The following is a 44,846-nucleotide window of genomic DNA, read 5'->3' on the forward strand; positions in this document are numbered from 1 at the left end:
GTTATCCCAGTCCTGAGGGCAGGTTGCCTACGTGTTACTCACCCGTCCGCCGCTAACTCTCAGGAGAGCAAGCTCTCCATCAAGTCCGCTCGACTTGCATGTATTAGGCACGCCGCCAGCGTTCGTCCTGAGCCAGGATCAAACTCTCCAATAAAGTTATTGAAAAGAGCGATAGCTCATTTTGAATCTGACGAGATTTAATATCTCATTGTTTTGCTCCAGTTTTCATACAGTCAAAGACATGTACCAAAAACCTTCGCGTTGGATTTTGCTTCACAAAATCCGCTCACTCGTTGTTCAGTTTTCAAAGATCAACTTTGTTTTCTTTACCGAGTAACTCTCGCTCAGCAACTTTTATATCTTATCATATCCTCACCAAGTTTGCAAGCATTATTTTAGTTTGATTTAAATGTCTTCATTCGAACTAAATTCCACTTTACCGCCCTGATTTCTCAGTGCTTTCTTGGCCGGAAATAGAATATACCATGTCCATCAGTATAGTGCAACCTTTTTTTAAAATACATTTTTTTAACAACAACAATAAATCAAGAAATGCATAAAGCCCCCACCATAGCAGCGGTCTTTATAATCGCTTTCCCCCAGTTCTTTAGATTACTTTATAATATAAAAGAAACCTGTAATATTCTATATTCGCTAGTAGGCTTTCTTACAGAAGGTGTGGAAGCACTACTTCCTTTGACCAGTCCCGCACTCTCCGTTTATGTGCTTATCGACTGTGACAAATTTAGAGCTACTACGCAGCATCTATAGCAGGTAGTAGCTCTTAAGGTAGCACTGCAGGTAAGCGGTACCCCTAATAGGAAATCATCCACACCTCCTATTAGAGCATCTTCAAAGTTCCTTTCAACCATAGATCCTCTCAAGCTTGATAAGCCATTACCCCATTCACAATCGTCATCTGCACTCGCGCCTTCAATAGCTCGTCTGGAGTCTCATGCAGGAGTTCCCTGTCAAGCACTGTAAAGTCCGCCCGATAGCCTTGCTGGATGATCCCTCGCTCTTCTGCCTCTCCAGCAGCTACTGCCCCTCCCTTGCTGAACAGTAATAGCGCCTCTGATAGAGATAGCTTTTCTTCAGTGATGTAGCCCTCGTGTGACTCTTCAGGCTTACGCCGAGTGACTGCAGCATGTAATCCAAGCAAGGGATCCAAGGGCTCTATAGGTGCATCACTGCCACCTGCACAAGGAATCCCGGCCTGCATGAGCTTCCGCCAAGCGTACAAGAATTCCGTTCTGTGTGGCCCCACTCGCTCCAGCACCCACGGGAAATCACTAACGACAAAACGCGGCTGTATATCCGCAATAAGATGCAACTCCGACATCCTCTCCACCAGCCCGCTATCGAGCACCTGTGCATGAATAAATCGATCAGGCAGCATCGAAGTTGCTGGTAGGCGGTGCTTCTCCAGAGCCGTAAGCAGCAGATCTGCCGCACCGTCGCCGATCGCATGCGCTGCAATCGGGAAGCCCGCCTGCCTTGCTGCAGCCACAAGCTGCTCCAAACCATCCGCCGAATGAATTGCCATTCCCACCGTCTGGGTAGCATCATGATAAGGCTCACGCAACAAAGCCGTTCTGCCTCCGATGGCACCATCCACGAAGAGCTTCACACTGCCCATCTTCAGCCATTCATCCCCTGAACCCCCATGCAACCCCAATCCAACAGCCTCTTCAAGGAATGGATGGTACAGCAAATGATGAGTACGAAGGGCAATCCCCTCCTCAAGCAGCTCTCTATGGATGCGCAGCATCGTTTCTACACTGCCATGCAGCCGCAAATCCTCTGTATGTACACCTGTTAGTCCCAATCTCAGCGCATCCTGGGACGCTTGACGTATCATCTGCTTTTTACTCTCATAATCGGGCTCTGGCTGGACTTTCTGGAATAGAAAGCTCGCTTCCTCATACACCCAGCCATTCAGTTCTCCGTACTCATCTCTGCCAAATGAACCCGATGCAGGATCAGGAGTATCCTTGTGAACCCCCGCACGACGAAATGCCTCCGTATTTGCGAGAAAAGCATGAAAGCAGGTTCTAGTCAAAAAGACCGGATGTGTGCTAGTAATCTCGTCCAACTCTGAGATATGTGGGGCCATACGATCCGGGAAGGCATTCTCATTCCAGTTCAGGCCCAGAATCCATTCTCCAGAACTCGTCGTCTCCGCCTTACGGCGCAGCATGTAGAGCATCTCCTGTCTGGAGGATGCGGCGCTGAAATCGAGCATGGACAGCTTCATCCCGTGCATGGACAAGTGCATATGCGAATCAACAAGTCCTGGGAGCACATGCCCTCCCTGCCAATCAACGATCTCATAGTGTTGGCCACTAAGCTGAAGCTTCAGCTCCTTTTGCCCACCAATGGCCTCAATTTTCCCGTCCTGTACAACTATGGCCTCCAACTCATCTGTAGCACGTCCATACAAGTGACCATTTATATAGAGAGTTTTTGTCATCATATCATCCTTCTACCTTTTGAATTGCTTACTCCTATTGCAGTTGAATCTCCTCTACTGTCACAATAACCAGCTTGTCCGGGAATCCAGGGTGTAGCGCACTTGCTGCTAGCTTATAGCCTGCGTCAAGCTCATACTGCTTGAAATGCTGATATCTTGTGGACCAGTCCTTTGTACGTAGAGCAATGCCTTGTATACCGATGTTGAAATCGAAGCTAATTGAATCCAGAGGAATGCTTAAGCCCTTCCCCTCCGCCTTGACGAGACTCTCCTTCAACGTCCATATATCATAGAAATAGTCTAGCTGAGGCTTTCCTTCGAGCTCACTCCATCGCATGTACTCGTCATCTGACATAATCATGCGCGCTACTCCATCCTCCACTGGTTTTACAGCCTCCACATCAATACCGATCTCCGCAAAATCCACAGCGCATACCACCCAACGCCCTGCATGGGACACATTGTAGTACAGCCCTTCGTGACTCGATAGACTCGGTTTACCGTATGCGTTGGCACCAAATTGCAAGCGATGATTAGGCACACCCAAATGGCGGCAGAGCACCCAACGTGCCAACACATCTCCCCCTAGGCTCCGCAAGGCATCTGCCCGGCGATAATATCGTGCGAGTCTGTCCCTTTTGTCCCCCGACACCCACGAAGTCAGCTCATCATAACGCTGCTCCATAGCTTCATCTGTAATATCTAACGCATAGATTTCCATGAAGAGACCTCCTGCAGACTACCTAATTCCTTCGACTCCTACTATCTTCTTGTATATGAACACTACTACTGCAAATTAAACACCAGTTCAACTATTTCTTTTGCAGCAGATTCCAACACGTACATCAGTCGAATCGGGCTCGTTATACCGAATTCGCTAGCTTATTAGCTAGCGAATCAGTTAGACATTGAATCAAATCTTTATAAAAACAATTAGCCGAATTAGTTAGCGGATAAATCTACCAAATATAGTATTCACAAGTATAACAGATGGGGCACATTTCCCGCCATCTTCGGCATCCTGGATTTACTCCTACTGCGATTCTTCCTCTTCCTGCTGCATGTCAGCAGCTGTAGATGACTTGTGACGGAATACATTCGTCTTGTCTGCTTGTCTATTCGTCTGCGGCCAGACTGCCCGTTCTCAAAATATAGCCACTAATTATTCTAAGGAGCCATCACATATCGCACTGCCGTCTGAATATACATAAGAACCAAGCATTACAATAGCATGAAGGAACGAAGTCGCTGACTTAACCCAAGCATACTACAAGGAGGTGCCTATCGTGTCGGAATCACATATGCCGTATTCATTTGTTGTATCCCGTGAAGACTGGTCACTGCATCGCAAAGGGTATCAGGATCAACAGCGTCATCAGGAGAAGGTAAAAGATATCATCAAGCAGAATCTGCCAGACTTGATCACGGAAGAGAACATTATTATGTCCGACGGCAAGCAGATCATCAAAATCCCCGTACGCAGCCTTGATGAGTATCGCTTCGTCTATAATTTCAACAAACAAAAGCATGTAGGTCAGGGAGACGGAAAGAGTAAGGTCGGTGATACGATCGGCCGTGATCAGGCACCGAGCAAGCAGCCAGGCAAAGGAGAAAAAGCAGGGGATCAGCCAGGCCACGACATTATTGAAGCCGAGGTAAGTCTTGAGGATCTGGAGGATATGCTGTTCGATGAGATGGAGCTGCCGAATCTTCAGCAGAAGGACAAAGAACAGATCGAGGTACATTCCATAGTCTTCAATGATATACGCAAAAAAGGAATGCAGTCCAACATTGACAAAAAACGAACGATTATGGAGAACCTACGCCGCAACGCAAGACAAGGGCAGCCAGGAATTCATCATATCAGTCCGGATGATCTGCGTTACAAGACCTGGGAGGACAAATACATCCCGCAATCCAATGCTGTGATCATTGCCATGATGGATACGTCCGGCTCCATGGGCTCCTTCGAAAAATATTGTGCAAGAAGCTTCTTCTTCTGGATGACCCGCTTCCTTCGTAGGCAATATGAGAAGGTTGAGATCGTCTTCCTCGCGCACCATACCGAGGCCAAGGAGGTCACCGAGGAAGAATTCTTCACACGCGGAGAGAGTGGTGGAACCATCTGCTCCTCTGCCTACATCAAGGCTCTTGAAATCATCGACAAGCGTTATCCCCCTGCCAGCTATAACATCTATCCCTTTCACTTCTCGGATGGAGATAATCTGACCTCTGACAACGAACGCTGCGTGAAGCTGATCGGTGAGCTCATGCAACGCAGCAACATGTTCGGCTATGGAGAGGTGAACCAATACAACCGCAGCAGTACGTTGATGTCCGCCTATCGGCACATCAAGGGAGAGCAATTCATGTACTATGTGATTAAGGAGAAGGGCGAGGTCTATCAGGCCCTGAAGTCCTTTTTCCGCCGACCGACATAAACGGATTGTCCGCACATACTCATAAAATATGAAGCAGAATATAGACCTGCGGAGGGATGGTTATGACGCAAGCGGAAATGAAGCAGCTGGAACGATCCATTGCAGAGATTACGGAGATCGCGTCTAGCTTTGGCCTTGATTTTTACCCGATGCGCTACGAAATTTGCCCTGCAGATATCATCTATACCTTTGGCGCCTACGGTATGCCTACAAGATTTAACCACTGGAGCTTCGGCAAAACAAAATACAAATCAAATGAAAACAAAGAACCCGCTGAAATAAAGGGTTCTTTGTTTTTTTGGTCTATTTTTTCTTGTTGTAGTAACTAAATAGAGCGACGAATGTATGCGCTGGGACCTTGCCGCAATCCTCTTCATATTTTTTCAATGTGCTTGGGGATATTCCTACAACGCTTGAAGCTTCGTGCATTGTACACCCATTTTTTAGGCGAGCTTCCCTCAATTTCGATTTGTTAGTTTTTGTGTCTGACATCAGCAAGCACCTCAAATCATAATAGGATAAATGTTTGTTTACTATTCATTTCTCTTCTTGTATACTCATTGAGAATCATTTTCTATGAGGTGGAACATGGCACCCCGTCCAGGGAGGAGCCGTTTGCCTTATCTGCTTGACCAAAAGCGGATAAAGCGTGTAGACCTCGCAATCCATTTAGGCGTTACTCCTGCGTTTATCACTATGATAATTAAAGGAGAACGCTATTTTTCTTATCCTCTAGCTGCAAAAGCAGCTCATTACTTCAACTGCAGTATGGAGGAGTTACACGAATGGATTGATGATTAGCTTGGCAAACGGTGTTGGCTTCGGCCCTCCCGTGAGCTGATATTAACTTTTAGTTAACTCACTCCTGTCCCTCGAAAATTAAATCCGCTTACATAATCATATACCAAACACATGTTCTTGTCTCTATGTACAGAGTCGATAAAAAGACTAATTTTTTCGACCCTCCGACACCCCTCCAATCTTTGTAATCTCTGGTGCTATGTACTCATGGTACAATATAAAAATCGACATTCACAGAAATATATGTCGACAAAACTGCCCGAAAAAGACACCCTAATGTCGAAACCTTAAAATATATGGATATAATGTGCGAAGTGTGGATATAACAAACTCAAAAAGAGGTTGTTATATGACAGATGAAATTCGACGCGAAATCGAGAAATTTCAAAAGAAAATGTACGATTTGGTGAACGAGAAAGGTTTAGGCCATCCGGACGTGATAGAAGCCAGCCAGATGATCGACAAGCTGCTCAATAGGCTGCAGGAGAGGCAGCGGGAAATAGCGTCTACCAAGCGTATAAGCGTGGATTATGAAGGTGGTCAATTTGTCGTGTCATTGCGGCAGGCTAACGAACGGTATGTCATCAGCGGGTATGATGCGTTGGATCAAGCTCTTGAGTGGGCACATAAGATATCTGAGCAATCAGAGTTACCTGTGTATTACCGTAACAAGTTGATTAAAAAGAAAGAGCAGTAAGGTTATCCCTGCTGCTCCTTTGTTTTTACTTAGTGGTCAATGTTGCCGTCTTGGTCTGGTTGTCCCATTTCACATCAGCTCCAAGCGCATTACCGACAGATCGTAGCGGCACATACACTTGGTTATTGATTAGTACGCCATCGTCAATTTTTTTGTCGTTAACGACTGTGTTTGTTTTGTCCAAATCCCCTCCCCCTTCCAGCAGCGCAGTCACCCGGATTTTAAACTGCTCCCATCCTGTCCACTTACCGCTGTCATACATCAACCGTGGGCATATCTTGCCCGACCAATCATAGTGCCTACGAAGTCGATCCACTCCCCAACCTCGTTCCTTGAGCATGCTGGCCACCAATTGCACTGCGTTGTCCAGCGTTTTAGCATAGTTGCCGCTCTCGCAGATCTCAATTCCGATACTGGTACGATTGCCACTACCAGACTTGCTGCCGTCTCCAGCGTGCCAAGCATTTTCGTTCAAAGGTATGCACTCAATAGCCTCTTTTTCGTCAATGGCGATATGGTAGCTGGCTGTCCTGGTATTGGACTTGTTTGTAAGCCAACTACGCTCGTTTGCCGCGCTGCTGGATGCGTTTCCCGTGTTGTGTATGGTAATTGTCGTCGGGGTCATTGCAAGGCCTGGACGGCGGTTGTTGGCCGTCTCCTTGGGTATATGATCCTTACGGTATGGTATACTCATGCGACTTTGTCATCTCCTTTATCAATACCGCTTTTACCTTTCAGGATCGCAACGGCTTGTTTGATCTGCTCAGGGACTGGCAGACCAATCTTTCCTGCATTTTCAATCCAACTCAGCAACTCGTTAGCCATGTAAAAATAAATGATGGCGTCCCGGAACATGTGGCCATCACCAAGCACCCCATCAACCAAATGACCAACAGCTACCATTGCAAAAATAAACACTTTTCTAGCGATACCGTATAAACCCTTACGACTCTGCAATTCCCCAGTTACTCCAGCAGCAACAAGCCCCGATACATAATCCAACACGACAAATGCCAACAAGACGCCAAGAATACCTGACCAACCCCCAAAAAAATAAGCTGCAGCCCAGCTGCACCCCATCAAGATATATTTACCTACTGTTTCCATAGTTCTTCCCCCATTAACTTTTTTGTGATTTACTTTTTCACTCCACGCATTACAGTTGAAGCAATTTTATTGCGTTCGGCAAGTAACGGCTCAATTTGCTCACGCTTTTGCTTACCATTCATTGTTTTGTCGGCTTCGATCCTTCTGATTTCTTTGTTGATATCGCTCAAATTACTTGCAGCTTGATTAAGCATCTTGAGATCCTCTTCTCGATTGAATGTCTTATCGTTGAGTTTAGCTGATGCCTTTTCACTAGAGAGTTTGGTGCGCAGGTCATAGAGCTGCTCAATTGACTTCGTGCTTTGAAGGGGGTCGACCAAGAATGCCTTGAAGAACGGCATTTGTTCAATTCTCTTATCTGGTGAATCAGGCCTGTCCGTTGCACCTATCCCCTTCAATATCGAGTCAACCGCGCTAGTAGCATAAGAACCTAGGCCAGCCGTCAGACCCTGAATGGTGTTGTCCATGATCCGTGGAGATGAGAAGTTTTTGAACATCCCCTTCTCGTTGGTGACGTTGCTCATTAGTCCAGCTAATAGCTTTGCCGCTTCTGTAGTTCGCACCGGATCGTACTGATCCTTGTACTCCCATCCCTGTTCACGTTGTGGGATGATAGGACCTTCGCGGAAGAATGAGTAGTTTGCCATCCCCTCAATGAATGGCCACAGGCCTGTAATCTGCGCTGGCAATGCCGCATCACTCAGGCTTCGGCTCATCCAACCGTCGAACGCCTCTGGATCTCTAGTATCAACGAATTGCAACGCTCTTTCTGGTAGATTCGCGAAGAGTGGTGCGATATCAAACGGCTTCGGGATACGAGCGACAGTATTTGTATTAGGTATAGCTACCAACCAAAACGTATCTTTCATCCAGTCAGGCGATTCATTGATAGTCTGTTTCTGCTCTTGGTTGGCGAATTGTTTATTCAGGAAGTAAAAACCTATCGTTGGTGCTGTTACTGAAGTAAACATTCGTGTTGTTGTCCCGAATGGATTTTCCTTGATGGCTCGAATGAGTTTCGACTTACCCTGAATATTGGCGTTCAGGAATGCTACGATTCTATTCGCTTGCCTGATACCAGATCCAGCACGAGCAAAGTCCATGATATCCCGTGAACGGTAAGCGGCTTCCTGTGGAGTAACACCTCTTCTCAATGCAGCGCGATACTCCCCGACCTTTGTAGCCGACTCTGTTGTGTCTGTGATTGCTCGCAATACATTTATCAACGCTTTGCCGTTGATAACATTCACAAATTTCTTACTCGGCTTTTCTTTCAGTACACTTTCCAAAGCTTTTCTGTGCACGTTTCTATCCATCGACAGCACGTTTCCGTATGCGCCGAGATTGTTAATCCATTCCTGGTACAACGGGCCTTTCTTAATGCTTTGGATCAAGCCTACAGTAAAGTCTGTTATCGGATTAAAGCCGCTGTTACTAACCACATAAGCCTGTACAATGTCCCGCATCGGGTTACGCAATGAGAATTCAGGCGTCAATGTAGCGCCAGCACGCAGGAGGGAAGCAGGCTTCGACAGGATATTCATCAGCATGTTACCGGATTCCTGATCCAAGTTCATCAAGGCCCGGTATACCTCTGGCTCTACCTCATACTTCACACTCTCGCCATTTTCTTTAACGGTGACTACATTTTTACGTCCGACCTGTTCATCTGGGCTGAGTTTGCGAATAAAGTTTTCTTCGACGTCAATTTTGGCTAGTTTGGTGATTTCGCTAGCTACCTTGTTTCGCTCAGCAGCATTCACCGTCTGGAAGATGTTGCGGACCATGTTTTCAAGCGGGTCTACTACCTTTTTCTCCGAACCCTGCAGTGCTTTGACTGGACTCGCTACATTAGCAAGCGACTTTGATAGACCACCAGCGAATGCTTCTGGTGTATCGTCGAATGAGCGAAATAGTGGGATGTAGTTCTTCCAACGATTGTCTAACACATCTGCAAGCTCCTTGCTGATAACGCCGCTATCAACCAATTCACGCAGCATATCCTTGCCCACTTGTACAAGCTCTTTTCGCGCTTTCTCCATTTCAGGAGTACCATACTTTTCAATTACAGCTTCAATTTCTTTGTTAGTGAAACCAGACTTATAGCCAGCGGCGTTAACGTCTTTCGCGTGTACAGCAAGCGCATATTTGCCGATGTCGTCAGCGGAATACCCTGCCTTCTCTGCCGCTTCGACAACTGGTGTGAGACGTTGCACAACGATCTGGTTTGCCTTCTCAGGTGCACCCTTAAATAGTCTAGCCTTCTTGTAAAGACTGTCCTCAGCACTCGCTACGCGGCCTGTGACACGCTTCTCCAGTCCAGCTAACGCCTGAACATCATTCTCAAATTGAGAACGCACTTTTTCTACCGCTTGCGCGAAGGAACCACGTTTCTTCTTGACGTCTCTGCTGATTTTCGCGCTGAACGAATCGGCGTCCCCGATGTCCTGGGCATTAAACTTCATTGCAGCATCGCCTTCTTTAGTGGCTAAGCGCTCTTGTTTACGCAACTCTTCCTTGGATGCGTTGTAGACACGTTGTGCGTTCGGACGGAAGCTTTCTCCCAGGTCCTTAACCATCTCTTCCGTCCAGTCCGCGAATTTGATAGTCCCCTTACCCATCTTCGCAGCGCCGATAATGGCATAGTCAGCCCATTCATCCACTGGAGTAGATGAGAGCCGGTTCTTTCTGTTGGCAATACGCTGTCTGGCATTCTGTTCTGCTTCATCCAGATAGTTGTACACCCGATCACGGATGCGCGGATTTTGCACAGATTGAACAATCTCTTCCACTTCATCTGTTATATCAATCCGTTTTGGCGGCTGAACATCTGGGGTTACTTGATTAAGTCTAGTGTTTCGAGCGTTCAAGAAGTCGGAATATTGGGAACCTTCTGGCGCGTTAGGTCTGATCGGTTCAAACTCTGGAGAACGACCGATACGTTCTATAGGTGTTGCTGCTCTTGATAACGGACCTTGTGGACTGGTGGATGCTTCTGGAAGTCCAATTGGACGAACATCCGCATCCGCAATAACATCCGCCGTCTGCGCTCGGTTTACACGACTATTCCTTAGCATCGAACCCACACCGCTTATGATTCCGTCCGCAGCGCCGCCCACACCAGCACCTAATGCGGCATTGCGTAGGATATCACCATTGCTATTCTGATCTTGTATCAAACCTGCTGCAGTGTTGCCTACCGCTCCTGTAGCAGCTCCGCGAAGCACTGACCCCGCTACTCGGTTAGCTGTACCAGCACTCACATTAGGCGCCACTCGTTGAATGCCTCCAGCAAGTGTGTTGGTAACCGCCACGCCTCCACGGGTTGCTAGAACACCATCAGCCGCTTGTAGAGGTCCAGTAAGCAGACTTTGACCGCGAACACCTGGAGCAGCAGGGTTAAAGGCCATACCCGCAACACCGCCAATTGTACCCAATACGTCCGCTGTCTTATCTGCTGCAGCATTTCCTGTGCTAGCCTGTGATACTGGTGGTCCACCAACTACCATACTGCCACCTGTGCCCACTGCACGCGTCGTAAATTGCCCAACAGGGTTACCGTATGCCAGCCAGTTCATGCCCTTCGCAAATTGAGCAAGTGGATGATTCGGCCCAAGCGGACCTGCGTTCACCTGTGCGTTACGTCTGTCCAACTCTGTCGGAGCTGGAGGACCTTGCATCTGCGTCAGATCCACGCCTGTTGATTGTTTTACCGTGTTTATAGCGTTTTTGTTTCCGCGGCTAGCCTGGGCCAATGTGCTGTTTGTAAAAAAGTCAGGTCCGGTTATTCGTAGTGCATCTGGCAATGGATTGTTCGGCGCCCCCGGATTAGTTGTCGGTCCTTTACCAGCTGCTAAATTAGCCTTGAAAGCATCTGACCTGCTTGTTAATGACTTCTGTTGTTGTGCCGAAGGAGTCAAGGTGCCGTCCAGCGCTTGTGATCGGATTTCATCGGCACGTTTGCGCTGATTCTGTACAAATTGTTCATATCGGCTTGCCATGTACTCACCTCAATACCATTTATTTTTATCCCAGAACTGCAGCGCCTTTTCTGGTGTTCCGTAACGATCTTTAATGTACTTCAAGCCTGCGATGGACTGTTGGTATGGATCGGACCAATCTACGCTCTTGCCACCGTAGTTTTTGCGCGTTCCATCAAGGAATTGAAATAACCCCGCTGCGGAAGATTTAGGGTTCTTCGCAGCGGGGTTAAAGGATGATTCTCGGGCAACCAATTCCAATGTCGGCTGCAGCCAACTTTGATCATAACCGCCCGCTGCTAAAGCGCGTGAAATAGCGCTACTAGCTACAGCATAATTACGCGGATTGGCTTTTGCATCCCTTTCCGCTTTGTAATAGTTGCTGTATGAGCCAGTAGCGCCACTCAGTTTCCCGATGATACATTGTTCTTCTTATCCAGATCCCGAATCTCTTTTTCTGACAATCCCAACATGCCCATCACTTGAGTGTCTTGACCGTCAGGTAATCCCATAGACATTACGCGCTCATAAATCTGTGTCTTTGTTCCTGAATCAGACGGGATTTTCTTCGTATCAGGATCAATGAACTGTTGTCTAATTGCATCATACACTTGGTTCGCTGTAGCTCCGCTGTACCGCTGCGTATTAGCTCCATTAAGTTCATTTTCATACGACAGCCACGCTCTAGCATTCTCGTCCTGTGACATAGCCATTTGAACTTGTCTGAAAGCCTGTTGATTCCGTTCTTGCAGCATATTCAAGCCGTAATTCAAACCGAACTGTTGTACGTCGCGGTCAAACATCGCTTTCCATTGTTGATCGGTTATGGCATCACGCGCTGTCTGGTAAGCGAAGTTTTGGTCATACTGCCTAATGCCTTCATTGAAATTAGCTGACTGAAGTTGTTGGTTGAACGCTTGTTGCTGTGCTGCCAGGTCCTGCTGTTGGCCCGCAAGTGTACGGACGCCAGGATTCGCAGCGGCTGATGCAGCATTAACGTTAGCTCCATATGCTGCAGGATCAACGCCCAAGGACAGCAATTGCGCACGGTAGGCATCAGCCTGTGCACTGAGTTGGGCACGCTGCTGAGCCGTCACACCCTGAGCTTCCGCTTGCTGTTTCAGCGACACTATGTTGTCTACGATCCCTTGCGCGCCTTCTGGCATCCAGTTACCAGTTAAGCCAGCTTCAGTCACGCGGTTGCCGAATCCCCTTTGGTCCTCGCCTTGGTACATCTGAGCCAGCATAGCAATGTTAGCCATCTGTTGTTGCTGCTGAGCTTGTTCACCCTGATACCTTTGATATGCTTGGTTAACCAGTGCAGGGACTACCTCGGTCTCTACCCTGCCCATTTCATTAGCCGCAATCTCTCCAGATCGATCAGATGTGATTGTGCTATTCAGGATGCCGCGACGGTTCATCTCTGCCATCGTCGCATTCTGGCCTTCCTGGATATTGGACTGAGCACGTTTTAACGCTGCCTGATATTCTGGATCGCTATTGACGTCATAGCTAAAAGGTTGTGATTGCCGGGTAGCCATCTGCCTCATAAGGCTCATTAACTCCGACCCCTGCTGTGTGTTCTCACTTGTACGGTTGATTGGCTGGACTGATGCTGTGGGCCTCGGGGTCTGTGCCGCTTGTGCAGGTGCTGTATACCCAAGGTTTTTTGTCAGATACTTTTCCTGGGCAGATGTATCCAGCCCTGCTGCTTGACGCTGCTGGATGACCTGTAGCGCCCGTTGTGTCTCGCTTTGTCGGTACCCACTATTGTTCGTTTCATTCACACGGTTCTGCACAAGCTGCTTCTTCATGTCAGACGCTGCTGTACCGTAGTCTGCGCCGCCTTTGCCTATACTTGCGCTATTTGTAGTCCGGGCCGTTGAAGCCACAAGCGGTAGTTTCTTCGTATTTGTCGCCATCGTTTCACCCCTTTGAGGCAAAATAAAAGACCTATCCGACGATAGGCCTAATTTACATATATCCAAAATAATACTTTTCTACTAAAATAATTTATAGAAAGGAGGTGTAACTATGGAAATTTATGTTGTTACTTACGACTTGCATGGTAATGGCAAAGACTATTCTGGTTTGATTAAGGAATTGGAATCGTTCAGAGTCTATCTTCACGTGCTAGAATCGTCTTGGCTGGTACAGGCCGTTTCAGCGCAGTCCATATTTGACGCTATAAGACCTCACCTAGATTCAAACGCCGAAGTCCTCATAATTAAAACTGACAAAGACTACTTAGCCTACTTAGATGAAGAGTCGTTAAAATGGTTAAGAGGGGTAATAGGTTAGCTTTCCATCGACACTCCCCATGCAACCACGAGTCGCTGTTTCTGTAGCAGCGACTCCTTCCATAATAGCTACTACTGCTGGCCCTTCGATCTCGTACCCGATTTTATCGGTACTGACCTTGCAAGTTTCGCCTTCTGGCACATTAATAGTCAACGTCTTCATACATTATCCCTCCTAAAATAAAAGACCCTCTTATGAGGGCCTATTGTTGTAACTGTTCTTCAATTCGTTTTATTGACTCTTCATTTTCTTTAATCATTTTCGTTCCACGATTAAGCGCATCTTCAAGCATTTCCAGTTCGTCACCAGAATACCTACCACTGTTTATGTTGTCTTGTATCTGTTTAATGCTTTCGGTGTATGTTTCATTTTCTTTCTTCATGCTATCTATAAGACGCTGTTTTTCTTCAATGTTCACTTGTATTTTTGAAGTGTTTGAATTTATAATCGGTTTCTCCTGGGTCGATTCAACTTCAATAACAGGTTCCTTGTTTGTACTCAATGCTATACCAGCACCTCCGTAACCCACAGCAAGGCCACTTGCTTCCGCAATTGATCTAACCGGAGCGTAACTTTTGCCGTCTACTATTATTGCCGATCCAATTGACGTTCCATCTACTGTGACGGCGGTCTCGCCTTCAATTTTCTTTCCTACTAGCGTTTGTATGTCATCCGCAAATGTTGTGGCGCCAATCATAAACAGCGCTCCAGCAAGAAAACCAACTACCATCTTTTTCATTGTCAACACTCCCGCGTACCATTTTTCACCAATATACCACAGCATGGCGAGTTTTGGGAGTATTATTTCCAGCTAATTGTAGACAAAATTCTCTAATGCCTCTATTCTGTCGGCTAATTCAGCCAATTGATCATATAATGTGTTGTCCATTGAGTTGTCTTTAATTTTTCTCATGCTCGAAAATGAAACATAGGTGTCTGGATTCATTGATATGCCACCGGAACTAGTCGAAAGGCTCATCCCTTCTTTCGACCACATTTCAAAACCTAATAGATTATTGAAACGTTGTTTGGCCTCGCCATTAACATAAAAAACAAGTGACGGAGGCCCTCCGAAATCGGGTGTTACAGCAATGTAATTATTTTCATCTTTATAACCAGCGAACAAATTACCTGCAGCACTCATCTCACTACGCGGGAATGTGTCCTTTTGAGTCGCAATATAAGAACCGTATATCTCAATTGACTGAATCAATCCAGCAGTGATGATACCAAGATTGGCTGAGATAGCAGACAGCTCACCTACATCAATCTTATCAGCCACAACCGAACCTGCTGCAAGTTTATCTGTCTGGATTGATTCAGCTACCAGCTTTTCAGCGTTCAGCTCAGACACGTTCCGTGTATCTAGGTTGTTCAGCAGGAATGTCAATTCCTCGTTAAGCATGATATATGCATTAAGGAGTTGCTTGACTTGTGCTTTCAGATCCGTTTCGCCCACATTTACATTAGGCAACTGCACGTTAGCCATTTCGCTTCGACACCTCCCGTATAATCCGATGTATTTTAACCTTACCCGTACCCCATAGTCTTAGTCGGTACCATGTTTCGGGCGTGCGTACAATGAGTGGTATCTTCATACTTTGGATTCGCCCCGTACCATTCTCATTTCCGTACACCTTGATCCACTCGCCACCTTCCGTGCCAACTGCATAAGACACGTTGAGGCTAGATCCTGGCTCTATGTCTGCTACGACCCATAAGCGATTCATCGTTTTCCGGATCGTCTCGTCACCCTCACTAAAAGGCTTGAGATTAATAGACCAGTTGATAGGCGTACCGTTATAGGTATCGCCGCCTGACTGCATGATACGACCGTCTGACGTTGCAAAGTAAAGTGTCTTGCCCTCCATAAAGAAGGCGCTAATCACATAGCTCAGTTTCCACCAACGACCTCCTTGCAGATCGTATGCAAACGTGATGTTTGGCAAGATGGATTCGGACGAACCTATCACCAGAGACAGATATACAAAACGACCGTCTGTACCCGCACAGCAGTGTTGGGCATTGGTCATGTTGATTTGGTCGATGTAATCCTTGATAGGATCGCTTATCTTTGTCGGGGCAGCGCCGCCCATGTAGTCATAGAACCCGTCAGGTCCAAGCCAATACAATGAGTCTCTAGTAGGTACGATGCTACGATGAGAGATACACCCTACGCCATAAGGCTGAGTCATGTTAAAATTCGTGGAATCCTCTCCAAAAAGTTTGTGCATGGTGTACCTTTTGAACAGGATTACATGATTCCCGAAGGTGGTTAGTCCTGTTGGCTTCTCGCCGTCGGGTGTTTCCACAGTGATCTTTCCAGTTCCTACGTACTTATCGGTAGATGACCAATCTTCCGCATCCCTCAAGCCTGAAAACGACAATAGGTTATCGGTTTTATTAGCCAAGTAAAAGCGGTTAGCGTGCGTAGTCATGAACGCACTGCCTGCCGGAGCGTCAGAAAGTGATGACAGCACAGATCCGTCATACTGCTGCAGTGGCAATACGCCATCAATGTAATAAAGCTTGCTGCCATCAAAGAACATAGCCGAATCCCATAGGCGGTCATTCGCTATCCCATCATACTCATACACAGCGATCCATGAGTTTCCTAAGAGCTTGTACACCCCTCTGTTGCCCATGGCATACAATACCCCTTTGAACTTAAATAGGCGCGTTACATAGTTCCCAAGGAGGCTTATTTGTGTATGTCCTTCGTGCGTCTGCAATGTAGGGTAAAGCAAAGAGTCTACATTGACAGCATCGGTGCATTCACCGTCTGCGATCTCTATAGACTCTACTGATTGGTTAATCCCGTCAGCCAAGGTAACAACCGCTGACTTAACTTTGTCTGGAGAGGACACCCACGGTTGCATAATCCACCTCCTATATGCCTAGCAAGAAGCTTTCAATTTTGTGTGATATCAGGATTTGTCCAGGCTCATTAGGGTGTAGCCCATCTGGAATCACTGCTGCTTTGCCGGCAGGGAAGTCAGGAGCTAATCCGCTGCCTGTGTAAAGGTCCAGTGTAGGGATACTATAACGGTCACACATCTCTTTGATGACATTTACATAGTTTTTCAGGCTGGAGTCTGGCGCTGTTTGTCCCTCCCTTGGAGTTGGTAGGATAAATCCGATCCGCTTCCCTGGGTACTTGGTTAGCAAGCCCTCAATCAAGATTTTCATTGCGCCATACAAAGTTAACCCTGTAGTGTCGCCAAGCGCTCCAATTGTTGCTCCATTCCCAAAATCGTTGGTACCGCCGAATACGGTGATTATATCCGCATCGTCATCCATGTTCACATACCGCTCTGCCATACCTTGGTTACTGAATGCTGTGGTAATATGGGTTCCAGATATACCATAGTTCCGTACGATTACCCCAGTACGCTGTGCTATTTGGTAGTGGTATGCGTTAGCTGGCTCGGTGATGCTGTCCCCCATAGCATTCCACTTCAGGTTGTAAAGGCCGCTGTTCTGATTGATAGCCTTACGGAATTTTTCGGTCAATCCAATGTCGTAATCGTCATATGGTACATACGAGCTTGGTAAGGATGGACCTTTGACGTACATAGCAATGTTGTATTGCAAGGCAGCGTCAAATCCAATACGGACAAAAGCAATTCCTGCGTCCAACGGCACAACCATGTTCTCGCCGCGAAACGGTACTTCCGTAACATAGCTTTTGCTGGCGTCGTAGTATCCGCCAGTCCATGTGCCATTGGTGGAATAGGCTGCACCAGGAGTTACCGGGATAAAATCGCTTGTAAAAGCGCCGGCATGGTAGATGATAGATCCATTGGACGTATCAACATACCCTTGGGCCATCGCATCTTTATTCACATAATTAATCCGCTCAGGGATTAAGAAAGATGTTTTGTCCGGCGTGACACTTCCCTCCGCTAAACCCGAGGATTGATACAACCCTCCTGCAGTCCATGCAGAGCCATTCCAGTAGTACCAATTACTGTCCGCGTTAACGATATAGGTATTGGTGTTACCCATCGGAAAAGCGGCTTGTAGAGCGGCCAACGTCGCGTATACGCCCTTTGGGGACCCGCTGGCGACACTGGACACTAAGTTATCTACATACCCCTTATCTGCTTTGAGGCGTATAGTTTCCTCGACTTGATTAATGTTCGTCACATGGACTGGACTCATTAATCCACCCATGGATGTTGTTGCGTACGGTATCGGATCAGTACCCGTTTGCAAGTGCTTGGATGAGTGATTGCCTGGCGAGTTAGCGCCAAGCACATTCGGGATCACGCCACCATCTATATATTGTTGAGCGATATTGACTGAACTTTTGCTCATAGTAGACCTCCAAAAGCATCCTCGATCACCATGTAATCAGGAGTTTCGTCATTGGCCTTGTGAAACTCTTCGAGGATACCGTTATATTTTGCTGTGTAGTTATTGACCATAGCCACATCATTAAACGCCTCGCAGATCTGCACCAGGGCTCCGTACACCAGCAACATGTGAAAGTCTGCATCAAGTTCAGGGGTCGCGGAAAGGTCTGCAGTAGATAATTGCGTTGGTGTGATGTAGTAAAACATGGATATTCCATTCTCTATATCCTCTGTTGGCGTGGGATATATGCCCAATCCGTCCGTGCCGATGAAATAATAAAACGGGATGTTGGACTTGTGTTTGCTATCCTGGTACATGTACTCCATACCGTTTATAACCACGCTCAATAATGAGGTCTGTGGGAATGGTAACTTATAGGCAAATACATTGGTCTGCAGGTTGAATATCGCCATGCTGCGGATGCGCCATGTTGTTCGAAATAACTCATTCTGAACTTGATTAATCTTGCGGATCACACTATCGTTTGATAGCCCATGCGGGTACTTCTCGGATATCTCTTCCAGTATTTCATGCAACTGCATTCCGTCTCACCCCCAAACAAAAAAGGCCCGTTGTGGGCCGTTCTACATGATCTTAACTTCTTTGTTGACACTATCCTCAATACGTTGGTTGGCTGCGCGTGTGCGGTTGTATGAGTCGCGCCACACCTCAGCCACCGCTTCTGGTACTTCTGTTGGTATGCCACGCGGTACGGTGTAAATGACGCCATTAACACTGATAGGCACCACTTTGTCACCCGGGTTCTGTGTGTCGTCAGGGATGGTGATTTCTACTTTTTTCATTGCTCTCAGCTTTTGAAGCATCGTTTTTTCGGCTGCTTTAGCTCTTTTTTCTAGTTTCTTTTCTCCAACTTCTTGCTTTTCTACGATTTCTTCGGACATTTATATCCCTCCAAGTTAAAAGGAGCCCGAAGGCTCCAAAGATTAGGTTGTTGCACCGGATTCGTAACGCAGGATTGCTAGTTCTTGCAGCCGTACAACTGTGAATGCGCACTTCCATGCGACTGTGTTAAATTGGTTCAATGGATCAGACACGCCACCAGATCCTGCTGGATGCACGATGATGTCTGGTTTCGAGCTGCCCTCCACATCTGGAATACCATAACCTCCACGCCCTAAGTAGATCGTGCCGTAAACATCCGCACTCGACGCACCAGCTGCGTCAAACACAACACCATTATCCACTTCGATGAACCAGATACCGTACAACTTTCCGATTACACCATCCATGAAATGCTTGGTGTTGTTCTCTACGTTCGCTTTCTTCCATTCGTCGGTCTGCATAAGGTCCGTAGCGACATCAACAGGGATCAATGCCACGTAACCAGTGCCACCGCCATTCGGAAGGCGTAGAGGCTTAACCTTGGCGTTACGCAGCGTTCTACGGGCCTTGAGGATGTCCAAAGCCGTGATCTTGTCAGCAGCTGCAACAGTAGCGCGAGACGTCTTGCTGTTGGCGTACAGCACGTTTGTACCAGCAGACAGGATATCACGTGTGATGATATCGATAGACTCACCAGCGTTTTCACCCATGAGCTCAGACACTTCGGTCATGAGTGGGTCGAAGCCCGTCATGTTAATGAACTCAGAAATTTTTGTCCAGTTGCCATACTCTTTCACTGTAGCATTGATAGGCGTGATATCCAGATCCACGCCATCAGGTGTAACACCCTCGGTCAAAGCCGTTGTAGACACCGCCAGCGAATTCAGGCGACGGAAGTTTGTTGTAGCACCTTTGCGTTTCGGGATGTTCTTCTTCTCCCCGAATTGTGTCCATACCAGTTCAGGCGTAAGGCGCTCAAGCATCGCATCTTGATAGTAAGTGTGTTGTTCTGCTGTTAGGGCATTTACGCCCGATGTTGCGTTATAACCTTGTACATTTGTTGCCATTAGTAATCATCTCCTCAAGTTTGCCCAGCTTTCACACGGTCGCGGAAGGCTTTGCGTTCAGCCGCAGACATGGCAGCATATCCGCCTACCTGTTCTGGACTGTCCGCCCCCAATGGACCTGTTGAGCTATCGGCATTGTTTTGTAGTTTCCTTATTGCTGCTTGCTCAGCTTCCGCACGCGCCGTGTTCACCCGTTCGTCATAGGTGTAGATTTTGTACGCGTCATCAAGCGAATAGCCACGTGTAGCGGCTAGCGTAATAACATCATTCTTGTGCTTTGCGAAATCCGGGTATTGCGTTGTGTCCTTTTCCATTGCTGCTATTTGAGCCTCTACCTGCCGCAAAGCGTCGGCTTCTTTCAACTCGCGTAGTTGACGTTCATACTCACTAACCTTTTGATTCAGCGGCTGTAGGTGGTCTCTGATGACCATTTCATCCACACCAAGCTTGTCTGCTTCTTCTTGGATGCGTTTGTCCATCTCCGCTTGTTCCAGTGCTGTCATATACTGCTCGTGGTTCTCATATCCGTAGAACTTCGCTACACGGTCAAGTTGCTGCTGGAACTGCTCGGCTTGCTGGGCTTTTTCGGATACCTTGTCGTAATTCAGTCCCTTTTGGACCCAATTCGGCACCTCATCCTCTGGCACGAAGCGTTCTTCCTTGTTGTACTTGACTGTCAGGCCTTTAGGCTCTTCCTGTGGTGGGGGTTGTTGCCCTTCGGCTACCTGTTGCTCTACGGGTGTTTCTGTAACTTCTTCACCGCTATGGTTGGCGGGTACGTTTACGTCTTCCATGTTTAATTCCTCCTTGCTCTATGGTTGGAGCAAATATAAATAAGGCCCAAGGATTCTCACCCTGAGCCCGTTACACCATCGCCATTGGTTGCGGCATGGTCTGTTGCGGTATTACTGGTTGTGGTGGTGCGATAACGCTAGTAAGCACCGTCATCTGTCCTTGTGGATCTAACGTGTCAAACTGCGCCCGTTCCTCAGGCGACATGCTTTGCACTGCCTGCTCCAACATACCGACAATACCCTTGCTCTCGTCAATCTCCTTAAGCAGGCTGTCACGATACGGTACAGTGTTTTTAGGCATGTACTTGAGATATTGCTCATACGTGATGTGTCCAGCTGCTAAGGCATTCTCAAGCCCTGATACTACAAGGGACTCGGAATAGGTTGATGAAGGCCCTACATCTATCTTCAGGTTAAACTCCATGCCTTGATACTGTGATCCATCGAACATTGTCGGCATATCTTCGCCGTCATCATCTTTCAGCATCACTTGGCGAGGAAGATTATACTTAACCTTCCAGAAGTCCTCCCAGACGCGTCCTATGTCCTCTATAGCACGGTAAAAACGGCGTTTGATAGACTCTATAGGGATTGCAGCGGCCTTTTGTAGCAGCATAATAGCCGTAGCGTTAAGGTCTGCACTGGGTGCTGATCCAGTCGCCGCCTCATCCGCTCCGGTCATTTGCCGGGTATACCCTAGTATCGCCTCTACCAAATTAGCTGCGTTGGCACTCATTGGGCCGGGATTGAGGTAATCAACGCCTTTGCTTCCTGGTGGCGAATTGTCCTCTATCATCTCTCCCGGTGCATTGGTCACCTTGCTAGGGTTAATCGCTCCAGGCTTGTATATCAACTTAGGCCACCCTGTAAGATGCACAGACAGTATCTGCATAGCCACCAGTGTATTCACTGCCTTCTGGTTAGGGATAAGCCCTTCTGTGTCTCCTACACCGTGTATAGACTTCTTACGACGGTCCCACTGCATAACAACGATCGGGTACAGCGATAGTCCTGTGTCAGTCGGCTGTTTAATGGTTATACCGCTAGCGACCTTGCAGAAATACACCCTGTCCTCCCCTGTTCGCTTGTCCTTACCCTTCCAGTAGCGAGTGACTACTGTTACCTTGCTGCTGTCGTTAAGTTCCACTCGGGCCATGTCATACCCTTGATCCTGTGTCTCTTTATCTGGCTTGATCTGCCCAACCATCTCTTTAGATACACCGTTTGCCCGTGCGTACTTCTGGACATTATCAACCAGTTCACGGGCAGATATAAGGATGTACGGCTGCTTCTGCACCCTGCGCTGCTGAGGATTGCCGAAAAACACATTGATAGGATCAAGTACCTCGCCCTCCATTTCACCGATATATGGATACTCGTTACCGCCTTTGATGTCGTTATTCCAGTAGTAGTGCCAGATAGCTGTACCTGTATTGGACGCTGTATCGAGCGCTTCCTCATTTAACTCATCCTGTTTAACACGCTCCCAGGTAGCATCTGAATTGCGCGAGAATAAATCCCCCGGGTCTTCTTCTGTTTCCTGTTGTGGCGACTCTTGCAGGCTGTAGAGCATCTTTATCTGCTCGCTCATGACGTTAGCGACCTTGTGTGTCTCAATCATCTTTATGACGTTGAACACTGGACGTGGCAGGTGTTTGGTACGCTGAGTAGCAGCAGGCCACTGGTCACCAGCTTTAAAGCGCTCGTATTGAGGCCACTTATCTAAAAAGCCCATCCTACGTAAATAGGACAGGCCGTCTTTATATTGCTTTTCGATTTCACCAGCCAGCTTATCCGCTGCCATAGTCTCTTGCATCACTTCTCACCTTCTTTCGCCGCTCCGTTCAGGTATTCACTCATCAGGCTCTGCATTTCCTGCTGCTGAGCTGCTGTAAGTGGCTGAGGCGGCTTGATAGGATCTATCAGCTCTCTCAGTTTCTTATTGATGAGCACCTTTGTCTCATCTTCCAAGTCAGGTAATTTCAGCAACTCACCCAGTTGTGTAGCTCCTTCTACCATTCGACGTACTCACCTCCTGCATTATCATCATCCGTCCGGAACGGGAACGGCGTAGGCGCTCTGTGTTTCTCTTTCTCGCGCTCCACAAAATCCCACATATCATCATTCAGCGCATACCGAACAGAGTCTATAGAGTGGTTGTTGCGATCCGGGAACTTAGCCTTAAAGTTACCGTTCGCATCCTTGTCCAGTTCATAAGTTAAAAATTCCCGCGCAGTCTCCGGGCATCGCTGGTCGTCAATAACGATCGCCTCAAGGCTTTGCAGGAACTTTATACCAAACTCTATCGAGTCAGGCCCTTTTTTTACCCCCATAACCTTCAATCCATACTGTATAAGTTCATTAATGCTCTTCGGTTCAGCGCTATCCGCCTTAACCAGATCATTGAGCCTATTCTCTTTCCTTATGTGTTCGAACGCAGCGTAGTTAGATAAAGCTACCTTGTACAACTCATGGAATATATAAAGCCTCTTATACTTGCGGTCGTAATGCATTACTGTATATGACAGCGGGTCGACAGCGTAACCAAAGTCTAAACCGCGCCGCAAGTTGTAGAAGTCCTGTATCTCTTCGTCGCTAATCTTGCGAATCTGCACATTGTCAAACACCTCGCCGCCCGTACCTGTCACCTCTCCCAAGTATTCGTGTTGATACGCCATAGGCTTGGTTGTTTTGAGGTGCTCAGCCTCAATTATGAACTGCTGGCCCAGCCAGTCACGCGGAACAGACAAGTACGTACTATGGTGTGATAACCGATCATCACGAGTGAGTTTAACCTCAGCATTAACCCAGTTGTTCGAACTCTTTGGCGGGTTGTACGAGTAAAACACCCTGAACTCAGGCCCACCACGCATCAGTGATTGATTGATCATACGGATCTCTTCCATGCCGGTGAACTCATCCACCTCTTCGTACCAGATGAACTTGGTGTACCCCCGACTAAATTTCATTGACTTTATCTTCTTGGGCTTGTCTGCGCCTCTAAATCGTATCTCTTGGCCTGTAGGCTTGTATGTGATGACTAACTTAGCCTCCGGTATGTGCCAGTAATCTTCGACACCTAGTGTCTCTATGGCCCACGTAAGCTGTTCAAACACCGATTCTTTCAATGTATCCTTCACCTTACGCAGAACAACCGCATTTGCATTAGGATCGGACATGATACCAAGTATGATTTCTATAGCCACAAACGACGACTTTGTACTACCTCGCCCTCCACCCAACCAATAGTGAGTGTGGTCACCTCGTTTAATGTCCAGATGCACACTATGAAATGACGATGCGATCACATTTGATAGCTTCACTTGATATCATCTACGATCGTAACACCAACACTTCCACTGTGCTCCACCTTATCTTTAAACATCGCCAGATGCTTCCCTATGAGTTCTAACGCCTTGTTCGCCCCGCTGCTGTCGAATGTATATTCCCCTGTCTCTACCATGCTTCTAGACTCGTAATCCCATTTCATCACAGGCTCAGCCTTCATAGATTGATTGGCTACCTGCATTAGTCGGTTTAGAACCCACTCTGCATCTAATTCCAACTTTTCTTTGCGAGCCGATATTAATTCATCTATACGCGCGCGAACCTTAACATTCGATAACAGCCGCGATCCTTGTTCACTTGCTGTCTTTGGACTGTATCCAGCTCTTATAGCTGCCTGTGTGGCGTTTAAATCCACCATGTACTCACGAATGAATGTCTCTTGCTTTTCCGTCGTCACCTGTTACCTCCTTCCTCCCGTGCACCCTACTTCGCTGTCACCTCTCAGCTTTTCAGGTGATAGATTGCGGGATGTTGTTTCGTTTTCTACAGTGGCATAACTTTTGTTTCAAGCAACTTCGCGAATTCCTCAGTCTTGGCAGCCTGTCCTTTTTGGAAAGGCATCCAGTCCCACTGACCTCCGTCATTTCCTTGTTCAACATTCAAGTTAAAGTACATTCCTGTTGGATTTAACACGCACAAATGCACCGTACTATCATTAACTACCCCTGTTACTATAGCCGCTCGATCCTCTGGCACAAACTCTCCGTTCGGTGTTCCATATGATTTGTAATATACAATTCTTCCGACTGTTGGTTGCATATCTTTCCTCCAGTTCTTTTATTGGCAAAACAAAAAGAGCAGCGCATAAGCGCTACCCTCCTTTATATTTTGCGGTGTTATCCGCTTGTCACCTTGTGTCACTCATGAACGATGAAGGTCACGAGTGATTATTGTGTTACCTTTACCTATTAACATTTTATCACGTTTTTCGCCTAATACCCTGTCAGATTACTGTCAAGATACTGTCAAATCACTGTCACTCTCAGGCTTTACCACGACTTCCAGACGCAATGCATATGCCAGTTCAGATAGAGCTTTGTTCTTCAATCGGAAGTATGTGCTCTCCGAGAGATTCAGTTCACTCCAGACATTAATGTCATATGGCTCAGGGTCCGACATATACCTCATAGTGATGATTTCGCGGTGTGTGTGCTTTAGTCGGCTGATAGCCATCATAACCCTGTCATACGTCTTCTGCGCCCTCTCAGCCCCATCTACGTTGTATACAGCAGCGTCTTCTGCTGGCTTGCTGATCTCGTTTGTCCGCGCTGACTCTCTGTACTCATAGGCTGGTGTGTTACGGATCTCTTTCCGGATGAATCCGAACCGTTTATAGAGAGCTGCCGTGACCAGTTCCTTTTCAACTCTCTCGAATGTAGCTTTCTCGTCTATCTCGGTGCCAGGAAAGGCGATCTGGAACACTTCATTCGTCATATACACACCCCTTTTACATATTTATTCGCGTTTCAGGGTATTTCCCCCGTGATTTTTGCCACTTTGCTGCATAATTACATCAAATAATCGAATAAATCCGCTTGTCCTTTACCCTCATACTCGCTTGCATCCTGTATCAATCCATCATCCAGCCATCGTTTTGGCGCGTTTTGAAGGTAATGTGACCATACTTCTCTGCCTTCCACAGATCGTTGAGGGTTTTCACGCTCCGCTTTGGCAGTCCATACCCAATGTGTCTTGGCTTTTACTGTTTCATTACTCATGCCCCTGTACCTCCTAACTCATGTTGTTTAGACACAACTCTACCGCCATCATGCAATTTCCAGAGCAAAACATCTTTTCCCCATGTGTACGGAGTATCCCACTCCACGCAAAACATTCCACCTCTGAATACTACAGTTCCAACATCGTTCTCATGCTGGAATCTATCCTTCTCGTAAATTTCAGTTCCATTCTCGTCTGGTAGCCCTGTGTATTGACCTACTGTTTCAGGTCGCACTTGGTACGCCCACGGATACCCACCACCATTAGAAATGTATGTTCCAGCCTGTGGTTGTCCAGCAAATCCCTGAGATTCTGCTAAAAGTCCATAATGCCATGTGCCGTTTATGTCTTTTCCGCGGAATTTAATCTCTCTCATGAGTGTTCTTCCTCCCCTAAATTGACCCAGATAACCGCTCCTTGTGGGTGTACATACGGCACTGGCTCAGGATACTTGACCGGATTAGCAAACACCCACGCCCAAGCCTGATTGTAATGATAAGCAACGCGAGTGTCCTTGATGCAATGCTTATTAAAATTGGCACCGAAAACGTCAACCGGACAAGGCAAACAGTCCACAAGATCTACTTGACCATAGACCTTGCCGCTCCCACTCTTGATGATGCCAATCGTTCCGCGCTTATGCGTGCGGCTGCCGCGAATCTCCCACGTCTTGAATCCATCTAGTATCAAGTCAGCCCATTTAGGCTTGATTATCAGTCCTTGCATAGTGTATATCCCTCCCTGTTACCCCTTGATAATTTGATCTAAGTCGAACAAGAATGATTGCATCTTTGCTTTGTTGAACCTGTACAATCTCAAACTTTCTTTAGAGGGCCTTTCGATCATTAATGTGTTGGGTTCGATTCTCAGGTAGCCGTTGTTGTCCAGTTCTTTGTCGTAATATTCTTCATAATCTGTTCCATGACTGGTCGCTGGCTTGGCGATCAAATTAGGCCAGACCTTCCGAGAAAAGCATTCCAGATGTTGATACAGGTCGTTAAACGTCTGTGGATCAAATTTGAATTGATGCATCCATGATTCAGTGTTCTTTTCCAAACTGAATACAACAGACGATTTCTCAAAAATAATGACGAGATTCAATCCGTTCTCTGTCTTGACATTGCTGGTAAACATATTGACATCCCTCCCTGTTAAGGCCCTAAGACCTACGAATCGCATTTGCTACAGCAGAATTTGTACTGAGGTAGCGCACGTTCGTTATAGTGAACTGCTGGCATCCCACAAGCGCACCAGAAACGCGATAGGTTGTCCCGCAATTGTAGATATCCACGCTCATCTTGCATCAGCACTACAAGTCCATTTCCTTGCTCTGGTATCTGCATGGCTTTATCACTCCTTATGGGTTATAGAGAGGCCCGTAGGCCCCTATTTAGGCGTTATATGGCAGTTCCTGCACCTCTGCCTCACAATCTTCGTCGGTCATGGTTGCAAGCAGATCTTCTTCGTATCCGATCTCTCTCAGCAGTTTACGGTCATTGGTTTCTGTGAACATATTCATTCGCTCCTTTGGTTTTATAGGGATATAGGGTAGGGTAAGAGGCTGTTATAGTGAGCCTTAGCCCCTGTGGTGTAGGCTGGGCTGCCCTTTGTGACGTTGATGATCTGTTGTAACGCTTGGCGCATCCTTTTCATCTCTTTTTTCTCTTGTGCCAATTTGAGAAAGTGATTATTACACGGATTGCTCATGTCCCATCCTTCTTTAAGTACCTGTTCAAGCTTTTCTATTTGTCTGATCTCTGATAAGAGTGATTTGGTCATCTATATATCCTCCCCAAGCCATTGTTTGGCGTGGTCTCGGGCTAATTCAACTCCCTCGATCTTACCCAGCAGCCTGTTGGCCTCACGTTTGTCTTTGCAATCAGCGGCTCTCGCTTGCAATTTTTCGAGCCCTCGTATCATTATGTCTAATTCTCCGATGAACTCCTGTTTGTCCATGTATATCCTCCTTACGGGTAGAACCCTGAGCCCTACCCAAGCATTTTGTTGGGTTTAACGATATGGTTATCCCTCTACCTTTTTGAAGCCTGAAATCTTGCCTTTATCGTCGTATTCCAACTCACCTAAATATTCATCATCAATGCGTTCTCTGGACGCTTCACTGTAGGTATTAAAGACCGTGGCTTCTTTGATATCATCTACATAGTCGGAAGAATCTGATCCGTCTGCAAGCAACTTCGCAAATTCATACTGCTCCTCTGAATTGTCCCGTACCAGGATATATTCTTTCATTCTCATTCATCCTCTCTAACCTTTGATTGAGGTGCGGTTAATCCTCCTAATGCCCCTCTCGCTATCACTCGACACGTCACGCCTGCATACTCGCCTCTAGCGTTATTGATTTCTTCCAATGCCGCCTTGTATCGGGTTATGGTCTGTTGTGCCTCTGCCAACTTGTCAGCCTTACTTGTAAGCTGCCGTCGTAGCTCCGCTGCTTCATGCTCCATCTTTAGGTATTGCTTGTCTGCGTTATCAAATGCTTTTTCCCACTTGGCAGACTGCTTATGTGTCTCTTCTAGCTCCTTGCTCAACAGAGCGCGGTTATGTTCCAGGCTTCGGATTGTGAAGTCTTTTGTTTCTAGCTCCTTGAGTAGATAAGAGATGTATTCAGGAGCCTTGATTATCAGAGATGCGTCAGCGTCTGCCAGTGCCTTTTTGATCTCTTCTATACGTTCACTCATGGATGATGCCCCCAAATAACTTTTCTCTTCCAACCGCTTCGATTAGCACATTCATTATTTGTCTCTGAGTCACGATATTGGACGTTTCATGCATAAACTCATGCAGATAGTTTTCCATGATTGACGTACCTCGTTTCACCTCTTCTAGTTCTTGCTCCTTAACGCGTAATTGCCTGTTTAACTCGCCTAATTCGACTGTCTTTACTTCGTCTCTCTCTGCCCACCATTTTTCACGCTTTTCCCCTGCTGTAAGTTTTTCTTGAAGACTGTCTATTAGGGACAGTAATTCCATATATTTATTATTGGGGTCTGTAGTAATCGCCTTGAAGCCTGATTTCAATCGGTGGAATAGTACACCTTCCTCTGTACAAATCAATTCTGATCCATCCAACAATTTATATGTCCGTTCACTCATGCCCCTGTACCTCCTTCCTGCTGTTCAAACCAAAATTGCACTGCTCTGCCCGTCTCCTGTACCAAGCCGTATCTCTTGGCTACGATATATTGATTGTGGTAGCTATTAAGAGAGTGTACGAATCCAGTAACCTTGTCCCTGAACTGCTCAATTGTCAGCGGTCCCTTTTGTAAATTGCATGATGCACACGCCGGAACCTTGTTATCATCGTGATCCAAATGTGGGTTAATGCAGGTATCGGTCCACCAGTTGCGCCGAATTGCCTCTACGTGATCTGCATGCCAGCCTTTTTCACCCAACTCACAACCACAGTAGAAGCAGCGTCCTCCCGTCTTTTCATAAATCGCTCGACGCTTCTTGTTCATGAGTGTTCTTCCTCCCTAACCTCTATGTGGAACAATGCCAATATCTTTGATAGCTGCGCCCTTGGCGGCGCTCCAAATGCATGAATCTTCTCAATCTCAGTTTTCCAATACGCTGTACAATCCTCAAACGCCTTACTACGAGCCTTGTCGCGTTCATCTGCAGCAATATGAGCAAGTGCCAGTTCAATGGTTTCCTGAGCATTCTTGGCTGTCAGGACTACATGATTACCGTGTTTCTCGTAATCTTGCATAGTGTATATCCCTCCCTGTTAAGGCCCTAGCCCCAATGACCATGCCGTTTCATGATCTCTATTACTTCGTCCGCATATGGTTCGTCTGTGTTAATCACTAAGTAGCTGTTAATTGGCTTGCCCTCTGCCCTGCGGTTATCGACGACCTCTTCAACAATGTGACCAAGAGCGACTTTCGATTCGTGCGGCAGATTGTCTATATCAGTTCCTTTGATCACTTGAAACTTGTATGCCATGCCTTCAATGTTTGCCATTTGGTTATCACTCCTATGGGTTATTGGGTTATAGAGAGGCCCGTAGGCCCCTATATCAATCGGTTTCTTCGACTTTCTCTGGCTCTTCAATCCGTCCTACATACCAGTTCTCTATCTGTACGTTGGTGTATTTCAGGAGCACTACCTTTTCCGCTTCTAGGGACTGATCCGTGTACATTCCAGTGCATACTTCCACGTCCACTACATCACACCGTTCGCCCGTTATGTCTGCGTGCCAGCTCTTTACATGGGCAATAAAATCCGCCTTGTCGCTAAAGTCCGCCGTGCGTCCGTATGCGAATTCCAAATCTTCGCTCCACAAAACATCTTTATCCATCTCAAATCGCTCCTTTTGTTGGTTATAGGGATATAGGGTAGGGTAAGAGGCTGTTAAGCCTCATCCCTCAAATGGTTTGGTATATGGGGTATAGGGGATGAAACCCCGTTATTAGTCCTTCATAAACACAATCCAATGCGTCTTGCTCCGCTTATTGCCGAATAACGGTGGCTGCGGAAATAACTTTTTAAGTTGCGCTAGACTCACTTGATCTTCGTTCCATTTGAAAATCAAAGTTCCGTTCGGTTTGAGGACTCGCATACACTCGGCAAAACCCTGCTTGATGTCCTCTTGCCACGTCTCCTGATCCAGCCTGCCGTACTTCTTGGCCAACCACGATTCGTCGCCAGCCTTGAGCAAATGTGGTGGATCAAACACCACCATGTAAAACGTTTCGTCTGCAAATGGCATGCTGCGGAAATCCGCAATCACATCTGGCGACACGTTAAGCGTCCGTCCATCGCATAGTGTGTCGCTCAATTCCCGGTTATCTGCATACACGACGTCTGGATGCTCTTTATCAAACCAAAACATCCGACTGCCGCAGCAAGCGTCCAGTACTCGTTTCATATTCTCGCTCCTTTGGTGGTATAGGGGATGTGTTATATCCCCTCAAACCGCTTTTTCAAAATACTCCTTGATCGCCGCCCCGACCCATCTGCCCATTGGCACCGCTACGGCATTACCAATCTGGCGATAAGCATCATTGTCCGACCCCGAAAAACGGAACCAGTCAGGGAACCCTTGCAGACGCGCATACTCTCTCACGGAATAAGGTCTGATAGACTGCCCGTCATCTACTAGCCGGGTCGATCTATCTTTAGCGTAATGAGCCACACAGGTAGGCGCTTTGCCATCCAAACCAGTAATGATAGGTAAGTCCCTGTATCCACCGTTCAATCGCTTCTGGACGTACTCCGGGGCGTATACCTCAGTGCCTACGTCGATGATGTCTTTCATGCTGATCGGCGTTTCGTCCGGATAGGGTAGGTGATGAATGGGCTTCTTGGTTCCGATCACAATTAGCCGTTTCCGCTCTTGCGGTAGCCACATATTCGCATTCACCGGGCATTCTACCCTGACGTAGTAATTTGGCAGCTTGGTCAGGCACTCCATGACTACTTGGAATTTCTTCATCCCCGGTACATTCTCCACTACGTACACCTCGGGCTGTGCCAGTGCCACATGTCGGAAGAAATGCAGGAACAAGTCATCTCCCGTCCGCGTGCCGTGTATATCTGCTATCGTGCTGTACTTGGTGCAGGGAAACGTCCCTACGTACACATCTGCGTCCTGCTGATCCAGCACAGTGATTTTGGTTATGTCTGATTCATTGACCGCATGCCCGAAGTTCTGCCGCAGCGTGTCGCAGGCTACTTTGTCTATCTCGAATGATTCAATAACATTGATGCCTGCTTCCATAAGTCCCAAGTCCATGCCGCCCGCTCCGCTGAAATAGCTCTTGGCTGTTATCATGCTGCTGTCTCCCTCCTTTATCTCAAATGGGCCAAAATAAGCCTCATGCAGCCATCAAAACCCGATTTTGGACTCAATGTATTGCTTGATGGATTCAACCTCTGTAATAAGCTCCTGTAGGCTCGTAGCAGTGCTTTCAGATATCTTCATCTTGAGCACTTTCTTCATAGCTCCCTCGGCAGATGAAAAGTATCCGTGAGACTTAAACAGTTCCTTTCCTGCGCCATCCGTTTTCCCGGTATACTCCCGAAGCATGAACTGCATGTTGTCTGATTCAAGATAAAGGTTGTTCTCTATGTGTACTTTCATCGTTCATCCACCTTTCGTGGCAATAGTTTGTTATAGGCTTGCATGTATAACCTCGACACGCGCAATATCTTGCGTTTGGATGAGTCCTCCGGGTTGACCAGTCTAACCCTGCCGTTTGCTTCTTTGAGAGGCTTATATGACCCCTTGCGGTTGCTGTATACCGCTCCCGATTCGTCGATGTAGTAGTCTTCATATCCTTTGATCTGTTTCAATAGCCTGTGTCCTGCCGCTCGTGATTGATGGCGTTTTTGGCTTTGTAAGCTTCTTCAATTTCATTCCACGGGAACCCGAATTGTTGCCCGAGACCAATGAAATATTCGATAATCGTGAACCAGTCATGAACATCCATTTCTGGTGACAAAAACTGATATATTACTTGGAAGTTCCTAATCGCACCTTCATCGGATACAGTCGGTACAATATCTGATGTATCCCAAAGCTCTTCTTCATCTACAATTCCAAGTTCAATTCCGATCGAAAGTATGAAGTGTAGGCAGTCGATATATTCTTCTAAGAGTGGACTGTAATGTTCTTGACTAGGACCGTGTTCTAACATGACATTTCTGATCTGCCATGTTCGCGCACGCTGGTTGTCGCTCCAGAATTTGAATCCACGCCATTCATTCGCACATTCGCCTAACTCCACCTGGAGGGCTAGTATCTTCTGTGGCAGCAATTCTTGCCCCTCAAGGCCCTTCTCCTTCACGATTCTCTCATCTAGTACACGTTGCATCTCAAACAGTTCAGATAGGCTCATTTCATAATCTCCTTTATACGTTGTTATATGAATTAATCAAATTAGTCCGAATGTCATCCGATGTGATTCTATGCTTTTTTCTTCCGTTTCTTACTCTTCTTTTCCGCCTTCTCTTCTGGAGGTGCTAGAATCGTTTGTATGACGTCTTTCTGAAATTGGGTGGTCGATGTACCCATTCGGGCCGCGCGCGCGATCTGAGCCAAAACAAATGCGTCTCGCACGTTGTCGGAGGCGTGTTCATACTCCCAACGTTTGAATATTTCAACTGCCAACACATCTTTGTTTATATTGCCCTTGCCGCTTGCGAACTTTTTAAGTGCGCTCGGCGCTACTTCAAGATAGTTGATATTTCGGTTGTACAATTCCATCCGCATTCCCCAACCAATACCGCCAAGGATGAATCCTGAGCCTGATCCGAAACCAAAGCCCTCTATGGCTACCACGTCCCCGTGCTCAACGTTGCTTATTGTTTCGTCGATGATTGAAGCCATGCGTTCCGGGTCCTTGCCTTCTTTTTCTATCTCGTATGCATCTAGCACATTGCCGTTAGTATCCAGGATGCATATTCCTGTTTTTGTACTTGGGTCTATTCCTACAAACCTTGTCATGCCATCACCCCTAATGCCCCTCTAGGACGTTTTTGGATTGTTCCATGCTGCATTCTGTCCACCGCAAGAACTAACACTTCATCTGGGTCTCTGTTGAAGTGAACACCCATTTCTTTAACGCTGACTCCCGATTTCCACATTCGCTCAAATTCTCTGACTTCTGCAGGGTCCCATGTAAAATCCATCTCTTCACAAGCTATATAAATATTCCGTCTGGAATTTTTTTTGTACTTCCCTCTTTCATCTTGTGATTTCTTGCGATCCTGAATGAAGTTAGCTTTCTTCGGGGCAGTCGCGGCCTCTTCTGGCGCCATGCCACTCTTAATCCTCCGCATGAAAGTGGAATATGATATACTGTGAGCCTCCGCAACTTCCTTCTGCCCTCTCCACTTATCAAGTACCTGTGTTTTTGTGGGTTCCGTCATCGCTCTCTCTGGCTTCCACCCTCTGGATAGACGGCCGAGATAAGTGTCGTATGATAATCCGTTCTTTTTGAGTACCGCTGCAATCTCTGGAGTCATCTTGTTCCCCATTTCGTCGCCTCCCTTCACACGTAGGCTCTTTCATAGTGCGCAAATTTCCCATACTGTTTCAGATTCACCATTTCCGCTACACCTGTAGCTCCGTTGCGGTTCTTCGATACGATCATCTCTATGATGTTTTTCTTCTCAGTCTCTTGGTTGTAATAGTCATCTCGGTATAGAAACATGATGATGTCTGCGTCTTGCTCGATGTTTCCCGACTCACGAAGATCACTCATCATTGGACGTTTGTCCTGGCGCTGCTCTACGGATCTACTAAGCTGGGCAAGCGCTACTACTGGACACTCATTCTCCCGTGCCATCTGCTTGAGGCTGGAGCTAATATAGCCAACTTCATCATTGCGGCTGCGGTTCTCGAACTTTTTACCGCCTTTGATCAACTGCAGGTAGTCGATATATACGATCAGGTTAGGACGCTTCTTTTTCAACTTGCGTACCGCTGTCCTAATCTCGTGGATACTTAGCCCTGGTCTATCGTCAATCCAGATATCCAAGCCAGCCAGCCGCGATAGCCCAAGTGTGTATGTCTCCCATTCGTCATCTCTGAGCGCCCCATCTTGTATCCTCTTGCCGTCAATATGGCATTCTGCGGCTATCATCCGGTCGTAAAGTTGTAGCTCGTCCATCTCTAGCGAGAATATTGCGACTGTAAGGCCCTCAGAAGCGTTTCTAACGGCGTTGTTTAGTAGGTAGGCTGTCTTGCCCATAGACGGCCTTGCGGCGACTATATTAAGCGTCTGAGACTTCCAACGACCTGTTATTTTATCAAGGTCGATCCCTGCTGTTGCTGCGCCTGTCGGTATGCCGCTTTCTTTCTTGTCACTGATCACGTCTGCATGCTGTAGCAACCCGTCTTTGATGTGCTTCCACGCGTCTACCGTCTTACTTTGATCTGTGATAGCCTCTATCAAGTCTGTAAGCTCATTAGCAATTTCCTGCGGATCATCCATTTCACCGCTGTAAATCTCTTTTAGCTTTGTCATTGATAGGCGCATCAGGTAACGATCCTTGACGATGCGCTCATAGTTAGCGGTATCTGCAGTAGTCGGCACAGCATTACACATGTCCAGTAGATACTTTGTGCCTCCTACGTCCTGCAGATTGTCCCTTAACTGATAGGATAGGGTGACGATATCAATGTTCTTTTCCTGGTCCCTTACCTCAAGCATTGCGGCGAAAATCTTCTGGTGAGATTCGTGATAAAAGTCTTCTGGTGTAAGTGTCGTTTCGTAGATGATGTCCCTATTGAGCAGTACCGCGCCAAGTACAGCTTGCTCAGCTTCTAGGTTGTAGTAGTTCATTGCTTTCCCTTAGCTGCAGCAATCGTCTTCTTCATCCACTGTTCACGAGTCATGCCCTCTCGCTTCCACGGCGTGAGTCTCGGCGCACTCTCGCGCTCGTTATCTTCTTTCCGGATCATCTCACGTGTCTTCTCTATCTCGCGTTCAGCTAGGATTCGTTCGTTCCTTTTCACTATTTCCGCTATCGAAGGTGCATATTTGCTCTCTCGGATGTGCTCCTTGGCATTCGCCCAGCAATGTTCAGCGTCCGCTTGCTCCAATTCCTCTAGCCAGTTCTCAGCGATCTCCTGATTAACCTTCCAGTTCGGATAGCTCGCAGCCAACTTTCGGAATAACTTCTTCGCATCCTCTCTTTCCATGGCGTACCTCCTACATGTCGTTCAAGAAGTCTAAACGGTCTTGTGCGGGTTGCTTCGCTTCGTTCTTGGACTTCCAGTCGTCCAATGTGCGAATCCCCTTTTGGATAGAATCGTTTGCTATCGTCTCAAAGTACCGTACAGACTTCCCTTCCGACTTCTTCATGTACAATTCGATTAATGGCATTTCAAGAACACCGATATATGATTCCGCTCGTTCCAGTTCGTATATCCCTTTGCATTTGATTTGATAAGTTTTGATCCAGTTAGATATATCTTCTTTATCATTCTTTTCTTTCTTATCATTCTTGTTTGTGTCCGCTTGTGGTCCGTCCGTGGTCCGCCTGTGGTCCGCCTGTGGTCCGTCTTCGGTATCCGAATCGTGATAAAGCCCGTAGTTACATATGGTTATCGTGGTTCGTTTGCGGTCCGCTTTTCGGGTAATCATTCCGTCTTTCTCCAGCAAGTCGAAGAAAAGTCGAATTTTGTTTTTGCCCCAATCCCAACGGTCCATGAGCTTAATTTCTGAGGTAACGAACTGACCACGTTCAACGTCGATCAGCTCATTACCATGCAAAAATCTGTTGCCTTTGTGGTTCGCCATCATGATCATGTCCAGCCATGCTTCATAGCGAGAAAACTTCCTTTTCTCCTGGTAGATCCAATGGTCTTGAATTTTGCGATGGAGCTTAATCCATCCGTCCATGTCACCACCTACTTAATTGCTTGATGTGCCAACACCGTATTAATTGCCCGTGCCATGAAGTTCCGCGCTTTGATCCCGTCTGGATTTTCATCCAGCCAATCATGGCATGACGTACAAAGGTGTATCAGGTCCGTTACCTTGGTCTTATGGTCAATTTGCTTGCGTCCAGTAAGATGCGCCCGCTCCGTCGCTCTAGCCCCGTTACAAAGCTCGCAGAGGCCGTGTGAACGCTCCTTAAGCTGTCTATCTACTGTTGTGCTTATCTCGCCCTTCTTCTTCTGTGTGAGCTTCACGCGCTTTGATGGGGCTGGCTTATCGACAGGATGATACCCGTAATCAATTTTTCTCATGTAGCCACCGTTCGGACTTCCGGACCAACACACATACCTCTACTATCAATACCAACCCAAGTGCAATCACATATCCTGCCAGGGGTATCATGTTCATTCCTCCTCAGATGTCAGTCTGTATTTTTAAGAGACTTTGAAGTGCGGATACTTGTACTTTTATGGCGTCGGCGGCTTTGATCCCAGCTTGGAACTGTGTTTCTGCCAAGTCTCGTTTGAACAAGTGTTCATGTACGTTCCCTCTTGCTAGATCGGGTATTAAAGTTACCGGGATTTTGTCCTGGCGCAGCCGAAACATTTCCTTCGCTAACTCCATTCGGTAATCTCTCTCTGTCTCAGCCTTGGACTTGCCTAAGGAAAACAGCGCATCCGCTGAATTCCCAAGGCGTTTAGAGGCTTCGTACAGTTCATTAGTTACATTAGTTAGTTCCATTGGTCACCTCAAAATGGTAAGGAATCATCGTCTATGTCAATAGGTTTACCGTCATCTTTGAAAGGGTCTTTATCATACTGTCTTGCTGGTGGATCGTTAGGGTCACCTTGCCTCCGGTCATTACGTGATGACTCCAGAAAGCGTACATTGTCCGCTACAACTTCCGTTACGTATCGGCGCCGACCTTCATCATCCTCATAGCTACGAACCTGTATACGGCCTTCTACGCCAACTAGACGACCCTTGCTGAGATAGTTAGCTGATGCTTCGGCAGCTTGCTTAAATACCACCACAGGGATAAAGTCGGCGTCTTGTCCGTCCTGTGATTTGAAAGCTCTGTCCACAGCAAGTGTGAAATTTGTTACCGCTGTTCCAATTGGTGAATAACGCAATTCAGGATCTTTGGTTAAGCGCCCCACTAGTACCACTCTATTGATTGACATGTCTATTTCTCCTTCTGTTTTTCAATTAGTCGTTGAGCAAGCTTGTCATGTAATTGTTCCAAGGTATGGCCCTTTTGCAGCATGCTATCAATCCATTCCTGCATACCTTCTGTGTTGCCGGATAATAAATTCCACTTAATCTCGATTGCCTTCATTTCCCTGGCATCAGCAGCCGCGGCCTTCTCGCGCTCAATTCGCTGCTTTTCATCCAGTTCAGCACTACTCACCTTGTCCGGATCTTCGCCTGTTGGGATCGCAAAAGTACGAAGGAACAAATACTTGTAGCTGTAGGTCATGGCCTTGCCGACACCCTTGTCCTGGCTATCCACTCCGGTACCAGAGGAAACTATGGTTTCGTGCTCACCTGTCTCGATATCAACGATCTTGTACGTAACATCAACCGTTGAAAGGTTTCCGTCCTTGGTGTGAGTCTGAGCAACAGGAAGTACGACAAGCCCGTGTTTGATCAAACTAGCACGCACGGTAGCGGTTACTTTCTCCTCGCTGATCGCCTTATATTTGGTGTTTCCGAACTCCACCTTGTCATCTTTAGAAAGGTACTCCACATCACGCATGACAGCGCTGATTTTTTGATATAGATTCAACTTCACTTCATCCGACATCTTTACATCCTCCCAATCCCGTGATATAGTTTCCGTAAATTGTTTATTAATTTTGTTGTTGACATTGGCTGCAACCAGTGTCATTTTTCTTTTCCAGCTCACTCTTCAACTCTCGCAAGTTGTCCAGCACGACATTGAGATCAAATCTTATAAAGTCCGATATATCATTCAAGTCGCTGCAAACCGACCTTAGTCCGGTATTGGACGGGAGGTTTTCCAGCTTTGTTATTGCTTGATTCAACTTGTCCAGCATCCGTCTTCCCTCCTTTAATTTGCTTTCTTATCCGGTCGTATTCCTGTCTATGCGCTTGGCTTGGGAAAGCAAACTTCGGATACTTACCCTCTACCAATGTTCCACCTACTAGATTAAGCGCGGAAATGTCTTCAAATGCATCACTTGCTTTAATCCTCACTGCCATGTACATCTCATTCACCTACCGTTATTTCTTCTGCGCCCATGTGTTTAGCTGCACACTCAGCAGAGCAACATATTTCGCCGCCACAATCCCACCCTGTATAGCCCGTTGGTATGTCATTAGGACAATTATCAGCAGCACAAGGATGTACTTCTGTTTCGCTATCTTGTGGATCGTGAAGACCTCGCTCAAACCTATCCATACATCACGCCTCCCATTTGATCTTCTGTTCCAGCTCAACGTAGCGACCAAATGACAATCTATCTTTTATGATTCCGAATCCCTCATCTACCTTGTACTGCTCATACAGATAATCTAGATGCTCATCATTCATGACACTCAAACCCCGTAGACTCTTAGCCATCTTTGGTTTGCGTCGCCACCACATGACTATCACCCCTTATTAGATTCAGCCTGCCATTTTGCTACTACACTAAGTGGAAACCATGAACCGTGTCGGCGTACATGTGGAGCACCATCAATGATCTTGCCAGCGGCGAAACGTGTGTATAGGTTCTTCATACCTCAACACCCGCCTTAAAACGTAATTTGATAAGTTCGATAACCGCTTGGTACTCTTTGCCGTAGTCACTATCACCATGACGCTTAGCGACCGCCGCTTCAAACTCAGCGAGACTCCCAGAGAAACAACCTCGTTTTACCGCTATCCCACTATCCTTAGTGCGGAATACCGTCAATGTGCCGTCCTCACTGCCAATTGGTGTAATGACCATTAGTTGCTTCCGCTCATACACCTCTGCGTCGCCATACACCTCTGCGTCGCCAGACACCCTTGCGTTGCCAGACACCCATGTGTTGCCATACACCCCTGCGTTGCCAGACACCTCTGCGTCGCCATACACCCTTGCGTCGCCAGACACCCTTGCGTTGCCAGACACCCATGTGTTGCCATACACCCATGCGTTGCCAGACACCTCTGCGTTGCCATACACCCTTGCGTCGCCAGACACCCTTGCGTTGCCAGACACCCATGCGTTGCCATACACCCTTGCGTTGCCAGACACCCATGCGTTGCCATACACATTAATGTTGTCTATCTTTTCGACCCATCCTCCCAAGTCACCGGCAGATACATTACCGAAGTCTTTTACAGCTCTGATACGGTGCAACGTGCGTCCAAAGTATTCTTTAGTTTCACCAGTAAATTCGAATTTTTCGTTTCTCATTACGCGTTCACTCCCGATTCTAAATTTTGGATAAGTGTCGTCATCTCGTTGTTACCTGACCAATAGTTACGTGCTCGGTTGATAAAGTCTTGGACCTCTTCTGGTTTACAACGCTTCACGCATTCGTTATAAGCTGCTTTCAATACTTGTGCTTCTTTCATGTTCATTCTCCTCTCTTAATTGGCTCTTCAAGAAATGCGTTTAGTTCCTTGCGATATTCTTCGTTTGCATCACCAAGTAATTGTTCGAGCTTGTCCACGTTCTCAGCTTGGCTTTTAAAGGCTTGAGCGGTACTGTGGTTTCCTTTGTGAGCATGTACTATAGACTTAGTGGAGAGGTCTTCTGCTACGGCTCTAAGGCCGTCCAGTGCATTCAACATGTCGTCAAAGTCCAGCGTTCGGATGAATTCAATCAGTTTTAGTTCTTGGTCGGTTAGCATCATTGGCGTAACAGTCATGATTATTTCGCTCCTTTGTCATTATTCAAATTTGACGCTGTACTTAATTGCCATTTCCTTAACGATCGCCAAGTATTGAACTCGTTCAAAAACTTAACTTTCATCTTCATGGCTTCTGGGGTTACATACGCCATAGCGACAATAGCAAAGGCATCTTCGGTCATATCGAATTTGGGGTACTCACGGCCACGCTCGTTACGATAACTTGACTCCGCAAAGTTGCGGAGTGAGAATTCTGTTTCTCCGGCAGCATCAAGCTTTTCAAGCTGAGTTCTTATGTCCCTCAAAACATCGTCATGGGCTTTTTTGAATACGTCAGCCATTATTAAACTGTCCGTCACTGCTTGTCCGTTCTGTAAGAATACTAATTGAGTCATATAATCATTCCTTTCTAAGTAGGAGTTTTGTACATCACTGTCGAACAGTTGTTAATTGAAGATGATTTCGAAAGGGTGTTACTTATGAGGTTAGATCATGATTGTGTCAGAGATATCTTACTTACAATCGAGAAATATTCGACTTTGAACAATGTTTTGACTTCATTCCATTTCCAAGGATTCGATGAAACGAAATCCTACCCGTTAGAAGACATCATTTACACTATCGCTCGCCTTAATGAAGCTGGATTTCTGAATGGTAGTTTCAGAGCTTATGACAATTGGCCTCTCCCCCTGATTTCTGGGCTCACCTACAAAGGGCATGAGTTCCTTGATAACATTCGTGATAACAATGTCTGGGAAAAGACGAAGGAAAAGGTTGGTTCGTCGTTCGCCAGCGTTTCAATATCAGTCATTGGGCAAGTCGCTGGAAGCATCGCTAAAGGTATGATGGGATTTCCTTAATTCTGTGTTCCTTTCCTCAAGAAACTTTCGAACGTCATTCATAAAGTCTTCGTGCTTGTTCAAATGAAGATCATCCGAAATCATATCGAACGATACAACGATCTCACTTACTGCAGTTTCGTGCGGCATCCCTTTGGTAATCTGGTTTATTCTGTACCCTGCCAGATATACATTAGGGATGTTTTTTTCTCCTAGTAATTGAGTCATGCAGTTTCCTCCTTCTCAATCGTGGGTAGAATGCCTTCGCCTTTAAGTAGGTCATAGATGAACAGTCTGCCTTTCTGCGTCCATTTCGTGCTAACCTTCGAGTTATCAGCGTCTATAACGTGCGTCGAGGTCTGTGTATAGCCTTTGTCCTGATACTTCGCATATAAGAGCCAAATGTCACCTTGTTTGAATTGAACACCGAGGTCGTGAAGCATTTGATTCATAGCTTTGGCGCTCATGCCGTAGTCCTTTGCAATCTTCGATACAGAAAGTAGCGACTTGTTTTGTAACACTAGATCGTAGTAAGAAGCTTTCGGCTGCAGTTCGTTATTTTGTTGCACGAGTACCAAGTTTTCCGTTGTCAGCGCAGCTACCTTTCGTTCCAGAAATTCATGTGCTCGTTTGATGACCATTTCAGGGCTATTCCACTTACGCTCAAGGTCGAGGAAGTATTGACGTGCTTCCCTGCCTTTATCGTTACGTTGGATCATGCACAGTTCTTTTGCCATCTCGATTTTGATGTGATGGTCGACTACATCTTGTACCCCTCCAAGGGTCGGACATTTTTGGGTCACCCTTACGAAGTCTACATTTTCAACGAATCCGTATTCGACCATTCTTCCAAACCATTTCCTGTACTCTGTACCAATCTCCAGAAACTCATGAAGATCACGACCACTTACGAGTAGGTTCCCGTTTTCGTTCGAGATGGTTGGAATCAATGATGTTTGAGTTACTGTCATGCAGTTTCCTCCTTATGGGGTGATAAGCTTGTCCGCCGAAACGACTCTTACGAGTCGCCTTCTTGACTTTCTTCATTTTGATTCTGAGTTGGAACATATGTCCCATTATTAATTGCTCTCAATATCGCTTTAGCGCACAACTCATGTATGAAGTCCTGGACATCTTTCGGGAATTGCTCAATGTGCATAATCACCCCTCCCGTATATGTGTATGATTTTCTCCAAAGTGGACAACCCTACTTAAAGGGATGTGGTTTGTGTCTTTTTATGACACTTAACTTCAAAAAAAATTTCTACTGGCACATTAAAAATTTCGCTAATTGTTACAATCTCATCCACATAAAACTTAGATATACCACTTTCTTTTCTTTTGTAGCCAGTTAGTGATAGACCCAACTTATCTGCCACCTGTTGTTGTGTGAGTTTAGCCATTACACGAGCGGCCTTCACTGTGATGGTCAAGAGCTTCACCCCCTCTCGTGAACGTGTCTTTTTTAGACACCCCAATCTTATCATCACCATCCAAAGCGGTCAACCATAAAAAGACACAAATAAATATTTTTCTTGTTAAACGTGTCTTTTTATGTATATAATAAATTCAAACAGTTAGAGGAAGGCGGTTTTTTAGTTGTCAGCAAAATCTGATTCTAAATTATTTTATTATGTAGTTGGTAGCAACATAAAAAAATACAGAGATGTAAGAAATTATAGTTTACAAGTGCTCGGGGAAAAGGTGGGGCTGACCAAAAAGACAATTCAACGTTATGAAAATGGCGAAATTAAAATAGATATGGATAGACTCGCGGATATCGCAGAGGCTTTGGATGTTGAAGTCAAGCAATTACTCGATGGTGCAGAATCATTTCTGGGTGTCGATGTGAACGACTTAGATGTGGCGAGAATACCTATCGTTGGTAAAGTTTCGTGTGGTAACGGAATCCTTTCATATGAACATATTGAAGGCTATGAAGAGACTCCACGTTCGTGGATAAAAGGCGGAGATTATTTTTATGTCCGAGCTTCTGGCGATAGCATGGTTAATGCAAGAATTTTTGATGGGGACCTCTTGTTGATTAGAAAACAAGAAGATGTTGAAGAGGGAGAAATAGCTGCCGTTTCTATTGATGACCAAGTGTACCTGAAAAGAGTTTTCAAAAATAACGGAATTATGATCCTTCAATCAGAAAACAAGGAAAATTACGCTCCTATTATTAGAACAAGTGATAACGCTGAAAACATCAGGATACTCGGTAAACTCAAAAAGATAATAATTGATAACTAAGGAGGACCATTCGTGCAACACATTGCAATTTATATTAGAGTTTCAACCGACGAACAGGCTGAACATGGTTATTCAATTGAGATACAGAAACAAAAATTAGAGGCTTTTTGCATATCACAAGGCTGGGATTATTATAAGTTTTACATAGATGACGGGTTCACTGGAACAAAGATGGAAAGACCAGCGCTAAAAAGAATGATTAGACACATAGAAGAAGGAAATGTCTCAACAGTTCTTGTACATAAACTCGACAGACTAAGCAGAAAACAAAAAGATGTTCTACACTTGCTTGAAGATGTTTTTGATAAAAATAATGTTACTTTTAAATCATCAACAGAACCTTTTGACACTGCTTCGTCATTTGGTAAAGCTACAATCGGCATTCTTGCCGTATTCGCACAGTTAGAGAGAGACATGATCGTTGAACGAATGACATTAGGAAGAAGGCAACGCGTTGATGCTGGTAAGTGGTATGGTGGCAGAATACCCTTTGGTTACATTTGGAACAAAGAAATTGAAATGTTAGAGATAGTACCAGAAGAAGCTATGATAATAAAGCAAATTTACAAACTATACCTTCAAGGTCATTCGAGACTATCAATTGCGGAGTGGGCAACATCCAGAACCAACAAACGAACAATTGACCACAATATTGTCATGGAAATATTAAAACGGCCCGTATACTCTGGGAAATTCAAAAACTCAGGCAGGATAGTCCAAGGGAAACATGAGGCTATTATCCCACAAGAAATGTGGGATGCCGTTCAAAGAGAAACCGAAAAAAGAAAAGAGGGCCAAACCCCATTGGGCGAATATTTATTAACTGGCCTCTTAAAGTGTGGGGTATGCGGAGGTCCAATAGTTCATGTGAAACGAGTGACTAAAAGATCAGGCAAAACTTACGCATATGAATTGTATGCTTGTAAAAAACAGCATGTCAGAGTAAAGGATCGCACTGGTACTTGTACTCTAGGATATCCACGACGAGAACTGGTCGAAAAATATGTGATACAACAAATAAAATCGCTTGGCACCAATCCAAAAAAAGTTAATGATCTTCTTCGTGGAGATGATGACTCTTCTGATGCTAAAAGACATATCGACACCATAAGCGATTCTTTAAAGAAAATAGATGTTAGTTTGGAAAACCTTTATGACGCTATCGAATCTGGAGATATCAAAGCCTCATCTGTAAGAAGTAGAATAAAAAAGCTAGAGGAACAACGCGAAAGCCTTGAAAACGATTTGGATGAGATGTTAGACAATTCAACAAGAAAGCATGACAAAAAAATATTCATTGATACAATCACGCAAATCGGACTCGCTTGGGATTATTTTGATGAGGATGAGAAGAAAGCAGCTATCAGGAAAATAGTTAACTATGTCACTCTAACCGGCAAAACTAGTGACCCTAAAATTGATTGGCTTTTAGCTTGATTTTTCTTCATTCAGGTGGTTGTTCGCTAAAACAAAATACAAATCAAATGAAAACAAAGAACCCGCTGAAATAAAGGGTTCTTTGTTTTTTTGGTCTATTTTTTCTTGTTGTAGTAACTAAAT

General features: G+C 46.2%; 67 protein-coding genes, 1 rRNA gene and 1 pseudogene. 8 read left to right on the forward strand and 61 right to left on the reverse strand.

Annotated features, from left to right (window positions below; genetic code table 11):
* The 3 genes from K331_RS0104865 to K331_RS0104875 form a co-directional block, all read right to left on the reverse strand.
* Nucleotides 1-154: ribosomal RNA gene (locus tag K331_RS0104865) — 16S ribosomal RNA — on the reverse strand; the annotation flags it as partial.
* Nucleotides 155-880: 726 nt separating this feature from the next.
* The gene (locus K331_RS0104870; RefSeq protein WP_028589418.1) at nucleotides 881-2,473 is read right to left on the reverse strand and encodes an amidohydrolase; all 1,593 of its coding nucleotides are present in this window, start codon (nucleotides 2,471-2,473) and stop codon (nucleotides 881-883) included.
* Nucleotides 2,474-2,507: 34 nt separating this feature from the next.
* Nucleotides 2,508-3,194 (reverse strand): 4'-phosphopantetheinyl transferase family protein, encoded by a 687-nt coding sequence (locus tag K331_RS0104875; protein ID WP_028589419.1) that lies wholly within the window; start codon nucleotides 3,192-3,194, stop codon nucleotides 2,508-2,510.
* Between the two features lie 580 nt (nucleotides 3,195-3,774).
* Between K331_RS0104875 and yhbH the strand changes: the two genes are divergently transcribed.
* Entirely contained in the window at nucleotides 3,775-4,914 is a 1,140-nt protein-coding gene (gene yhbH / locus K331_RS0104880; protein ID WP_036634260.1) for a sporulation protein YhbH, read from the forward strand.
* A gap of 62 nt (nucleotides 4,915-4,976) precedes the next feature.
* Nucleotides 4,977-5,165: pseudogene (locus tag K331_RS28890) on the forward strand (SpoVR family protein); the annotation flags it as partial.
* A gap of 52 nt (nucleotides 5,166-5,217) precedes the next feature.
* Here K331_RS28890 and K331_RS33090 read toward each other — a convergent pair.
* The gene (locus K331_RS33090) at nucleotides 5,218-5,406 is read right to left on the reverse strand and encodes a helix-turn-helix domain-containing protein (protein ID WP_084165339.1); all 189 of its coding nucleotides are present in this window, start codon (nucleotides 5,404-5,406) and stop codon (nucleotides 5,218-5,220) included.
* Nucleotides 5,407-5,502: 96 nt separating this feature from the next.
* On the opposite strand from K331_RS33090, the gene K331_RS33095 reads away from it, so the two are divergent.
* Nucleotides 5,503-5,715 (forward strand): helix-turn-helix transcriptional regulator, encoded by a 213-nt coding sequence (locus K331_RS33095; protein WP_169718305.1) that lies wholly within the window; start codon nucleotides 5,503-5,505, stop codon nucleotides 5,713-5,715.
* A 349-nt stretch (nucleotides 5,716-6,064) separates the two neighbouring features.
* Complete coding sequence (locus K331_RS0104895; protein ID WP_028589422.1) at nucleotides 6,065-6,412, forward strand: aspartyl-phosphate phosphatase Spo0E family protein; 348 nt, start codon at nucleotides 6,065-6,067, stop codon at nucleotides 6,410-6,412.
* A 25-nt stretch (nucleotides 6,413-6,437) separates the two neighbouring features.
* Here K331_RS0104895 and K331_RS0104900 read toward each other — a convergent pair whose 3' ends face one another.
* The 5 genes from K331_RS0104900 to K331_RS0104915 form a co-directional block, all read right to left on the reverse strand.
* The gene (locus K331_RS0104900; RefSeq protein ID WP_036634199.1) at nucleotides 6,438-7,106 is read right to left on the reverse strand and encodes an N-acetylmuramoyl-L-alanine amidase; all 669 of its coding nucleotides are present in this window, start codon (nucleotides 7,104-7,106) and stop codon (nucleotides 6,438-6,440) included.
* Nucleotides 7,103-7,519, reverse strand: a complete 417-nt coding sequence (locus tag K331_RS0104905; RefSeq protein ID WP_028589424.1) for a phage holin family protein — start codon at nucleotides 7,517-7,519, stop codon at nucleotides 7,103-7,105. The genes K331_RS0104900 and K331_RS0104905 overlap by 4 nt, the downstream gene beginning before the upstream one ends.
* Nucleotides 7,520-7,548: 29 nt before the next feature.
* Complete coding sequence (locus K331_RS28895) at nucleotides 7,549-11,520, reverse strand: LPD38 domain-containing protein (RefSeq protein ID WP_036634202.1); 3,972 nt, start codon at nucleotides 11,518-11,520, stop codon at nucleotides 7,549-7,551.
* 9 nt (nucleotides 11,521-11,529) lie between these two features.
* The gene (locus tag K331_RS33100; RefSeq protein WP_226383533.1) at nucleotides 11,530-11,760 is read right to left on the reverse strand and encodes an aggregation-promoting factor C-terminal-like domain-containing protein; all 231 of its coding nucleotides are present in this window, start codon (nucleotides 11,758-11,760) and stop codon (nucleotides 11,530-11,532) included.
* 143 nt (nucleotides 11,761-11,903) lie between these two features.
* Nucleotides 11,904-13,421, reverse strand: a complete 1,518-nt coding sequence (locus tag K331_RS0104915) for a hypothetical protein (RefSeq protein WP_028589425.1) — start codon at nucleotides 13,419-13,421, stop codon at nucleotides 11,904-11,906.
* Between the two features lie 112 nt (nucleotides 13,422-13,533).
* Between K331_RS0104915 and K331_RS0104920 the strand changes: the two genes are divergently transcribed.
* Entirely contained in the window at nucleotides 13,534-13,800 is a 267-nt protein-coding gene (locus K331_RS0104920; protein ID WP_028589426.1) for a hypothetical protein, read from the forward strand.
* Here the strand turns inward: K331_RS0104920 and K331_RS0104925 are convergent.
* From K331_RS0104925 to K331_RS28945, 50 genes are all read right to left on the reverse strand, one after another.
* Complete coding sequence (locus tag K331_RS0104925; protein WP_028589427.1) at nucleotides 13,780-13,962, reverse strand: hypothetical protein; 183 nt, start codon at nucleotides 13,960-13,962, stop codon at nucleotides 13,780-13,782. The genes K331_RS0104920 and K331_RS0104925 overlap by 21 nt on opposite strands.
* Before the next feature lie 40 nt (nucleotides 13,963-14,002).
* Nucleotides 14,003-14,539: a hypothetical protein gene (locus tag K331_RS30885; protein ID WP_051289624.1), complete on the reverse strand. Its 537-nt coding sequence runs from the start codon at nucleotides 14,537-14,539 to the stop codon at nucleotides 14,003-14,005.
* A gap of 72 nt (nucleotides 14,540-14,611) precedes the next feature.
* Nucleotides 14,612-15,289: a hypothetical protein gene (locus tag K331_RS0104935; RefSeq protein WP_028589428.1), complete on the reverse strand. Its 678-nt coding sequence runs from the start codon at nucleotides 15,287-15,289 to the stop codon at nucleotides 14,612-14,614.
* Nucleotides 15,282-16,679, reverse strand: a complete 1,398-nt coding sequence (locus tag K331_RS0104940; protein ID WP_028589429.1) for a hypothetical protein — start codon at nucleotides 16,677-16,679, stop codon at nucleotides 15,282-15,284. The genes K331_RS0104935 and K331_RS0104940 overlap by 8 nt, the downstream gene beginning before the upstream one ends.
* A 10-nt stretch (nucleotides 16,680-16,689) precedes the next feature.
* Entirely contained in the window at nucleotides 16,690-18,120 is a 1,431-nt protein-coding gene (locus K331_RS30890) for an SGNH/GDSL hydrolase family protein (RefSeq protein ID WP_051289626.1), read from the reverse strand.
* Complete coding sequence (locus K331_RS0104950; RefSeq protein ID WP_028589430.1) at nucleotides 18,117-18,701, reverse strand: phage adaptor protein; 585 nt, start codon at nucleotides 18,699-18,701, stop codon at nucleotides 18,117-18,119. Before K331_RS0104950 ends, K331_RS30890 begins: the two co-directional genes overlap by 4 nt.
* A 42-nt stretch (nucleotides 18,702-18,743) precedes the next feature.
* On the reverse strand, nucleotides 18,744-19,061 hold the full coding sequence (locus K331_RS0104955; RefSeq protein ID WP_028589431.1) for a hypothetical protein: 318 nt from the start codon (nucleotides 19,059-19,061) through the stop codon (nucleotides 18,744-18,746).
* A 42-nt stretch (nucleotides 19,062-19,103) separates the two neighbouring features.
* The gene (locus tag K331_RS0104960; RefSeq protein WP_028589432.1) at nucleotides 19,104-20,069 is read right to left on the reverse strand and encodes a N4-gp56 family major capsid protein; all 966 of its coding nucleotides are present in this window, start codon (nucleotides 20,067-20,069) and stop codon (nucleotides 19,104-19,106) included.
* A 14-nt stretch (nucleotides 20,070-20,083) separates the two neighbouring features.
* Nucleotides 20,084-20,863 (reverse strand): hypothetical protein, encoded by a 780-nt coding sequence (locus K331_RS0104965; protein WP_028589433.1) that lies wholly within the window; start codon nucleotides 20,861-20,863, stop codon nucleotides 20,084-20,086.
* A gap of 70 nt (nucleotides 20,864-20,933) precedes the next feature.
* On the reverse strand, nucleotides 20,934-22,679 hold the full coding sequence (locus K331_RS0104970) for a portal protein (protein WP_028589434.1): 1,746 nt from the start codon (nucleotides 22,677-22,679) through the stop codon (nucleotides 20,934-20,936).
* Nucleotides 22,679-22,882, reverse strand: a complete 204-nt coding sequence (locus tag K331_RS0104975) for a hypothetical protein (RefSeq protein WP_028589435.1) — start codon at nucleotides 22,880-22,882, stop codon at nucleotides 22,679-22,681. Before K331_RS0104975 ends, K331_RS0104970 begins: the two co-directional genes overlap by 1 nt.
* Complete coding sequence (locus K331_RS28910) at nucleotides 22,876-24,186, reverse strand: PBSX family phage terminase large subunit (protein WP_084165343.1); 1,311 nt, start codon at nucleotides 24,184-24,186, stop codon at nucleotides 22,876-22,878. Before K331_RS28910 ends, K331_RS0104975 begins: the two co-directional genes overlap by 7 nt.
* Complete coding sequence (locus tag K331_RS0104985; RefSeq protein ID WP_028589436.1) at nucleotides 24,183-24,608, reverse strand: terminase small subunit; 426 nt, start codon at nucleotides 24,606-24,608, stop codon at nucleotides 24,183-24,185. Before K331_RS0104985 ends, K331_RS28910 begins: the two co-directional genes overlap by 4 nt.
* An 86-nt stretch (nucleotides 24,609-24,694) precedes the next feature.
* On the reverse strand, nucleotides 24,695-24,970 hold the full coding sequence (locus tag K331_RS28915; RefSeq protein WP_036634207.1) for a hypothetical protein: 276 nt from the start codon (nucleotides 24,968-24,970) through the stop codon (nucleotides 24,695-24,697).
* A 195-nt stretch (nucleotides 24,971-25,165) separates the two neighbouring features.
* Nucleotides 25,166-25,645, reverse strand: a complete 480-nt coding sequence (locus K331_RS0104995) for an ArpU family phage packaging/lysis transcriptional regulator (RefSeq protein WP_051289628.1) — start codon at nucleotides 25,643-25,645, stop codon at nucleotides 25,166-25,168.
* 74 nt (nucleotides 25,646-25,719) lie between these two features.
* Nucleotides 25,720-25,929: a hypothetical protein gene (locus K331_RS28920; protein ID WP_051289630.1), complete on the reverse strand. Its 210-nt coding sequence runs from the start codon at nucleotides 25,927-25,929 to the stop codon at nucleotides 25,720-25,722.
* Nucleotides 25,926-26,306: a YopX family protein gene (locus K331_RS28925; RefSeq protein ID WP_051289632.1), complete on the reverse strand. Its 381-nt coding sequence runs from the start codon at nucleotides 26,304-26,306 to the stop codon at nucleotides 25,926-25,928. Before K331_RS28925 ends, K331_RS28920 begins: the two co-directional genes overlap by 4 nt.
* A complete protein-coding gene (locus tag K331_RS0105010) occupies nucleotides 26,303-26,656 on the reverse strand; it encodes an ASCH domain-containing protein (RefSeq protein ID WP_028589438.1) in 354 nt (117 codons plus the stop codon). The genes K331_RS28925 and K331_RS0105010 overlap by 4 nt, the downstream gene beginning before the upstream one ends.
* 18 nt (nucleotides 26,657-26,674) lie before the next feature.
* The gene (locus tag K331_RS0105015; protein WP_028589439.1) at nucleotides 26,675-27,064 is read right to left on the reverse strand and encodes a hypothetical protein; all 390 of its coding nucleotides are present in this window, start codon (nucleotides 27,062-27,064) and stop codon (nucleotides 26,675-26,677) included.
* A 256-nt stretch (nucleotides 27,065-27,320) separates the two neighbouring features.
* Nucleotides 27,321-27,443, reverse strand: coding sequence for a hypothetical protein (locus tag K331_RS32930; RefSeq protein ID WP_264177744.1), 123 nt, complete (start codon nucleotides 27,441-27,443; stop codon nucleotides 27,321-27,323).
* A 20-nt stretch (nucleotides 27,444-27,463) separates the two neighbouring features.
* Nucleotides 27,464-27,709, reverse strand: coding sequence for a hypothetical protein (locus K331_RS0105025; RefSeq protein ID WP_028589440.1), 246 nt, complete (start codon nucleotides 27,707-27,709; stop codon nucleotides 27,464-27,466).
* Nucleotides 27,710-27,886 (reverse strand): hypothetical protein, encoded by a 177-nt coding sequence (locus tag K331_RS31805; RefSeq protein ID WP_156897611.1) that lies wholly within the window; start codon nucleotides 27,884-27,886, stop codon nucleotides 27,710-27,712. It lies immediately after the preceding gene.
* Nucleotides 27,887-27,952: 66 nt separating this feature from the next.
* Entirely contained in the window at nucleotides 27,953-28,180 is a 228-nt protein-coding gene (locus K331_RS0105035) for a hypothetical protein (RefSeq protein WP_028589441.1), read from the reverse strand.
* 2 nt (nucleotides 28,181-28,182) lie between these two features.
* Nucleotides 28,183-28,629, reverse strand: coding sequence for a hypothetical protein (locus K331_RS0105040; RefSeq protein ID WP_028589442.1), 447 nt, complete (start codon nucleotides 28,627-28,629; stop codon nucleotides 28,183-28,185).
* On the reverse strand, nucleotides 28,622-29,044 hold the full coding sequence (locus tag K331_RS0105045; protein WP_028589443.1) for a hypothetical protein: 423 nt from the start codon (nucleotides 29,042-29,044) through the stop codon (nucleotides 28,622-28,624). Before K331_RS0105045 ends, K331_RS0105040 begins: the two co-directional genes overlap by 8 nt.
* The gene (locus K331_RS0105050) at nucleotides 29,041-29,409 is read right to left on the reverse strand and encodes an HNH endonuclease (protein ID WP_028589444.1); all 369 of its coding nucleotides are present in this window, start codon (nucleotides 29,407-29,409) and stop codon (nucleotides 29,041-29,043) included. The genes K331_RS0105045 and K331_RS0105050 overlap by 4 nt, the downstream gene beginning before the upstream one ends.
* Entirely contained in the window at nucleotides 29,406-29,660 is a 255-nt protein-coding gene (locus K331_RS0105055; protein ID WP_028589445.1) for a hypothetical protein, read from the reverse strand. The genes K331_RS0105050 and K331_RS0105055 overlap by 4 nt, the downstream gene beginning before the upstream one ends.
* 26 nt (nucleotides 29,661-29,686) lie before the next feature.
* A complete protein-coding gene (locus tag K331_RS0105060) occupies nucleotides 29,687-29,914 on the reverse strand; it encodes a hypothetical protein (RefSeq protein ID WP_028589446.1) in 228 nt (75 codons plus the stop codon).
* A 55-nt stretch (nucleotides 29,915-29,969) separates the two neighbouring features.
* Nucleotides 29,970-30,251, reverse strand: a complete 282-nt coding sequence (locus tag K331_RS0105065) for a hypothetical protein (protein WP_028589447.1) — start codon at nucleotides 30,249-30,251, stop codon at nucleotides 29,970-29,972.
* A 111-nt stretch (nucleotides 30,252-30,362) separates the two neighbouring features.
* Nucleotides 30,363-30,821, reverse strand: a complete 459-nt coding sequence (locus tag K331_RS0105070) for a class I SAM-dependent methyltransferase (RefSeq protein WP_028589448.1) — start codon at nucleotides 30,819-30,821, stop codon at nucleotides 30,363-30,365.
* A 42-nt stretch (nucleotides 30,822-30,863) separates the two neighbouring features.
* Nucleotides 30,864-31,727 carry a DNA cytosine methyltransferase gene (locus tag K331_RS0105075; RefSeq protein ID WP_028589449.1) on the reverse strand — a complete coding sequence of 288 codons (864 nt, stop codon included), beginning with the start codon at nucleotides 31,725-31,727 and terminating at the stop codon, nucleotides 30,864-30,866.
* Between the two features lie 54 nt (nucleotides 31,728-31,781).
* Nucleotides 31,782-32,036, reverse strand: coding sequence for a hypothetical protein (locus K331_RS28930; protein WP_084165345.1), 255 nt, complete (start codon nucleotides 32,034-32,036; stop codon nucleotides 31,782-31,784).
* Entirely contained in the window at nucleotides 32,033-32,248 is a 216-nt protein-coding gene (locus tag K331_RS0105085) for a hypothetical protein (RefSeq protein ID WP_028589450.1), read from the reverse strand. Before K331_RS0105085 ends, K331_RS28930 begins: the two co-directional genes overlap by 4 nt.
* The gene (locus K331_RS0105090) at nucleotides 32,245-32,793 is read right to left on the reverse strand and encodes a dUTP diphosphatase (protein ID WP_028589451.1); all 549 of its coding nucleotides are present in this window, start codon (nucleotides 32,791-32,793) and stop codon (nucleotides 32,245-32,247) included. Before K331_RS0105090 ends, K331_RS0105085 begins: the two co-directional genes overlap by 4 nt.
* Before the next feature lie 68 nt (nucleotides 32,794-32,861).
* Nucleotides 32,862-33,401, reverse strand: a complete 540-nt coding sequence (locus K331_RS0105095; RefSeq protein ID WP_028589452.1) for a hypothetical protein — start codon at nucleotides 33,399-33,401, stop codon at nucleotides 32,862-32,864.
* Entirely contained in the window at nucleotides 33,398-33,934 is a 537-nt protein-coding gene (locus K331_RS30895; protein WP_051289634.1) for a hypothetical protein, read from the reverse strand. Before K331_RS30895 ends, K331_RS0105095 begins: the two co-directional genes overlap by 4 nt.
* A 14-nt stretch (nucleotides 33,935-33,948) precedes the next feature.
* Nucleotides 33,949-35,244: a replicative DNA helicase gene (gene dnaB / locus K331_RS0105105; protein ID WP_028589454.1), complete on the reverse strand. Its 1,296-nt coding sequence runs from the start codon at nucleotides 35,242-35,244 to the stop codon at nucleotides 33,949-33,951.
* Nucleotides 35,241-35,603, reverse strand: a complete 363-nt coding sequence (locus tag K331_RS0105110; protein WP_028589455.1) for a hypothetical protein — start codon at nucleotides 35,601-35,603, stop codon at nucleotides 35,241-35,243. Before K331_RS0105110 ends, dnaB begins: the two co-directional genes overlap by 4 nt.
* A 10-nt stretch (nucleotides 35,604-35,613) precedes the next feature.
* Nucleotides 35,614-36,306, reverse strand: a complete 693-nt coding sequence (locus tag K331_RS28935; RefSeq protein WP_051289636.1) for a hypothetical protein — start codon at nucleotides 36,304-36,306, stop codon at nucleotides 35,614-35,616.
* A gap of 8 nt (nucleotides 36,307-36,314) precedes the next feature.
* Complete coding sequence (locus K331_RS0105120) at nucleotides 36,315-36,656, reverse strand: hypothetical protein (RefSeq protein WP_036634213.1); 342 nt, start codon at nucleotides 36,654-36,656, stop codon at nucleotides 36,315-36,317.
* Between the two features lie 103 nt (nucleotides 36,657-36,759).
* The gene (locus tag K331_RS0105130) at nucleotides 36,760-37,086 is read right to left on the reverse strand and encodes a hypothetical protein (RefSeq protein WP_028589457.1); all 327 of its coding nucleotides are present in this window, start codon (nucleotides 37,084-37,086) and stop codon (nucleotides 36,760-36,762) included.
* A gap of 8 nt (nucleotides 37,087-37,094) precedes the next feature.
* Entirely contained in the window at nucleotides 37,095-37,529 is a 435-nt protein-coding gene (locus K331_RS0105135; protein WP_028589458.1) for a single-stranded DNA-binding protein, read from the reverse strand.
* Nucleotides 37,530-37,531: 2 nt separating this feature from the next.
* A complete protein-coding gene (locus tag K331_RS30900; protein ID WP_084165368.1) occupies nucleotides 37,532-38,152 on the reverse strand; it encodes an ERF family protein in 621 nt (206 codons plus the stop codon).
* Between the two features lie 164 nt (nucleotides 38,153-38,316).
* The gene (locus K331_RS0105145) at nucleotides 38,317-38,571 is read right to left on the reverse strand and encodes a hypothetical protein (RefSeq protein WP_156897612.1); all 255 of its coding nucleotides are present in this window, start codon (nucleotides 38,569-38,571) and stop codon (nucleotides 38,317-38,319) included.
* 7 nt (nucleotides 38,572-38,578) lie between these two features.
* Nucleotides 38,579-38,770 carry a hypothetical protein gene (locus K331_RS31810; protein ID WP_156897613.1) on the reverse strand — a complete coding sequence of 64 codons (192 nt, stop codon included), beginning with the start codon at nucleotides 38,768-38,770 and terminating at the stop codon, nucleotides 38,579-38,581.
* A gap of 3 nt (nucleotides 38,771-38,773) precedes the next feature.
* Nucleotides 38,774-38,902, reverse strand: coding sequence for a hypothetical protein (locus K331_RS32935; protein WP_264177745.1), 129 nt, complete (start codon nucleotides 38,900-38,902; stop codon nucleotides 38,774-38,776).
* Between the two features lie 184 nt (nucleotides 38,903-39,086).
* Nucleotides 39,087-39,755 carry a hypothetical protein gene (locus tag K331_RS0105160; protein ID WP_028589461.1) on the reverse strand — a complete coding sequence of 223 codons (669 nt, stop codon included), beginning with the start codon at nucleotides 39,753-39,755 and terminating at the stop codon, nucleotides 39,087-39,089.
* Entirely contained in the window at nucleotides 39,755-39,916 is a 162-nt protein-coding gene (locus K331_RS31815; protein WP_156897614.1) for a hypothetical protein, read from the reverse strand. Before K331_RS31815 ends, K331_RS0105160 begins: the two co-directional genes overlap by 1 nt.
* A gap of 2 nt (nucleotides 39,917-39,918) precedes the next feature.
* Nucleotides 39,919-40,212, reverse strand: a complete 294-nt coding sequence (locus K331_RS0105170; RefSeq protein WP_028589462.1) for a hypothetical protein — start codon at nucleotides 40,210-40,212, stop codon at nucleotides 39,919-39,921.
* Nucleotides 40,213-40,214: 2 nt separating this feature from the next.
* Nucleotides 40,215-40,589 (reverse strand): Rha family transcriptional regulator, encoded by a 375-nt coding sequence (locus tag K331_RS28945; RefSeq protein WP_051289641.1) that lies wholly within the window; start codon nucleotides 40,587-40,589, stop codon nucleotides 40,215-40,217.
* Nucleotides 40,590-40,673: 84 nt separating this feature from the next.
* Between K331_RS28945 and K331_RS31365 the strand changes: the two genes are divergently transcribed.
* The gene (locus tag K331_RS31365) at nucleotides 40,674-41,054 is read left to right on the forward strand and encodes a DUF2513 domain-containing protein (RefSeq protein WP_156897615.1); all 381 of its coding nucleotides are present in this window, start codon (nucleotides 40,674-40,676) and stop codon (nucleotides 41,052-41,054) included.
* Between the two features lie 203 nt (nucleotides 41,055-41,257).
* Here K331_RS31365 and K331_RS0105185 read toward each other — a convergent pair whose 3' ends face one another.
* Nucleotides 41,258-42,004: a phage antirepressor KilAC domain-containing protein gene (locus K331_RS0105185; protein WP_036634217.1), complete on the reverse strand. Its 747-nt coding sequence runs from the start codon at nucleotides 42,002-42,004 to the stop codon at nucleotides 41,258-41,260.
* Nucleotides 42,005-42,244: 240 nt separating this feature from the next.
* The gene (locus tag K331_RS0105195; protein ID WP_028589465.1) at nucleotides 42,245-42,466 is read right to left on the reverse strand and encodes a helix-turn-helix domain-containing protein; all 222 of its coding nucleotides are present in this window, start codon (nucleotides 42,464-42,466) and stop codon (nucleotides 42,245-42,247) included.
* A 166-nt stretch (nucleotides 42,467-42,632) separates the two neighbouring features.
* Between K331_RS0105195 and K331_RS0105200 the strand changes: the two genes are divergently transcribed.
* Nucleotides 42,633-43,286, forward strand: a complete 654-nt coding sequence (locus tag K331_RS0105200) for a LexA family protein (RefSeq protein ID WP_084165349.1) — start codon at nucleotides 42,633-42,635, stop codon at nucleotides 43,284-43,286.
* Nucleotides 43,287-43,298: 12 nt separating this feature from the next.
* Nucleotides 43,299-44,723 (forward strand): recombinase family protein, encoded by a 1,425-nt coding sequence (locus K331_RS0105205; RefSeq protein ID WP_028589467.1) that lies wholly within the window; start codon nucleotides 43,299-43,301, stop codon nucleotides 44,721-44,723.
* Nucleotides 44,724-44,846 lie beyond the last annotated feature (123 nt).

The sequence above is a fragment of the Paenibacillus massiliensis subsp. panacisoli DSM 21345 genome, assembly GCF_000426545.1.
In the GTDB taxonomy this organism is placed as follows: Bacteria; Bacillota; Bacilli; order Paenibacillales; family Paenibacillaceae; genus Paenibacillus; species Paenibacillus panacisoli.

What these genes read in the sequence shown, in the direction of transcription:
- K331_RS0104870 (WP_028589418.1), bottom strand. Translation starts at nt 2,473, where the DNA reads ATGACAAAAACTCTCTATATAAATGGTCACTTGTATGGACGTGCTACA.
- K331_RS30900 (WP_084165368.1), bottom strand. Translation starts at nt 38,152, where the DNA reads ATGTCGGATGAAGTGAAGTTGAATCTATATCAAAAAATCAGCGCTGTC.
- K331_RS28915 (WP_036634207.1), bottom strand. Translation starts at nt 24,970, where the DNA reads ATGCAACCAACAGTCGGAAGAATTGTATATTACAAATCATATGGAACA.
- K331_RS0104940 (WP_028589429.1), bottom strand. Translation starts at nt 16,679, where the DNA reads ATGCAACCGTGGGTGTCCTCTCCAGACAAAGTTAAGTCAGCGGTTGTT.
- K331_RS0105055 (WP_028589445.1), bottom strand. Translation starts at nt 29,660, where the DNA reads ATGCAAGATTACGAGAAACACGGTAATCATGTAGTCCTGACAGCCAAG.
- K331_RS30890 (WP_051289626.1), bottom strand. Translation starts at nt 18,120, where the DNA reads ATGAGCAAAAGTTCAGTCAATATCGCTCAACAATATATAGATGGTGGC.
- K331_RS0104920 (WP_028589426.1), top strand. Translation starts at nt 13,534, where the DNA reads ATGGAAATTTATGTTGTTACTTACGACTTGCATGGTAATGGCAAAGAC.
- K331_RS32930 (WP_264177744.1), bottom strand. Translation starts at nt 27,443, where the DNA reads ATGTTCACAGAAACCAATGACCGTAAACTGCTGAGAGAGATCGGATAC.
- K331_RS0104925 (WP_028589427.1), bottom strand. Translation starts at nt 13,962, where the DNA reads ATGAAGACGTTGACTATTAATGTGCCAGAAGGCGAAACTTGCAAGGTC.
- K331_RS30895 (WP_051289634.1), bottom strand. Translation starts at nt 33,934, where the DNA reads ATGGGGAACAAGATGACTCCAGAGATTGCAGCGGTACTCAAAAAGAAC.
- K331_RS28920 (WP_051289630.1), bottom strand. Translation starts at nt 25,929, where the DNA reads ATGAGTAATGAAACAGTAAAAGCCAAGACACATTGGGTATGGACTGCC.
- K331_RS32935 (WP_264177745.1), bottom strand. Translation starts at nt 38,902, where the DNA reads ATGAATGATGAGCATCTAGATTATCTGTATGAGCAGTACAAGGTAGAT.
- K331_RS28925 (WP_051289632.1), bottom strand. Translation starts at nt 26,306, where the DNA reads ATGAGAGAGATTAAATTCCGCGGAAAAGACATAAACGGCACATGGCAT.
- K331_RS33090 (WP_084165339.1), bottom strand. Translation starts at nt 5,406, where the DNA reads ATGTCAGACACAAAAACTAACAAATCGAAATTGAGGGAAGCTCGCCTA.
- K331_RS0104970 (WP_028589434.1), bottom strand. Translation starts at nt 22,679, where the DNA reads ATGCAAGAGACTATGGCAGCGGATAAGCTGGCTGGTGAAATCGAAAAG.
- K331_RS0105095 (WP_028589452.1), bottom strand. Translation starts at nt 33,401, where the DNA reads ATGACAAGGTTTGTAGGAATAGACCCAAGTACAAAAACAGGAATATGC.
- K331_RS0104875 (WP_028589419.1), bottom strand. Translation starts at nt 3,194, where the DNA reads ATGGAAATCTATGCGTTAGATATTACAGATGAAGCTATGGAGCAGCGT.
- K331_RS0105110 (WP_028589455.1), bottom strand. Translation starts at nt 35,603, where the DNA reads ATGGAAAGAGAGGATGCGAAGAAGTTATTCCGAAAGTTGGCTGCGAGC.
- K331_RS0105045 (WP_028589443.1), bottom strand. Translation starts at nt 29,044, where the DNA reads ATGAGTGAACGGACATATAAATTGTTGGATGGATCAGAATTGATTTGT.
- K331_RS0105135 (WP_028589458.1), bottom strand. Translation starts at nt 37,529, where the DNA reads ATGTCAATCAATAGAGTGGTACTAGTGGGGCGCTTAACCAAAGATCCT.
- K331_RS0105050 (WP_028589444.1), bottom strand. Translation starts at nt 29,409, where the DNA reads ATGAACAAGAAGCGTCGAGCGATTTATGAAAAGACGGGAGGACGCTGC.
- K331_RS0104905 (WP_028589424.1), bottom strand. Translation starts at nt 7,519, where the DNA reads ATGGAAACAGTAGGTAAATATATCTTGATGGGGTGCAGCTGGGCTGCA.
- K331_RS0105010 (WP_028589438.1), bottom strand. Translation starts at nt 26,656, where the DNA reads ATGCAAGGACTGATAATCAAGCCTAAATGGGCTGACTTGATACTAGAT.
- K331_RS28895 (WP_036634202.1), bottom strand. Translation starts at nt 11,520, where the DNA reads ATGGCAAGCCGATATGAACAATTTGTACAGAATCAGCGCAAACGTGCC.
- K331_RS0104960 (WP_028589432.1), bottom strand. Translation starts at nt 20,069, where the DNA reads ATGGCAACAAATGTACAAGGTTATAACGCAACATCGGGCGTAAATGCC.
- K331_RS0105170 (WP_028589462.1), bottom strand. Translation starts at nt 40,212, where the DNA reads ATGACTGTTACGCCAATGATGCTAACCGACCAAGAACTAAAACTGATT.
- K331_RS31815 (WP_156897614.1), bottom strand. Translation starts at nt 39,916, where the DNA reads ATGAAAGAAGCACAAGTATTGAAAGCAGCTTATAACGAATGCGTGAAG.
- K331_RS0105040 (WP_028589442.1), bottom strand. Translation starts at nt 28,629, where the DNA reads ATGAGTGAACGTATAGAAGAGATCAAAAAGGCACTGGCAGACGCTGAC.
- K331_RS0104895 (WP_028589422.1), top strand. Translation starts at nt 6,065, where the DNA reads ATGACAGATGAAATTCGACGCGAAATCGAGAAATTTCAAAAGAAAATG.
- K331_RS31805 (WP_156897611.1), bottom strand. Translation starts at nt 27,886, where the DNA reads ATGGACAAACAGGAGTTCATCGGAGAATTAGACATAATGATACGAGGG.
- K331_RS0105025 (WP_028589440.1), bottom strand. Translation starts at nt 27,709, where the DNA reads ATGACCAAATCACTCTTATCAGAGATCAGACAAATAGAAAAGCTTGAA.
- K331_RS0105060 (WP_028589446.1), bottom strand. Translation starts at nt 29,914, where the DNA reads ATGGCAAACATTGAAGGCATGGCATACAAGTTTCAAGTGATCAAAGGA.
- K331_RS0104975 (WP_028589435.1), bottom strand. Translation starts at nt 22,882, where the DNA reads ATGGTAGAAGGAGCTACACAACTGGGTGAGTTGCTGAAATTACCTGAC.
- K331_RS0105130 (WP_028589457.1), bottom strand. Translation starts at nt 37,086, where the DNA reads ATGGAACTAACTAATGTAACTAATGAACTGTACGAAGCCTCTAAACGC.
- K331_RS28930 (WP_084165345.1), bottom strand. Translation starts at nt 32,036, where the DNA reads ATGAAAGTACACATAGAGAACAACCTTTATCTTGAATCAGACAACATG.
- K331_RS0105090 (WP_028589451.1), bottom strand. Translation starts at nt 32,793, where the DNA reads ATGAGCCTATCTGAACTGTTTGAGATGCAACGTGTACTAGATGAGAGA.
- K331_RS0104965 (WP_028589433.1), bottom strand. Translation starts at nt 20,863, where the DNA reads ATGGAAGACGTAAACGTACCCGCCAACCATAGCGGTGAAGAAGTTACA.
- K331_RS0105185 (WP_036634217.1), bottom strand. Translation starts at nt 42,004, where the DNA reads ATGACAGTAACTCAAACATCATTGATTCCAACCATCTCGAACGAAAAC.
- yhbH (WP_036634260.1), top strand. Translation starts at nt 3,775, where the DNA reads ATGCCGTATTCATTTGTTGTATCCCGTGAAGACTGGTCACTGCATCGC.
- K331_RS0105145 (WP_156897612.1), bottom strand. Translation starts at nt 38,571, where the DNA reads ATGGCAGTGAGGATTAAAGCAAGTGATGCATTTGAAGACATTTCCGCG.
- K331_RS0104950 (WP_028589430.1), bottom strand. Translation starts at nt 18,701, where the DNA reads ATGCAGTTGCATGAAATACTGGAAGAGATATCCGAGAAGTACCCGCAT.
- K331_RS31365 (WP_156897615.1), top strand. Translation starts at nt 40,674, where the DNA reads ATGAGGTTAGATCATGATTGTGTCAGAGATATCTTACTTACAATCGAG.
- K331_RS0105035 (WP_028589441.1), bottom strand. Translation starts at nt 28,180, where the DNA reads ATGAAAGAATATATCCTGGTACGGGACAATTCAGAGGAGCAGTATGAA.
- dnaB (WP_028589454.1), bottom strand. Translation starts at nt 35,244, where the DNA reads ATGAACTACTACAACCTAGAAGCTGAGCAAGCTGTACTTGGCGCGGTA.
- K331_RS0105070 (WP_028589448.1), bottom strand. Translation starts at nt 30,821, where the DNA reads ATGAAACGAGTACTGGACGCTTGCTGCGGCAGTCGGATGTTTTGGTTT.
- K331_RS0104935 (WP_028589428.1), bottom strand. Translation starts at nt 15,289, where the DNA reads ATGGCTAACGTGCAGTTGCCTAATGTAAATGTGGGCGAAACGGATCTG.
- K331_RS0105065 (WP_028589447.1), bottom strand. Translation starts at nt 30,251, where the DNA reads ATGGATAAAGATGTTTTGTGGAGCGAAGATTTGGAATTCGCATACGGA.
- K331_RS0105015 (WP_028589439.1), bottom strand. Translation starts at nt 27,064, where the DNA reads ATGTTTACCAGCAATGTCAAGACAGAGAACGGATTGAATCTCGTCATT.
- K331_RS30885 (WP_051289624.1), bottom strand. Translation starts at nt 14,539, where the DNA reads ATGAAAAAGATGGTAGTTGGTTTTCTTGCTGGAGCGCTGTTTATGATT.
- K331_RS33095 (WP_169718305.1), top strand. Translation starts at nt 5,503, where the DNA reads ATGGCACCCCGTCCAGGGAGGAGCCGTTTGCCTTATCTGCTTGACCAA.
- K331_RS0104915 (WP_028589425.1), bottom strand. Translation starts at nt 13,421, where the DNA reads ATGGCGACAAATACGAAGAAACTACCGCTTGTGGCTTCAACGGCCCGG.
- K331_RS0104955 (WP_028589431.1), bottom strand. Translation starts at nt 19,061, where the DNA reads ATGTCCGAAGAAATCGTAGAAAAGCAAGAAGTTGGAGAAAAGAAACTA.
- K331_RS0104900 (WP_036634199.1), bottom strand. Translation starts at nt 7,106, where the DNA reads ATGAGTATACCATACCGTAAGGATCATATACCCAAGGAGACGGCCAAC.
- K331_RS0105120 (WP_036634213.1), bottom strand. Translation starts at nt 36,656, where the DNA reads ATGAGAAAAATTGATTACGGGTATCATCCTGTCGATAAGCCAGCCCCA.
- K331_RS31810 (WP_156897613.1), bottom strand. Translation starts at nt 38,770, where the DNA reads ATGGATAGGTTTGAGCGAGGTCTTCACGATCCACAAGATAGCGAAACA.
- K331_RS0105075 (WP_028589449.1), bottom strand. Translation starts at nt 31,727, where the DNA reads ATGATAACAGCCAAGAGCTATTTCAGCGGAGCGGGCGGCATGGACTTG.
- K331_RS0104995 (WP_051289628.1), bottom strand. Translation starts at nt 25,645, where the DNA reads ATGACGAATGAAGTGTTCCAGATCGCCTTTCCTGGCACCGAGATAGAC.
- K331_RS28935 (WP_051289636.1), bottom strand. Translation starts at nt 36,306, where the DNA reads ATGGACGGATGGATTAAGCTCCATCGCAAAATTCAAGACCATTGGATC.
- K331_RS0105160 (WP_028589461.1), bottom strand. Translation starts at nt 39,755, where the DNA reads ATGAGAAACGAAAAATTCGAATTTACTGGTGAAACTAAAGAATACTTT.
- K331_RS28945 (WP_051289641.1), bottom strand. Translation starts at nt 40,589, where the DNA reads ATGACTCAATTAGTATTCTTACAGAACGGACAAGCAGTGACGGACAGT.